The sequence below is a fragment of the Acidiphilium cryptum JF-5 genome, from assembly GCF_000016725.1.
Taxonomy (GTDB): Bacteria; Pseudomonadota; Alphaproteobacteria; order Acetobacterales; family Acetobacteraceae; genus Acidiphilium; species Acidiphilium multivorum.
Genome location: NC_009484.1, coordinates 1763084 through 1818801, shown reverse-complemented (window position 1 = coordinate 1818801; position 55718 = coordinate 1763084). Strand labels below are relative to the sequence as shown.

The 55718-nt window shown below is 70.4% G+C and carries 52 protein-coding genes (2 of these 52 running past the window's edge); 29 read left to right on the top strand and 23 right to left on the bottom strand.

Annotated features, from left to right (window positions below; translation table 11 throughout):
• The 4 genes from dnaK to ACRY_RS20420 all read left to right on the top strand — a co-directional run.
• A protein-coding gene (gene dnaK / locus ACRY_RS10650) for a molecular chaperone DnaK (protein WP_007421611.1) crosses the window boundary here: on the top strand, nt 1-542 show its final stretch. 1366 nt of this gene lie to the left of the window's left edge; the window shows 542 of its 1908 coding nt (coding positions 1367-1908); the start codon falls outside the window, past its left edge; its stop codon occupies nt 540-542.
• Nucleotides 543-636: 94 nt separating this feature from the next.
• A complete protein-coding gene (gene dnaJ / locus ACRY_RS10645; protein ID WP_007421612.1) occupies nt 637-1788 on the top strand; it encodes a molecular chaperone DnaJ in 1152 nt (383 codons plus the stop codon).
• A gap of 103 nt (nt 1789-1891) precedes the next feature.
• Nucleotides 1892-2407 (top strand): glycine zipper family protein, encoded by a 516-nt coding sequence (locus ACRY_RS19130; RefSeq protein ID WP_035186982.1) that lies wholly within the window; start codon nt 1892-1894, stop codon nt 2405-2407.
• Between the two features lie 46 nt (nt 2408-2453).
• Complete coding sequence (locus ACRY_RS20420) at nt 2454-3296, top strand: energy transducer TonB (protein ID WP_043509157.1); 843 nt, start codon at nt 2454-2456, stop codon at nt 3294-3296.
• Between the two features lie 57 nt (nt 3297-3353).
• Here ACRY_RS20420 and ACRY_RS10630 read toward each other — a convergent pair whose 3' ends face one another.
• On the bottom strand, nt 3354-4571 hold the full coding sequence (locus ACRY_RS10630; protein ID WP_011942394.1) for a CaiB/BaiF CoA transferase family protein: 1218 nt from the start codon (nt 4569-4571) through the stop codon (nt 3354-3356).
• Between the two features lie 83 nt (nt 4572-4654).
• Between ACRY_RS10630 and ACRY_RS10625 the strand changes: the two genes are divergently transcribed.
• Entirely contained in the window at nt 4655-5437 is a 783-nt protein-coding gene (locus ACRY_RS10625) for an SDR family oxidoreductase (protein WP_011942393.1), read from the top strand.
• A gap of 2 nt (nt 5438-5439) precedes the next feature.
• Nucleotides 5440-6417 carry an MBL fold metallo-hydrolase gene (locus ACRY_RS10620; RefSeq protein ID WP_011942392.1) on the top strand — a complete coding sequence of 326 codons (978 nt, stop codon included), beginning with the start codon at nt 5440-5442 and terminating at the stop codon, nt 6415-6417.
• A gap of 68 nt (nt 6418-6485) precedes the next feature.
• Here ACRY_RS10620 and ACRY_RS10615 read toward each other — a convergent pair whose 3' ends face one another.
• Together ACRY_RS10615 and ACRY_RS10610 are read right to left on the bottom strand one after the other, a co-directional pair.
• Nucleotides 6486-6989 (bottom strand): OsmC family protein, encoded by a 504-nt coding sequence (locus tag ACRY_RS10615; protein ID WP_011942391.1) that lies wholly within the window; start codon nt 6987-6989, stop codon nt 6486-6488.
• 76 nt (nt 6990-7065) lie between these two features.
• A complete protein-coding gene (locus ACRY_RS10610) occupies nt 7066-8376 on the bottom strand; it encodes a chloride channel protein (protein ID WP_011942390.1) in 1311 nt (436 codons plus the stop codon).
• Between the two features lie 182 nt (nt 8377-8558).
• On the opposite strand from ACRY_RS10610, the gene cydD reads away from it, so the two are divergent.
• The 5 genes from cydD (at nt 8559) to ACRY_RS10585 (ending at nt 15183) form a co-directional block, all read left to right on the top strand.
• Nucleotides 8559-10328 carry a thiol reductant ABC exporter subunit CydD gene (gene cydD, locus ACRY_RS10605; RefSeq protein WP_011942389.1) on the top strand — a complete coding sequence of 590 codons (1770 nt, stop codon included), beginning with the start codon at nt 8559-8561 and terminating at the stop codon, nt 10326-10328.
• Nucleotides 10316-12070: a thiol reductant ABC exporter subunit CydC gene (gene cydC, locus ACRY_RS10600; protein WP_011942388.1), complete on the top strand. Its 1755-nt coding sequence runs from the start codon at nt 10316-10318 to the stop codon at nt 12068-12070. Before cydD ends, cydC begins: the two co-directional genes overlap by 13 nt.
• Nucleotides 12071-12190: 120 nt before the next feature.
• Nucleotides 12191-13804, top strand: coding sequence for a cytochrome ubiquinol oxidase subunit I (locus ACRY_RS10595; protein WP_007421726.1), 1614 nt, complete (start codon nt 12191-12193; stop codon nt 13802-13804).
• 12 nt (nt 13805-13816) lie between these two features.
• Nucleotides 13817-14956: a cytochrome d ubiquinol oxidase subunit II gene (gene cydB / locus ACRY_RS10590; protein WP_011942387.1), complete on the top strand. Its 1140-nt coding sequence runs from the start codon at nt 13817-13819 to the stop codon at nt 14954-14956.
• 17 nt (nt 14957-14973) lie between these two features.
• Nucleotides 14974-15183 carry a hypothetical protein gene (locus tag ACRY_RS10585; RefSeq protein WP_007421728.1) on the top strand — a complete coding sequence of 70 codons (210 nt, stop codon included), beginning with the start codon at nt 14974-14976 and terminating at the stop codon, nt 15181-15183.
• 221 nt (nt 15184-15404) lie between these two features.
• On the opposite strand, the gene ACRY_RS10580 is transcribed toward ACRY_RS10585, so the two are convergent.
• Complete coding sequence (locus ACRY_RS10580; RefSeq protein WP_007421729.1) at nt 15405-15851, bottom strand: hypothetical protein; 447 nt, start codon at nt 15849-15851, stop codon at nt 15405-15407.
• A 44-nt stretch (nt 15852-15895) separates the two neighbouring features.
• On the opposite strand from ACRY_RS10580, the gene ACRY_RS10575 reads away from it, so the two are divergent.
• A complete protein-coding gene (locus tag ACRY_RS10575; RefSeq protein ID WP_011942385.1) occupies nt 15896-16828 on the top strand; it encodes a Crp/Fnr family transcriptional regulator in 933 nt (310 codons plus the stop codon).
• An 85-nt stretch (nt 16829-16913) separates the two neighbouring features.
• Nucleotides 16914-17615, top strand: a complete 702-nt coding sequence (locus tag ACRY_RS10570; protein ID WP_007421731.1) for a CBS domain-containing protein — start codon at nt 16914-16916, stop codon at nt 17613-17615.
• A gap of 7 nt (nt 17616-17622) precedes the next feature.
• On the opposite strand, the gene ACRY_RS10565 is transcribed toward ACRY_RS10570, so the two are convergent.
• Both ACRY_RS10565 and ACRY_RS10560 read right to left on the bottom strand, forming a co-directional pair.
• Nucleotides 17623-18792, bottom strand: a complete 1170-nt coding sequence (locus ACRY_RS10565; RefSeq protein WP_011942384.1) for a pyridoxal phosphate-dependent aminotransferase — start codon at nt 18790-18792, stop codon at nt 17623-17625.
• A 7-nt stretch (nt 18793-18799) separates the two neighbouring features.
• Nucleotides 18800-20155 (bottom strand): gamma-glutamyltransferase, encoded by a 1356-nt coding sequence (locus tag ACRY_RS10560; protein ID WP_155856411.1) that lies wholly within the window; start codon nt 20153-20155, stop codon nt 18800-18802.
• 32 nt (nt 20156-20187) lie between these two features.
• On the opposite strand from ACRY_RS10560, the gene ACRY_RS19925 reads away from it, so the two are divergent.
• The 7 genes from ACRY_RS19925 to lpdA all read left to right on the top strand — a co-directional run bounded on the left by ACRY_RS19925 (nt 20188) and on the right by lpdA (nt 29621).
• Nucleotides 20188-20514 carry a hypothetical protein gene (locus ACRY_RS19925; protein ID WP_011942382.1) on the top strand — a complete coding sequence of 109 codons (327 nt, stop codon included), beginning with the start codon at nt 20188-20190 and terminating at the stop codon, nt 20512-20514.
• Nucleotides 20515-20565: 51 nt separating this feature from the next.
• Nucleotides 20566-21720, top strand: a complete 1155-nt coding sequence (zapE, locus tag ACRY_RS10555) for a cell division protein ZapE (RefSeq protein ID WP_043509156.1) — start codon at nt 20566-20568, stop codon at nt 21718-21720.
• 122 nt (nt 21721-21842) lie between these two features.
• Nucleotides 21843-23039 carry an ADP-forming succinate--CoA ligase subunit beta gene (sucC, locus tag ACRY_RS10550; RefSeq protein WP_011942380.1) on the top strand — a complete coding sequence of 399 codons (1197 nt, stop codon included), beginning with the start codon at nt 21843-21845 and terminating at the stop codon, nt 23037-23039.
• Nucleotides 23039-23914: a succinate--CoA ligase subunit alpha gene (sucD, locus tag ACRY_RS10545; RefSeq protein ID WP_007422249.1), complete on the top strand. Its 876-nt coding sequence runs from the start codon at nt 23039-23041 to the stop codon at nt 23912-23914. Before sucC ends, sucD begins: the two co-directional genes overlap by 1 nt.
• A 190-nt stretch (nt 23915-24104) precedes the next feature.
• Nucleotides 24105-26954: a 2-oxoglutarate dehydrogenase E1 component gene (locus ACRY_RS10540; protein WP_007422248.1), complete on the top strand. Its 2850-nt coding sequence runs from the start codon at nt 24105-24107 to the stop codon at nt 26952-26954.
• Between the two features lie 32 nt (nt 26955-26986).
• Nucleotides 26987-28219, top strand: a complete 1233-nt coding sequence (gene odhB, locus ACRY_RS10535; protein ID WP_011942379.1) for a 2-oxoglutarate dehydrogenase complex dihydrolipoyllysine-residue succinyltransferase — start codon at nt 26987-26989, stop codon at nt 28217-28219.
• 10 nt (nt 28220-28229) lie between these two features.
• On the top strand, nt 28230-29621 hold the full coding sequence (gene lpdA, locus ACRY_RS10530) for a dihydrolipoyl dehydrogenase (protein WP_011942378.1): 1392 nt from the start codon (nt 28230-28232) through the stop codon (nt 29619-29621).
• Between the two features lie 80 nt (nt 29622-29701).
• Here lpdA and ACRY_RS10525 read toward each other — a convergent pair whose 3' ends face one another.
• The 8 genes from ACRY_RS10525 to ACRY_RS10490 are packed head-to-tail and all read right to left on the bottom strand — an operon-like array spanning nt 29702 to nt 39537.
• Entirely contained in the window at nt 29702-30382 is a 681-nt protein-coding gene (locus ACRY_RS10525; protein ID WP_011942377.1) for a metallophosphoesterase, read from the bottom strand.
• The gene (locus tag ACRY_RS10520) at nt 30379-31689 is read right to left on the bottom strand and encodes an MFS transporter (protein ID WP_011942376.1); all 1311 of its coding nucleotides are present in this window, start codon (nt 31687-31689) and stop codon (nt 30379-30381) included. The genes ACRY_RS10525 and ACRY_RS10520 overlap by 4 nt, the downstream gene beginning before the upstream one ends.
• Before the next feature lie 12 nt (nt 31690-31701).
• Entirely contained in the window at nt 31702-32919 is a 1218-nt protein-coding gene (locus ACRY_RS10515; protein ID WP_011942375.1) for an SAM-dependent methyltransferase, read from the bottom strand.
• Nucleotides 32916-33680, bottom strand: coding sequence for a DUF1365 domain-containing protein (locus tag ACRY_RS10510; RefSeq protein WP_011942374.1), 765 nt, complete (start codon nt 33678-33680; stop codon nt 32916-32918). Before ACRY_RS10510 ends, ACRY_RS10515 begins: the two co-directional genes overlap by 4 nt.
• The gene (locus ACRY_RS10505) at nt 33677-34957 is read right to left on the bottom strand and encodes an NAD(P)/FAD-dependent oxidoreductase (protein WP_011942373.1); all 1281 of its coding nucleotides are present in this window, start codon (nt 34955-34957) and stop codon (nt 33677-33679) included. Before ACRY_RS10505 ends, ACRY_RS10510 begins: the two co-directional genes overlap by 4 nt.
• On the bottom strand, nt 34954-36369 hold the full coding sequence (locus ACRY_RS10500) for a cryptochrome/photolyase family protein (RefSeq protein ID WP_011942372.1): 1416 nt from the start codon (nt 36367-36369) through the stop codon (nt 34954-34956). The genes ACRY_RS10505 and ACRY_RS10500 overlap by 4 nt, the downstream gene beginning before the upstream one ends.
• Nucleotides 36369-37034, bottom strand: coding sequence for a ligase-associated DNA damage response endonuclease PdeM (gene pdeM / locus ACRY_RS10495; RefSeq protein ID WP_231295240.1), 666 nt, complete (start codon nt 37032-37034; stop codon nt 36369-36371). The genes ACRY_RS10500 and pdeM overlap by 1 nt, the downstream gene beginning before the upstream one ends.
• 28 nt (nt 37035-37062) lie before the next feature.
• Complete coding sequence (locus ACRY_RS10490; protein ID WP_050751143.1) at nt 37063-39537, bottom strand: ligase-associated DNA damage response DEXH box helicase; 2475 nt, start codon at nt 39535-39537, stop codon at nt 37063-37065.
• Here ACRY_RS10490 and ACRY_RS10485 point away from each other — a divergent pair.
• Both ACRY_RS10485 and ACRY_RS10480 read left to right on the top strand, forming a co-directional pair.
• The gene (locus ACRY_RS10485) at nt 39502-40566 is read left to right on the top strand and encodes a ligase-associated DNA damage response exonuclease (RefSeq protein WP_011942369.1); all 1065 of its coding nucleotides are present in this window, start codon (nt 39502-39504) and stop codon (nt 40564-40566) included. The two genes, ACRY_RS10490 and ACRY_RS10485, sit on opposite strands and share 36 nt — an antisense overlap.
• A complete protein-coding gene (locus ACRY_RS10480) occupies nt 40563-42131 on the top strand; it encodes a cisplatin damage response ATP-dependent DNA ligase (protein ID WP_011942368.1) in 1569 nt (522 codons plus the stop codon). Before ACRY_RS10485 ends, ACRY_RS10480 begins: the two co-directional genes overlap by 4 nt.
• A 25-nt stretch (nt 42132-42156) precedes the next feature.
• Here the strand turns inward: ACRY_RS10480 and ACRY_RS10475 are convergent, their stop codons facing one another.
• Genes ACRY_RS10475 through ACRY_RS10465 form a run of 3 tightly spaced genes read right to left on the bottom strand, consistent with a single transcriptional unit; the run spans nt 42157 to nt 43993 of the window.
• Entirely contained in the window at nt 42157-43302 is a 1146-nt protein-coding gene (locus tag ACRY_RS10475; RefSeq protein ID WP_011942367.1) for a 5-(carboxyamino)imidazole ribonucleotide synthase, read from the bottom strand.
• Nucleotides 43299-43769, bottom strand: coding sequence for a 5-(carboxyamino)imidazole ribonucleotide mutase (purE, locus tag ACRY_RS10470; protein ID WP_011942366.1), 471 nt, complete (start codon nt 43767-43769; stop codon nt 43299-43301). The genes ACRY_RS10475 and purE overlap by 4 nt, the downstream gene beginning before the upstream one ends.
• Before the next feature lie 20 nt (nt 43770-43789).
• Nucleotides 43790-43993 (bottom strand): YdcH family protein, encoded by a 204-nt coding sequence (locus ACRY_RS10465; protein WP_007422935.1) that lies wholly within the window; start codon nt 43991-43993, stop codon nt 43790-43792.
• 203 nt (nt 43994-44196) lie between these two features.
• Between ACRY_RS10465 and ACRY_RS19120 the strand changes: the two genes are divergently transcribed.
• Nucleotides 44197-44364 carry a YdcH family protein gene (locus tag ACRY_RS19120; protein WP_007422936.1) on the top strand — a complete coding sequence of 56 codons (168 nt, stop codon included), beginning with the start codon at nt 44197-44199 and terminating at the stop codon, nt 44362-44364.
• A gap of 109 nt (nt 44365-44473) precedes the next feature.
• On the opposite strand, the gene ACRY_RS10460 is transcribed toward ACRY_RS19120, so the two are convergent.
• Nucleotides 44474-45058, bottom strand: coding sequence for a DUF1013 domain-containing protein (locus ACRY_RS10460; RefSeq protein ID WP_035188529.1), 585 nt, complete (start codon nt 45056-45058; stop codon nt 44474-44476).
• A gap of 187 nt (nt 45059-45245) precedes the next feature.
• Between ACRY_RS10460 and moaA the strand changes: the two genes are divergently transcribed.
• Together moaA and ACRY_RS10450 are read left to right on the top strand one after the other, a co-directional pair.
• The gene (moaA, locus tag ACRY_RS10455) at nt 45246-46232 is read left to right on the top strand and encodes a GTP 3',8-cyclase MoaA (protein ID WP_043509327.1); all 987 of its coding nucleotides are present in this window, start codon (nt 45246-45248) and stop codon (nt 46230-46232) included.
• A 231-nt stretch (nt 46233-46463) separates the two neighbouring features.
• Complete coding sequence (locus ACRY_RS10450) at nt 46464-47576, top strand: sensor domain-containing diguanylate cyclase (RefSeq protein WP_007422939.1); 1113 nt, start codon at nt 46464-46466, stop codon at nt 47574-47576.
• A gap of 56 nt (nt 47577-47632) precedes the next feature.
• On the opposite strand, the gene ACRY_RS10445 is transcribed toward ACRY_RS10450, so the two are convergent.
• On the bottom strand, nt 47633-48253 hold the full coding sequence (locus ACRY_RS10445; protein WP_011942364.1) for a hypothetical protein: 621 nt from the start codon (nt 48251-48253) through the stop codon (nt 47633-47635).
• Nucleotides 48254-48387: 134 nt separating this feature from the next.
• On the opposite strand from ACRY_RS10445, the gene ACRY_RS10440 reads away from it, so the two are divergent.
• From ACRY_RS10440 to ACRY_RS10430, 3 genes are read left to right on the top strand one after another with little or no spacing between them, the layout of a single operon-like run.
• Complete coding sequence (locus tag ACRY_RS10440) at nt 48388-49437, top strand: ABC transporter permease (protein ID WP_007421775.1); 1050 nt, start codon at nt 48388-48390, stop codon at nt 49435-49437.
• 28 nt (nt 49438-49465) lie between these two features.
• Nucleotides 49466-50503, top strand: coding sequence for a sugar-binding protein (locus tag ACRY_RS10435; protein WP_007421776.1), 1038 nt, complete (start codon nt 49466-49468; stop codon nt 50501-50503).
• Nucleotides 50504-50507: 4 nt separating this feature from the next.
• Complete coding sequence (locus ACRY_RS10430) at nt 50508-51290, top strand: ATP-binding cassette domain-containing protein (protein WP_007421777.1); 783 nt, start codon at nt 50508-50510, stop codon at nt 51288-51290.
• Nucleotides 51291-51311: 21 nt separating this feature from the next.
• On the opposite strand, the gene ACRY_RS10425 is transcribed toward ACRY_RS10430, so the two are convergent.
• Nucleotides 51312-52136 carry a metallophosphoesterase gene (locus tag ACRY_RS10425; protein WP_011942363.1) on the bottom strand — a complete coding sequence of 275 codons (825 nt, stop codon included), beginning with the start codon at nt 52134-52136 and terminating at the stop codon, nt 51312-51314.
• Nucleotides 52133-53503, bottom strand: a complete 1371-nt coding sequence (locus tag ACRY_RS10420) for an MFS transporter (RefSeq protein ID WP_007421778.1) — start codon at nt 53501-53503, stop codon at nt 52133-52135. The genes ACRY_RS10425 and ACRY_RS10420 overlap by 4 nt, the downstream gene beginning before the upstream one ends.
• A 208-nt stretch (nt 53504-53711) precedes the next feature.
• Between ACRY_RS10420 and ACRY_RS10415 the strand changes: the two genes are divergently transcribed.
• On the top strand, nt 53712-55070 hold the full coding sequence (locus tag ACRY_RS10415) for a carbohydrate porin (protein ID WP_155856364.1): 1359 nt from the start codon (nt 53712-53714) through the stop codon (nt 55068-55070).
• A 151-nt stretch (nt 55071-55221) separates the two neighbouring features.
• On the opposite strand, the gene ACRY_RS10410 is transcribed toward ACRY_RS10415, so the two are convergent.
• On the bottom strand, nt 55222-55386 hold the full coding sequence (locus ACRY_RS10410; protein WP_013640105.1) for a hypothetical protein: 165 nt from the start codon (nt 55384-55386) through the stop codon (nt 55222-55224).
• Between the two features lie 185 nt (nt 55387-55571).
• Nucleotides 55572-55718, bottom strand: the final stretch of a protein-coding gene (locus ACRY_RS10405) for a substrate-binding domain-containing protein (RefSeq protein WP_011942360.1). 960 nt of this gene lie beyond the right edge of the window; 147 of the gene's 1107 nt are visible here — the last part of the coding sequence; its start codon lies off the right edge, out of view; the stop codon is at nt 55572-55574.

The following is a 55718-nucleotide window of genomic DNA, read 5'->3' as shown; positions in this document are numbered from 1 at the left end:
GCATTCCCCCGGCCCCGCGCGGGGTGCCGCAGATCGAGGTCACCTTCGACATCGACGCCAACGGCATCGTGTCCGTCTCGGCGAAGGACAAGGCGACCGGCAAGGAGCAGCAGATCCGCATCCAGGCCTCCGGCGGCCTGTCGGACACCGATATCGAGCGCATGGTGAAGGACGCCGAGGCGAACGCCGCGGCCGACAAGGCCAAGCGCGAGCTGGTCGATGCCCGCAACCATGCCGACGGCCTCGTCCACCAGACCGAGAAGACGCTGAAGGACAACGAGGGCAAGGTCTCCGCCCAGGACAAGGGCGAGGCCGAGGCGGCGATCGCCGCGGTGCGCTCCGCGCTGGAAGGCAGCGATCTCGAGGCGATTAAGTCGGCCACCGAGCGGCTGACCCAGGTCGCCATGCGGATTGGCGAGGCGATGTACAAGGCGCAGGCCGAGGCCGGTGCCGCCCAGCCGGGCGCCGAGACGGCCGCGCCGGGCGACAAGGTGGTCGACGCCGAATTCGAGGATGTCGACGACAAGAAGAAGTCCGCGTGACGTCGTCCGCCGCGCGATAGACGGTTACCAGTCCCGGGCCAGCAATGGTCCGGGACATTCTTGTTTCAGAGATTGTCGGGGTTAAGCCGGGACCATGGCGAAGACGGATTATTACGAACTTCTCGGCGTGTCGCGGGGCGCTTCGGCCGATGAGCTGAAGAAGGCCTATCGCAAGCTGGCGATGCAGTACCACCCGGACCGCAACCCGGGCGACGCCGCGGCCGAGCAGAAATTCAAGGACATCAACGAAGCCTACGACGTCCTCAAGGACGAGCAGAAGCGCGCCGCCTATGACCGCTTCGGCCATGCCGCGTTCGAGAATGGCGGCGGGCCGGGGGCCGGCGGCTTTGGCGGCGGCTTCGGCGGCTTCGGCGGGTTCGAGGGCGGCATCGGCGACATTTTCGAGCAGATGTTCGGCGAGGCGATGGGCGGTCGCCGCGGTGGCCGCACCGAGCGCGCGGGCGCCGACCTGCGCGCCGCCGTCGAGATCGACCTGACCCAGGCCTTCACCGGCACCAAGACCGAGATCCGCGTGCCCACGCGCGTGTCCTGCGATGCCTGTTCGGGCACCGGCTCGGCCGACAAGTCCGCCGCGAACGACACCTGCCCGACCTGTGGCGGCGCCGGCAGGGTGCGCGCCCAGCAGGGCTTCTTCGTCGTCGAGCGCACCTGCCCGACCTGCGGTGGCGCCGGCCGCACCGTGCGCAATCCCTGCCGGGTCTGCTCCGGCGCCGGCACCGTGCCGCGCGAGCGCACGCTCTCGGTCACCATTCCCGCCGGCGTCGAGGACGGCACGCGCATCCGCCTCTCCGGCGAGGGCGAGGCCGGCGGCCGCGGCGCGTCGCCCGGCGATCTCTACGTTCATGTCTCGATCCGCCCGCACCCGATCTTCCAGCGCGATGGCGCCAACGTGTTCTGCCGTGTGCCGCTGCGCATGGCCCAGGCCGCCCTCGGCGGCGAGATCGAGGTTCCGGCGATCGACGGCACGCGCGCCCGCGTCAAGATCCCCGCCGGCACCCAGACGGGCGACCAGTTCCGCCTGCGCGGCAAGGGGTTCTCGGTGCTGCGCAGCACGGCGCGGGGCGACATGTATATCCAGGTCGCGGTCGAGACGCCGCAGAATCTGACGAAGCGCCAGCGCGAACTGCTCGAGGAGTTCGAGCGCGAGGCCGGCAACACCGCCTCCGGCAGCCCGGAACACGAGGGATTCTTCGCCAAGGTGAAGGAATTCTTCGACGGGCTGTGACGCGCCTCACGGCCGGCGGCCTGCCTCGCGGGCGATCGCCGTTGCGTTCCGCCGCCCGCGCGCCAACTATCTGGACGGGGCTCCAACCAACAGGATGAAGGACATGAAGCCAGTTCTGCCTGCCGCCGCCGCCATCGCCCTTCTGCTCGCCGGCTGCGCCGTGGCGCCGCCGAGCGGGCCGAGCGTCGTCTCGATGCCCGGGCCGGGCGTCTCGTTCGACCAGTTCCGCCATGACGACTCGCTCTGCCGCTATTATGCGAGCCGCCAGATCAACCCGGCCGAGGCGCAGGCCGCCGGCCAGTCGGCCACCAACACGGCGGTCGGCGGCACGCTGCTCGGTGCCGCGGCCGGCGCGCTGCTCGGCGCCGCGGGCGGCAATGCCGGCACCGGCGCCGCGATCGGCGCGGGCTCCGGCCTGCTGCTCGGCAGCGCCATGGGCGGGGGCAACGCCCAGAACGCGGCGGACTCGATGCAGGCGCGCTACAACGTGGCCTATGCGCAGTGTATGGTGGCGCACGGCAACAAGATGGAAGGCTATGCGCGCGGATACGGACCGGCCTACAACTACGGCGCGCCCGCCTACGCGCCGCCCGGCTACTACGCCTATCCGCATTACTGATCCGGTCCGGGCCGGCGGCGCGGCGCTTGGTGCCGCGCCGCCGCCGATGACGCGGGAGAGGCGGCGGCGGCCGCGCTGGCGCATTCCCCTGCCGGTTTCGCTGGCCCTGCACGCGGCGATCCTGCTGCTGCTGCTCTACGTGGTGCATTCCCGCCGGCTGCCGGAGCCGCAACCCGAATCCGGCATCGCGGTCGTGTTCCAGAATTCCGGCCTCACCCACACCGCGAAGCGGAACGCCGCGCCGAAGACGCCGACCCATGCGCCGAACGCGGTGCCGAACTTGCCGCCGCCGCCGCCACAGCCGCAACCGGCGCCTCGGCCGGCACCGTCGCCTGCCCCGCTGCCGGCGGTCCATCTCAACATGAAGCCCTTCACCCCGCCGGCGATGCAGGCCGCCATCATCCCGCAGGCGCCGCCGGTGCCGAAGTCACCGCCGCACCCGGCCCGGCCCGCGCCGCGCCACTCCTACATGGTGATGAACGGCATGTCGTTCGGCACCCGGCCGACCACCGCGCTCGCCCACCGCAGCACGGCGCTCAACCTCGCCCCTGCAGCACCCGACTTCAACCGGCACGCGCCGGACATCGTCTTCAAGGGCAAGGCCGGTCCGGACTGGCAGAGCGCATTCAACAAATGGGTGAACACCCACGACTATTACCCCGAGGGTGCCGCCGCCCAGGGCCAGCAGGGCTCGGTGACGGTCAGCTTCACCGTGTTGCCCGACGGGCGGGTGATCGACCTGCGCATGGTCCGCCGCTCCGGCGCGCCGCTGCTCGACATGGCGTGGTACGGCCTGTTCAACGGCGCGCATGTGCCGAAATTCCCGCCAGGCTCGAAAGCGAAATCCGAGCAGGTAACGGCAACCATCCATTACATCCTGATCCACTGACCCCGCCCCGCGCGGGGCAGGGCAGGGACCAGCCCCGCGCCGCGGCGGAGAAAAAAATCAGGCGCGCCGCACCCGGCGGATCGCGCCCGCCGCCTCCAGCGCGGCGATCTCGGCCTCGGTATAGCCATGCTCGGCGAGGATCTCGTCGAGATGCGCGGCAAAGCCGGGCGGCGGCGCGTGCGGCCCGCCCGGCGTGCGCGAGAACTTGATCGGCGTGCCCAGCGTGCGCACCCCGTCCAGTTCCGCCACCATGCCACGATGCCGCGCATGCGCGCTCTCCAGCGCCGCGTCCACCGGCCGCACCGGCCCGGCGGGAATCCCGGCGCGGATCATCCGCTCGGCCAGCGCCTCGCCGTCATGCGCGGCGAGGGCCTCGGTCAGCGCCGCGGTCATCGCCGCGCGGTTGGCGAGACGGTCGGCATTGGTGGCGAAGCGCGGATCGGCGGCGATGTCCGGCCGCTCCAGCAGCGCGCAGAGCTTGCGGAACTGCCCGTCATTGCCGCCGGCGATGAAGATCTCGCAGGTCGCGGTGGGGAAGGTGTCATAGGGGGCGATGTTCGGATGGGCATTGCCGGTCGCCGCCGGCCGCTTGCCGTTGAGCAGGTAGTTCGCCGCCGCCGGATGCAGCAGCGCCATGCCCGCATCGTGCAGCGTCATGTCGATGAACTGCCCGCGTCCCGAGCGCTGCCGCTCCTGCAACGCCATCAGGATGCCGATCGCCGAATACAGCCCGGTCGCGAGATCGACCACCGGCGTGCCCATCCTGAGCGGCCCCTCGCCGGGACGGCCGTTGATGGTCATCAGCCCGGTCATCGCCTGCACCACCGCGTCATAGCCCGGCAGCCCGCCGAACGGTCCGTCGGCGCCGAACCCCGAGATCCGGCAATGCACGAGGCGCGGAAAGCGCGGGGCCAGCGCCGCCTGCCCGATATTCCATTTCTCCAGCGTGCCGGGCTTGAAATTCTCCACCAGCACGTCGGCGTCCTCCAGCAGCCGCAGAAGCACCGCGCGGCCCTGCTCGTGCGCGAGGTCGAGCGTCATCGCCCGCTTGTTGCGGTTGGCGCCGAGGAAATAGCTCGCATCCCGCGCTCCGTCCGCCCGTTCGAGGAAGGGCGGCCCCCAGTCGCGCACCTCGTCGCCCTGCGGCGGCTCGATCTTGATCACGTCCGCGCCGTGATCGGCGAGGATCATCGTGCAATACGGCCCGCCCAGCACCCTGGTCAGGTCGATCACCTTCAGCCCGGTCAGCGCGCGCTCGGTCATGGCGGTGGTCATGGTCCCCTGTCGAATTCGGTATCGCGCCCATCTGATGCTATGGACGCGGCCTCGACACAAGCAGGACAGGGAAGGGAGCAGAGATGGAACTCGGACTGAAGGGCAGGCGGGCGATCGTGTGCGCGGCGAGCAAGGGGCTCGGCCGCGCCGTCGCGTTTTCCCTCGCCCGCGAGGGCGTGGATCTGGTGATCACCGCGCGCGGCGAGGCGGCGTTGGCCGAAACGGCGGCGGCGATCCGCGCCGAGACCGGCGTCAAGGTCGAGATCGCGGCGGGCGACATCACCACCGAATCGGGCCGCGCCGCGGCGCTCGCCCTCTGCCCCGCGCCGGACATCCTGATCAACAACGCGGGCGGCCCGCCGGCCGGCGATTTCCGCAAGTTCACCGATGCCGACTGGGAAGCCGCCCTGCGCGCCAACATGCTCACCCCGATCGCGCTGATCCGTGCGACGGTCGATGGCATGATCGAGCGCCGCTTCGGCCGCATCGTCAACATCACCTCGGCGGCGGTGAAATCGCCGATCCCCGCCCTCGGCCTGTCGAATGGCGCGCGCGCCGGGCTGACCGGCTTCGTCGCCGGCCTCGCCCGCCAGGTCGCGAAGCACAACGTGACGATCAACAATCTTCTCCCCGGCCCGTTCATGACCGACCGGCTGCGTGACAACGCGGCCACCGCCGCCCGCGCCTCCGGCCGCTCGGTGGAGGACGAACTCGCCGCCCGAGCCGCCGCCAACCCGACCGGCCGCGTCGGCACGCCGGAGGAATTCGGCGATGCCTGCGCCTTCCTCTGCTCGGCACAGGCGGGCTTCATCGTCGGCCAGAACCTGCTGCTCGATGGCGGCGCCTTCAACGCGGCGTTCGGCTGACCTTGGCCTACCCGGTCTCGGATCATTTCGACGGCGCGCGCTTCTTCAACCCCGAAGGTGCGCGCCGCCGCACCGGCCGCTTCCCGATGCTCCGCTGGGTGACACGGCGCGAGGGACGGGCAAAATGGCCCGACCGGGTGGAAAACCGGACTTTTGCTCCGCCGCCCGCCGAGGTGGCGGAGGGCGAGGCGGCGGTGACGTTCATCGGCCATGCGAGCTTCCTGATCCGCCTGCCGGGCCTCGTTCTACTGACCGACCCGATCCTCTCGGAGCGCTGCTCGCCGGTCGGCTGGGCCGGGCCGCGCCGGGTCCGCCCGCCGGGCCTCACGCTCGACGCGATGCCGAAGCCGGACGCGATCCTGCTCTCGCACAACCATTACGACCATTGCGACATCCCGACCCTCGCCGCCCTGCACGCGCGCTTCGGCCGCACCCCGATCTTCGCGCCGCTCGGCAACCGCGCCTTTCTCACCCGCAAGGGGCTCGGCCCGGTCACCGAACTGGACTGGTGGCACCATGCCGAGCTGCACGGCACCCGCATCACCCTGACCCCGGCGCGGCATTTCGCCGCCCGCACCCTGCGCGACCGCAACACCACGCTCTGGGGCGGTTTCATGCTGCGCCACGCCGCCGGGCAGCTCTATTTCGCCGGCGACACCGGCTATACCGGCTATTTCCGCATGATCCGCGAGCGCCTCGGCCGCCCCGGCCTCGCCTTGCTGCCGATCGGCGCCTACGAGCCGCGCTGGTTCATGGGCAATGTCCACATGAACCCGGCGGATGCGGTGCGCGCCTTCGCCGAGCTCGGGGCCGCCCGCGCGGTGGGCATGCATTTCGGCACGTTCCAACTCACCGACGAGGCGATCGACGCCCCGGAGCGCGACCTCGCCGCCGCCCGCGAGGCCGCCGGCCTGCCGGCAGCGTGCTTCACCACGCTCGATGTCGGCGAGACCGGCCTGTTCCGCCTCGATCCCGGCTGATTGACCTCAGCCGGCGCGAAAATCCGGCTGATTGACCTCAGCCGGATCAAAAACCCGGCTGATTGGGTTCAGCCCCGAATCGCCTCGATCCGCGGCGGGTTGCGCAGCGTCTGCAGGATCACGCAATACCGCTCGGTGCTCTGGATCAGCCGCGCCACGGTTGCCTCGTCCGCATCGGTGTCGAGATCGAAGCGGAGCGAAATGTCGGTGACACCCACCGGCGCGGCGCGGTCGATCGCCAACGTGCCGCGCGCGTCCCACACCCCCTCGGCAGTGATGCTGCCGCGCTTCACAATCACCCCCATCGCGGTGGCGACGGCGGAGAGCGTCACCCCGGCGCAGGCGACTAGCGCCTCCAGCAGCATGTCGCCCGAACAGGCCTGCGAGCCGTCGCCGCCGGCCGCCTCGTGCAGCCCGGCGGTCACCTCGCCGTCATGGCCGCGCACCACGCAGGCGATCCCGCCCTGCACGATCTCGCCCACCGCGCGCGAGACGATCCGCGCCGCGGCGGCGTCCTCGCGGTATTTCTGCTTCAGCGGCGCCTGCAGGGCGCGGAGTTCGGCGGCATCCATGGCGGTCTCCCGAAGATCGATCCTCGTTGATGAAGATGCGGCTGCGGCGCGGTTCAGGCAAGCCGCCGCGCGGGCCTCAATGCTCTGCGGCGGGGGCGGGTTCGACCGTATTGGGCTTGGGCATCGGCCGGTTTTCGACGACGCGCAGGAACTGGTGCGACATCGCGTGATAGACCGGCTCCTTGCAGACCAGCCGCGAGGCCATGGTGCCGAGAATCGCGGCGATGCCCACCGGCACCGACATCGACGGATCGGACGTCATCTCGATCACGATCACCGCCGCCGTCAGCGGCGACTGCACGACGCCGGCGAAATACCCGGCCATGCCGACCATCGCGAATCCCGCCACCGGCAGGCCCGGCAGCAGATGCACGAACGCCGTGCCGACACCGACGCCCACGGCGAGCGAGGGCGCGAAAATCCCCCCAGGAATCCCCGAGAGATACGACACCAGGGTGGCGAGGAATTTCAGCGGCCCGAAATCGACCGGCGGCAGCACGCCCGAGACCATCGCATCCCGCGCATTGGCATAGCTCGCATCGAACACCATCCCGTGCGAGGCGTAGCCGATCGCCGCGAGCACGAGGCCGCAGAAGGCGGCGAAGACCACCGGCCGCTTCTGCGCGAGCCGGTTGACCGTGCCGGGCAGGAACTTCCACGGCGTCACCAGGATCTGCGCGAACAGCCCGCCCGCGAGCCCGCCGATCACGGCGCAGACCGGGATCAGCAGCCAGATCCAGTCGAGCCTCAGCACCGCGTGCGAGAAGCCGAAATAAGGCTGGTAGCCGAGGACGAAGAGCAGGGTGATGCCGCTGGCGAAGGCGGCGAGAATGATCGAGCGCACCTGCCGGTCGTCGAAGCTGCGCGCCATCTCCTCGATCGCGAAGACGATGCCGGCCACCGGCGCGTTGAAGGCGCAGGTGATGCCCGCGGCACCCCCGGCGAGGATCAGCAGCCGTTGCAGCGCATGGGTGCGCTCCAGCCCCATCCGCCCGCAAATGTTCATCGCCGCACAGCCGATCTGCACCGTCGGCCCTTCCTTGCCGATCGACGCGCCGGTGGCGAAGCCGATCAGGGTGAGCAGGAACTTGCCCACCGCGATCCGCAGCGACAGCACCGAATCGACATCGGCCGAATCCTGCATCTGCAACCCGGCCATCGCCTGCGGAATGCCCGAGCCCTGCGCGCCGGGAAACACCTGCCGGGTGAGATAGACGATCAGCGCGAGCCCGGCCGGGCAGAGCAGGAACACGATCCAGCCGCGCTGCGCCGTCACGTTCTGGAACAGCGCCGTCGCGCGGACGACGCCGATGCCGAAGGCGATGGAGACCAGTCCGGTGATGATGGCGGCGAGCACGAAAATGAGATTGCGTTTCAAAGCCGCCATTCCGGCCGGTCTCCTTGACTGTCATTCCTGCGTGAGGCCGGAGCCTCCGCCGGCCGGCCAGCGTGGACAGGGCTTGCCCGACACCGATTGATTCATGTCAATGCCAGAACAGGCATCGCATGTGAACCGTCCGCCGCCCGCGCCCGGCGCTGCGGCCGCCGGATCCGCGTGAGAGGACAGACTTGACCGAGGCAGACAACCACGACGCCGCCCCGCCCCGCCGCACGCTCGACCGCCGCCTGATCGCGGCGGGGCAGGGCGCGCGGCGCTTTCTCGCGCTCGCCATCGGGCTCGGATTCGCCGCCGGGCTCGCGGTGATCGGCCAGGCGCTGCTGCTCGCCCATGTCGTCACCGCGCTGATCTTTCGCCACACCGCCCCCGCCGCGCTGGCCCTGCCGCTCGCTTCCCTGGCCGGGCTTCTGCTCCTGCGCGCGGCGCTGAGCTTTGCCTCCGAACTCGCCGCCCACCACGCCGCCGCCGCGGTCAAGCTCTCGCTCCGCCGCGCGCTGCTCGACCATCTCTTCGCCCTCGGCCCCGCCTTTGCCGCCGGCGAGCGCAGCGCCGACCTCGCCGCCACCATGCTCGACGGGGTCGAGGCGCTGGAGCCCTATCTCGCCCGCTACCTGCCGCAGATGGCGCTGGTCGCGCTGGTCCCGCTCGCCATCCTCGCCGCCGTTTTCCCGGTCGACTGGATCAGCGGTCTGGTCCTGCTCGTCACTGGCCCGATCATCCCGGTCTTCATGGTCTTCGTCGGCTACCGCGCCGAGGCGATCAACCGCCGGCAATGGCGCGAACTGCTGACCATGAGCGCGCGCTTCCTCGATGCCGTGCAGGGCATCACCACGCTGCGGCTGTTCGGCCGGGCGCGTGACGAGATCGCGCTGATCGGGCGGATCGCCGATGAATACCGCCGCGCCACCATGGCCGGGCTGCGCGTCGCCTTCCTCACCTCGGCGGTGCTGGAATTCTTCGCCTCGCTCTCGATCGCCCTGGTCGCCGTGCTGTTCGGCGCGCGGCTGCTGCACGGGCATATCGACTTCTTTCCCGCCTTCTTCGTGCTGCTGCTGGTGCCGGAATTCTTTCTCCCCCTGCGCGGCCTCGCCACCCATTATCACGCGCGGATGACGGCGTTGGCCGCCGCCGGCCGCATCTTCGACGTGCTCGACGCGAAGCCCGCCACAAGCTGGGGCAGCGCCATTCCCCCCGCCGGCCCGCCATCGCTGCGCTGCGCCGGCCTCACCATCGCCCACGAACCCGGCCAGACGGTGCTGCACGGGATCGACTGCGCCTTTCCCGCCGGCTCGCTCACCGCCATCGTCGGCCGCTCCGGCGCCGGCAAGTCCACACTCGCCGCCGCCCTGCTCGGCTTCGTCGCCCCGCAATCCGGCGCCGTCATGGTCAACGGCGACACGGCGCTCGCCTCGCTCGACCGCGAGGCGTGGTGGGCGCGGCTGGCCTATGTGCCGCAGACCCCCCGCGTCTTCGCCGGCACGATCGCCGAGAACCTGCGCCTCGGCCGGCCGGAGGCGGACGATGCGGCGCTGCGCGATGCCCTGCGCCGCGCCCGCCTGCTCGACGAGATCGACCGCCTGCCCGCCGGCATCGAAACCCGCATCGGCGATGGCGGCGCCGGGCTGTCCGGCGGCCAGGTCCAGCGCCTCGCCCTCGCGCGCGCCTTCCTGCGCGACACCCCGCTGCTGATCCTCGACGAGGCCACCGCCCATCTCGACCTCGAGACCGAGGCCGAGATCGCCGCCGCCATCGCCGACCTCGCCCGCGGCCGCACCGCGATCCTGATCGCCCACCGCCTCGCCACCGTCCGCCGGGCCGACCGCATCCTGGTGCTGGAGGGCGGGCGCCTCGCCGAATCCGGCACGCACGACGAGCTGCTCGCCCGCGGCGGCGCCTATGCCGCCCTGCTCGGCGCCGCGGAGGCTCCATGCGCGACCTGATCCGCCTGCTCCGCCTCTACGCGCCCTACCGGGTCTGGGTTCTCGCCGGCATCGGGCTCGGCGTTCTCACCGTGCTGGCGAATTTCGCGCTGCTCGCGCTCTCCGGCTGGTTCCTCGCCGCCACCGGGGTCGTCGGTGTCGCCGGCTATGCGGCGCAGAACGCCTTCAACTTCTTCACCCCGGCCGCCGGGGTGCGCTTCTTCGCAACCCTGCGCGTGCTCGCCCGCTATGCCGGCAGGCTGGTCGATCACGAGGCGACGTTCCGCCTGCTCGCCCGGCTGCGCATGGTCGCCTATGCCGGGCTCGAACCGCTCGCCCCGGTCGGCCTCGCCGGCGAGCGCGGCGGCGACCTGCTCTCCCGCCTCGTCGCCGATATCGACCGGCTGGGCGATTTTTTCCTCCGCGTCGCCTCGCCCTTCATGATCGCGGCGGCGGCGGCGCTGGTCATGGCGCTCGGCTTCGCCATCGTCTCGCCCGAGGCCGGGCTTCTGCTCCTGCTCGGGCTGGTCGTCGCCGGGGTCGCGGTGCCGCTGGCGAGCCTCGGCCTCGGCCGCCGCCCGGCCGGCGCCGCCGTCGCGCTGCAGGCGACGATGCGCGCCGATCTCGTCGATTCCGTCCAGGGCATGGCCGAACTGCTCACCTGCAATGCGAGCGGGGCGATGGCGGAGCGGGTCGACGCGGCGAGCGCGGCGCTGCTCGCCGCCCAGCGCCGTCTCGCCGCGATCGCCGGCTTCGGCGCCGCCGCCGGCCTGCTCGTGGCCGGGCTGACGATGCTGGCGATGCTGCCGCTCGGCGGCGCGCTGGCCGATGCGCACCGGATCGCCGGGCCGGTCATCGCCCTGCTCGCCCTCGGCGCGATGGCCGCCTTCGAGGCCGTCGCCCCGCTGCCGGCGGCGTTCCAGCTCCTCGGCGGCATGGCGGATTCGGCGCGCCGCGTCTTCGACCTGCTCGACCGCCCGCCGCCCGTCGCCGAGCCCGCCTCCAGCCCGCCCCGCCCGGCCCGGCTCGATCTCCGGCTCGACGGCGTTTCGCTCCGCTATCCGGGCGCCGCGCATCCGGCGCTCGCCGGGATCGACCTCGCGATCGCCGAGGGCGAGCACGTCACCATTCTCGGCCGCAGCGGTGCCGGCAAGACCTCGCTGTTCAACCTGCTGCTCCGCTTCGCCCCGCACGAGGCGGGAACGGCCACGATCGGCGGCGTCGATCTCGCCGCCATCCGCGGCGACGACCTGCGCTCGCTGTTCACCGTGGTCTCGCAGACCACCGCGATCTTCGCCGGCACCCTGCGCGACAACCTCCTCCTCGCCCGCCCGGATGCGGACGATGCGGCACTCTGGCACGCGCTCGAGACCGCCCGCCTCGCCGATTTCGTCCGCGCCCGTCCCGGTGGTCTCGATTCGCTGGTGGGCGAGGCGGGGGCAAAACTCTCCGGCGGCGAGGCGCGGCGGCTCTCGCTCGCCCGCGCCGCCCTGCGCGCCACCCCCTTCCTGCTGCTCGACGAGCCGACAGAGGGGCTCGACCCGCTGACCGAGGCCGAATTCCGCCGCGCGCTCGCCGGGCTCGCCGCCCGGCGCACGGTGATCGCCATCACCCACCGTCTCGACCACCTCGCCGATGACGACCGCGTGGTGATGCTGGCCGAGGGTCGCATCGTCGCCGACGGCCGTTTCGGCGCGCTCCGCCAGGGCGCCGGGCCTGTGGCGCGCCTGTCACGGCTGCGGGAGATGTCGCTCCGGTTCTGAGCCCGGCTGAAACGGATTGATACAGATCAATGCGCCGCCGCGTGGCGGCATTATCGATCGGGAAACTACCGTTCACCGCCGTGCGGGGAATCCCGCCGGTCCTCGGGCCAGGAGTCCATCATGATCGACCCGACAGTCGTCGACCTGTCGCGCCTGCAATTCGCGCTGACCGCGCTGTATCACTTCCTTTTCGTCCCCCTCACGCTGGGCATGACCTTCCTGCTCGCGACGATGGAGACGGTCTACGTCATCACCGGCAAGAAGATTTACAAGGACATGGCCCTGTTCTGGGGCAAGCTGTTCGGCATCAACTTCGCCATCGGCGTCGCCACCGGCCTGACCATGGAATTCGAGTTCGGCACCAACTGGTCGATGTACTCGCATTTCGTGGGCGACGTGTTCGGCACCCCGCTCGCCATCGAGGGGCTGATGGCCTTCTTCATGGAAAGCACCTTCATCGGCCTGATGATCTTCGGCTGGGACCGGCTGAGCCGCCCCGCGCATCTCGCCATCACCTACCTCGTCGCCCTCGGCTCGAACCTCTCGGCGCTGTGGATCCTGATCGCCAACGGCTTCATGCAGGACCCGACCGGCGCGAAATTCGACCCGGACACGATGCGCATGCAGTTCCACAGCTTCATGTCCCTCGTCTTCAGCCAGGATGCGCAGGCGAAGTTCGTGCATACCTCGATCGCCGGCTTCGTCACCGGCTCGATGTTCGTGATGGGCATCTCGGCCTACTACCTGCTGCGCCGCCAGCACCGCGAATTCGCCGCCCGCTCGTTCCGCATCGCCGCGATCTTCGGGCTGATCTCCACCCTCGGCGTGGTCACGCTGGGCGACGCGCTCGGCCGCATGGACTATCTCGTGCAGCCGACCAAGCTCGCCGCGATGGAAGGCATCTGGCACACCACCAAGGGGCCGAGCGCGCCCTGGCTGATCGCCGCCGTGCCGAATGACCGCACGCAGAAGAACGATTTCGCCATCGGCATCCCCTATGTGCTGACCCCGCTGGTCGCGCATGCCTGGAATGTCCGCATCCCCGGCATCGACGAACTGGAACAGCAGGCCCAGCTTCGCGCCGCCAAGGGCATCCAGGCGGTGATCGCGCTCAAGCAGTATGGCGAAACCCACAGCCCGGCGGCGCTCGCCGCCTTCCGCAAGAACGAGGCGGACATGGGCTACGGCTTCCTCGCCCAGCGCTTCGCGCCGGATCAGGACCTGTCGAAGATCACGCCCTCGAACCTGCCGGGCATCCTGAAAAGGGCCGGCCGCGAATCGATCCCCAACGTCTTCGTCGAGTTCTGGAGCTTCCGCCTGATGGTCGGCCTCGGCCTCGCCTTCCTCGTGGTGTTCGCCTTCGGCGCCTATTACAGCCTGAGGAACGAGCTTGAGAAACACCCGCTGGTGATGCGCGCGGCGATGTGGGCGATCCCGCTGCCGGTGCTGGCCTGCGAGTTCGGCTGGATCACCGCCGAGAACGGCCGCCAGCCCTGGACGGTCTATGGCTGGCTGCCGACCTTCCAGTCCGCCTCCAGCCACACGGTCGGCTACATGCTGTTCTCGCTGATCGGCTTCGCGCTGCTCTACAGCCTGTTCATCGCCGCCGAACTCTACCTGATGTTCAAATATGCAAGGCTCGGCCCCGGCGAGCACGCCCATGCCCGTCCGGTCGAGGCGGCGGCCAGCCCGTCGCTGATGCGCCCCGGCTACGCCGACAAGTCCTGGCAGTAAGGAAACCGCGCCATGGAACTCTATATCGCGCTCAAGGTCATCTGGGCCGTGCTGCTCGGGGTGCTTCTCTCCGGCCTCGGCATCATGGTGGGGATGGACATGGGGGTCGGCGCGCTGCTGCGCTTCGTCGGCCGCACCGATGCCGAACGCCGCACCGCGCTCGCCGTGATCGGCCCGCACTGGGACGGCAACCAGGTCTGGTTCATCCTCGGCGGCGGCGCCATCTTCGCCGCCTTCCCGACGCTCTACGCCACCTCGTTCTCGACCTTCTACGTGGTGATGATCCTGCTGCTGTTCAGCATGATCATGCGCCCGGTCGCCTTCGAATACCGCTCCAAGGTCGATGCGCGGCGCTGGCGCGCGACCTGGGACTGGGCGTTCCTGATCTCCGGCGCGCTGCCGATGATCATCTACGGCGCCGCCTTCGGCAACGTGCTGCAGGGGGTCGGCTTCCACTTCAGCTGGGACGGCCAGTATTACCAGGATGGCAGCTTCATCTGGTACCTGCTCAACCCCTTCGCGGTGATGTGCGGCGTGCTCTCGCTCGCCCTCGCCGTGCACCAGGGCGGGGCGATGCTGATGATCCGCGGCGAGGGCCCGATCGCCGAGCGCGCCCGGCGCTATGCGGTGCCCGCCGGCCTGCTCGCCGCCGCCCTGTTCGCGATCGGCGGCGTCTGGGTCCGCTTCATCAAGGGCTTCGCCTACACCGCCCCGGTCAACCCGGCGATGCCGGCGACCCCGCTCGGCGGCCCCGCGGTCGCGATGCGCGCCGGCGCCTGGATGGACAATTTCCACCAGCATCCGGTGCTCTGGCTGCTGCCGGCGGTGGGCCTGCTCGGCATGGTCGCGGGTCCGCTGGCGCTCGCCGCCCGCAAGCCGATCCTCGGCTGGTGGCTCGGCGCGCTGGCCTGGATCGGCACGATCTTCACCACCGGGGCGGCGATGTTTCCCTTCCTGATGCCCTCCACCACCGCGCCGGCGCAGAGCCTGACGGTGTGGAACGCCTCGGGCAGCGCCTACAATCTCGGCTGGATGCTGGCCTTCGCGCTGGTCTTCGTGCCGATCATCCTGAGCTACACGGCCTGGGCCTTCCGCGTCATGCGCGGGAAGGTCAAGACCGAGTCCGTCATCGCCAACGATCACTCCTACTGAGGAGCGGAGATCGAGCCATGTTGAACACGATCAAATTCGCCGCCCTCGCGGTCATCCTCTTCGCGGCGATCCTGCTCGCCGTGGTCACCGGCGACGAGGGGCCCTGGTATTTCGGCTGGCTGGTCGGAACGATGATGATCGTTCTGATCTCGGCGAGCGGCGCCGTTCTGTTCGAGGCACAGCAATCGGCGGTCCTTGGCCGCCATCAGCCCGACGACAAAGTGTAAGGAGACGCCCCGATGCTCGGTGGACTTGAAGGCCTGATCCTGTTCATCCCGTTCGTCTATCTCGGGTTGTACGTTCTCGCATGGCTGTACACGCGGCGCCGCTTCCCCTGACGGCAGCGCCGTAGCCGTGCCAGTCTGGCCGGGCCGCTTTCGGGCGGTCCGGCCGCTTGTCGTTCTGGAGGACTTGCCGGCCGGGCCGGCATTCCTTGCGTCGGGGCGGGTCAGAGCAGGAAGGTGTGTTCCCCGGCCCGGGAGACCGCCCGGGCAACACCGCCGAGCGCGCCGGCCGGAAGGTCGGCCCCCGTGGCGACGATGCGGATGGCGCCGCAGCCGGTATCATGAGCGATGGCCGCGAGCCGTGCCGCGAGCGCGGTGAGCAGCGGCCTGTCATCGAGCGGGTCGAGCACCGCGAAGGGCCGCACCGCCATCAGCCGGCCATGTTCGAGATCGGCCTCGCACCGGTAGCAGGCCAGGCCGCAAGGGTTGCGCCGCCGCACCCGGCGGATCGTGATCATGCCGCGCCGGCCGGGATTCGCCGCGATGCACTCGCGCGCATGGCGCCGCCATCGCGCGAGGTCGAGCCAGGGCTGGGCCAGGCGCGCGATCACGAAGCACGGGTCGATGTGCTCGCGGATCATGGGTTCGATCAGGTAAGTCGGTTCATGCATGCAATGTAACATCGTCAGAAAGCATGACAGGATCGACCAAGCGGATGAACCGCGCCTTGATCGAAATCAACCGGAAGCCCTGTAAGATTCTCGAATTAAAAGACAAAGCGCCGCGCGCGTCGCCGGTGGCGCAGCTAACCGCACATTCGCGGCCTGAATCATACGAGTTGCGCGACCTTGTTGCTCTGCACTACAAAATGATTGCTGAGACGTCGGAAGGACGCGAGATGCTGGAGCAGCGGGACCGGGCGCTTCGCTCGCCCATCAATCTTTCGGAAGCCATCATTCCAGGCCTGTGCGCGGGCTGCGAGGCGCGGCATATTGGCCTGTGCGATGCGCTGGCGGACGAGGATCTTCATTTCCTCGCGAGCGTGGCGCGGCAGTCCACGGTGTCGCGCGGCCAGAGCTTCGCGGTGGAGGGCGACAGCGCCCGTTACTTCTTCAACATCAATCACGGCACCGCCAAGCTGCACAAGGACCTGCCCGACGGGCGCCGGCAGATCACCGGCTTCGTCGGCGCGGGCGATTTCGTCGGCCTCGCCGCCGACGACCGCTACACGTTCAGCGCCGAGGCGATCGACGACGTCCGGCTGTGCCGGTTCGACCGCGTGGAAATGCGCAACGTGTTCTCCCGCTTTCCCGCGCTCGAGCGCCGGCTGCTCGACGTCGCCTCGCACGAACTCATCGTGGCGCAGGAGCAGATGCTGCTGCTCGGCCGCAAGAGCGCGATCGAGCGGCTCGCCAGCTTCATCGACAGCTGGAGCCGGCGGGCGATGATGTGCGGCGCCCCGCGGGCCGGGCTGCGGCTGCCGATGACCCGCACCGATCTCGCCGATTATCTCGGCCTGACCATCGAAACCGTCTCCCGCGCGCTCACCGCGCTGCGCAAGCAGGGCGTGATCGACGTGACGCCGGACCACAATATCAGCGTCGCCCGCCCGCAGGCCCTGGCCGAAATCGCCCGCGCCGGCGCCTGACGCCGGCCCGCTTCCGCGATTGACGCAAGTCAATGCGCGGGCGGAGGGCATCGCGCATGGTCCTCCTAGCCAAAAGGAGGATGACATGAACGTGCGTGAGATCATGACGGTTGGTCCACTCACCGTCGAACCCGAGACGACCGTTGCCGATGCCGGCCGGATCATGCTCGACCAGAACCTGTCCGCCCTCCCGGTGATCGACCGTGGCGGCCGGCTGCTCGGCATCATCACCGATGGCGACATGCTGCGCCGCCCCGAACTCGAGACCGCTCCGGACATCGGCTGGTGGCGCGGCTTCCTCGCCCCCGAAACCTCGGCCCGGCAGTTCGCCCGCACCCGCGGCCGGCATGTCGGCGAGATCATGACCACGCCGGTCCGCTCCGTCGGCCCCGACACGCCGCTGTGCGATGCGATCGACATCATGGAAACCTACCGGGTGAAGCAGCTGCCGGTCGTCCAGGGCGAGATCCTGCTCGGCATGCTCAACCGGCGGAACATCCTCGCCCGGCTGATCACCGCGCTGCTGGTGGTCGAGGATACCCCGGTCAGCGACGATGTGGTGGCCAGCCGCATCCGGGCCGCGATCGAGAAGACCAACTGGGCGCCCAAGGCGACCATCGAGGTCAAGGTCGATCACGGTGTCGCGACGCTTTCCGGCCCCGTGTTCAGCGATGCCGAGCGGATGGCGCTGATCGTGCTCGCCGAGGGAATCGGCGGTGTGCGCCGGGTGGCGGACGAGATGGTCTATGTCGATCCGACCAGCGGTGTCGCCTTCGGCTCGTACTGAAGGGGCCCTATCTTCCGGGCGGCGACTCGGTCAGCCGGCGCGCCGCCTCGGCGATGTCGGCCTCGTCGGCGCAATAGGAAAACCGTACGAAATCGCCGCCGCGCGCGGTGTCGAAATCATGCCCCGGCGTCGCGGCGATGTGCAGGTCGTGCAGCATCGCGCGGCAGAAGGCGGCGCTGTCCTGCCCGGTCGCGGCGATGTCGGCATAGATGTAGAAGGCGCCATCCGCCGGGGAGAGCTTCGTCATCCCGGCGCGGGGCAGGGCGTCGAGCAGCAGGGCGCGCGAACGGGCATAGGCGTCGCGCCGCGCCGAAAGCTCGGCGTGGCAGTCGAACGCCGCCTCGGCCGCGCGCTGGGCGACATGCGGCGCGCAGATGAACATGTTCTGCGCGAGGCACTCCACCGGCCGCACCAGCTCCTCCGGCAGCACCATCCAGCCGACGCGCCAGCCCGTCATCGAGAAATATTTCGAGAACGAGTTGATCACGATCGCCGAGGGGCTGAAGGCGGCGGCGGTGGCCGCCGGCTTGCCATAGGTCAGGCCGTGATAGATCTCGTCGCTGATCAGGCGGATGCCGTTCGCATGGCAGTGCCGGGCGAGGGCGGCGAGCTCGTCGGGGTGCAGCATCACCCCGGTCGGGTTGGCGGGCGAGGCGATCAGCAGCCCGTCCGGCTGCGGGTCGAGCGCCGCGATCATCGCCACTGTCGGCTGGAATCCGGTTTCCTCGGTGGCCGGCAGCAGCAGCGGCCGCAGCCCGAGCGCCGTCATGATGTTCAGGTAGGGCGGATAGCATGGGGCGGCGAGGGCGATCGTGTCCCCCGGCTCGAAGGCGGCGAGGAAGGCGAGCGGAAACCCGCCCGAGGCCCCGGCGGTCACCGCGACGCGCGCGGCGGGAAGGTCGAGCCCGTACCAGTCGGCATAATGCGCGGCGATCCGCCGCCGCAGGCCGGGCAGGCCCAGCGCCTCGGTATAGCCGAGCGGATCGGTCCCCGCCATCGCGGCGGCGACGGCGTGGCGCACGCCCTCCGGCGCGCCCTGGCCGGGCTGGCCGACCTCCATGCGGATCACCCGGCGGTTCGCCGCCGCCGGGCTGGCGGCGAGCGCGTTGGCCGCCGAGATCACGTCCATCACCAGAAAGGGTGGAACCCGCGCCCCGGCGCCGGTCTTCAGGGTCATTGCCGCCTCAGCGCGAACTGATGGCGAGGCCGGCGCCGCGCGGATCGGCCGCGGCGGCGCAGGATTTCGGCGCGCTCGGCAGCGTGCCGGAACAGGCGATCGCATCGGCGCGGCCCGGTGCCGGCACCGGCCGGGGCATCGCCTGGCCGGTGCGCAGCGAATCGGCCATCGCGGCGGCGGCGGCGAGCGGCGCGCCGGCCTGCCCGGTGCCCGTCGTCACCGCGCGGAAGGCGCCGTCGCGGGTGGCGAGGGCGATGCTCAGCAGCGGCGGCGTCACCCGCCGCGGCGAGGCGGCGAGCAGGATGCCGGTTCCCGTGGCGATGCGCCCGGTGCCGAACAGGTTGTTCATCGTGGTCGCGCAGCCGACCACGCCGCCCTTCGAATCGGCGACGGCGAATCCGGCCGAGGCCGGCAGCGCGCCGAACCCGCGCACATGCCGGCCGGCGGCGGCGGCGGCGATCGCATCGCGCCCGGCGCCGGCGAGATCGTCCGGCGTCCTGGCGAGCGCCTCGATCGCCGCGCGCGTGCCGAGCCCGGCGGCCGTCGGCGGCAGGGCGATGTCGGCGCCGAGGGCGTGGACGATGTCGGGGGCGGCGTAGCGCGCGGCCACGGCGCGCAGATCCGCGCCGGTCAGCCCGGCGCCGGCCGCACGCGCGCCGGCAAGCAGCCGGGCGGCGAGATGGCCCTGGTAGAAGCTCAATACGCCTCCGCCCTGCAGCCGCGCGAGGGTGGCGGCGAGGTCGGGCTGGCGCAGCGTTTCGCCGGCCTGCAGCACGCCGCCGGACGGCCCGGCGAACACGTTGCGCGCGGCCGGGTCGGCCAGCAGCGCGTTGCCCACCACGGCAAGGTCGGCCGCCAGCGCGCGGGAGACCGGCACGCCGCCGCCGGCCATCGCGGCGGCGGGCGCCATGTCGGTGGCGAGCGGCAGGGCGCCGTAGCGCGCCTGCATGGCGAGCAGGCCGCGCACCATCTGCGGGACCGCGGCCGGGCGCGACGCGCCGGCCTGGCTGCCGCGCGGCGCGCCGGGCGGGAAGAGCAGGGCGACGGGACGCCCCTTGCCGCCCTCGTCATGCGGCATGTCGATCAGGCAGACCGCGCCGCCGCCGAGCCCCGCGCGCGAGGGCAGCGTGACGCCGAGCGCGAAGCCGGCCGCCACGGCGGCATCCACCGCGTTGCCGCCCTTCTGCAGGATCTCGTGCGCGGCGACGGTCGCCTCGGGAACCGGGGTCACGGCGAAGCCGGCCACCGGCGCCTGCGGCCGCGGCTCGCCCAGCCGGGCGGTGCCGCCACCGCCGACAAGGTCGTTCGACAGGCCGCATCCGGCGAGCAGGAGTGCGGCGGCGAGCGGGGTGGTGCGGCGCATGATCGACAAATTCGCCATCCTCGTGACTGTGATTGCGGCAGGTCGCCAAGGGGATAACCGCCTTCGCGCGGCCGGGCAACACGGGGCGCCGCGCAGGCCTGCGCCGGCACGGGGTTGCGCCGCCGGATGATCGTCCCAATTCGCAACCAGCCAGGACGGAAAGCCGCGACCGGCCCGCCCTGGCGGCAGTCCGGAAAGGGATCGGCATGGTATTGGCGAATTTCGACGCGTGGCTGGACCGCACCCTGCGCAACCATGAAAAATTGCGCAAGCTTGCGTGGTTCGCGATCATTTATGGCGCGAGCGTGGTGGTTTTCGGAATCATTGCCTTCGGCCTGCAGGCGCTTGTGCCGGCCTGAGCGAGGGCCGGATGTTGCGCCGCCGCATGGAGTGCGCTACCGGCGCTGCTCATGCTGATGAAGGCACCTGAACGGTCCGACGGTGGCGTGATGTCCGCCTACCGGACGCGGATCGACGCCGGCACCATCCTGCCGGACCCGGTCCAGCGCCGGGCGGCGGAGCGCCTGCACGAGCTGTGGGGCCGGCTGCGCGACTACGATCCGCAGCCGAAGGCGCCGCCCAATGGCTGGCTCGGCCGGCTGCTCAACAAGAAGCGGGTGGACGAGGTGCCGGAGGACTATCCCTCGGGCCTCTATCTCGTCGGCGAGGTCGGCCGCGGCAAGTCCATGCTGATGGACCTGTTCTTCGCCGCCGCCGAGGTGCCGCGCAAGCGGCGGGTGCATTTTCACGAATTCATGCAGCAGGCCCATGCGAGGCTGCACAGGCTGCGCGCCGAGCGGCCCGATGCCGATGCGGTGCTCTCGCTCGCCGACATCATCGCCAGCGAATCGGCGCTGCTCTGCTTCGACGAGTTCCAGGTCCACGACATCGGCGATGCGATGATCCTGGCCCGGCTGTTCGAGGCGCTGTTCGCCCGCGCCGTGGTCGTCGTCGCCACCTCCAACACGCTGCCCGACGATCTCTACCGCAACAAGCCGGGCTATGACAGCTTCCGCCCCTTCATCGCCCTGCTCAAGCGCCATCTCGACGTGATGGTGCTCGATGGCGGGCGCGACTACCGGCGCGAGCGGGTGCGCGGCGCGCGCAACTGGTACGTGCCGGCGGATGGCCGGGCCGAGCGCGCTCTCGATGATGTGTTCGCCGAACTCACCGGCGGTGCCGCCCCGCGCGCGGAGGCGCTCACGGTCTTCGGCCGCAAGCTCGCCGTGCCGCTCGCGGCGCGCGGCGTCGCCCGGTTCGACTTCGCCGCCCTCTGCGCCCAGGCGCTCGGCTCGGGGGATTATCTCGCCCTCGCCACCCATTACGACACCGTGCTGATCGACGGCATTCCCCGTCTTTCGCCGGACAATTTCGACGAGGCGCGGCGCTTCATCACCCTGATCGACGCGCTCTACGAGCATCGGGTGAAGCTCTACGCCTCGGCCGCGGCGGAACCCGCGGCACTGTATACCTCGGGCGAGGGGGTCGCGATCTTCGAGCGCACCGTCTCCCGCCTCGAGGAAATGCGCAGCGAGGCGTATTTCGCCCTCGCGCATCTGACCTGAGATGCGGTTGCGCCGCTCCGGCCATTGGTCTAGGCCGCACGACGACGGAACCGCCCGGGACGGACGGCGCGCAAGGCGCCGGGTTTCGAGTGACAGGCGAGTGATCACCGTATGGGGGCCCCATGAACATACATGAATACCAGGCCAAGGAACTGCTGAAGTCCTATGGCGTCGCGGTGCTGGACGGGCACGTCGCCTGGACCGGCGAGGAGGCCGCCGAGGCGGCGCGCAAGCTCCCCGGCCCGGTTTATGTCGTGAAGTCGCAGATCCATGCCGGCGGCCGCGGCGCCGGCCATTTCAAGGACGATCCGGAGGGCAAGGGCGGTGTCCGCCTCGCCAAGTCGCCCGAGGAGGTTGCCGCCGCCGCCGAGGCGATGCTGGGCAACACGCTGGTGACCAAGCAGACCGGCCCGGCCGGCCGCGTCGTCCGCCGCGTCTATGTCGAGGCCGGCTGCGACATCAAGCGCGAGCTCTACCTCTCGCTGCTGGTCGACCGCGCGAAATCCGAGATCGTCATCATGGCCTCGACCGAGGGCGGCATGGAGATCGAGGAAGTCGCCGAGAAGCATCCCGAGAAGATCCTCCGCGTCGCGGTCGATCCGGCGAGCGGCATCTCCGGCTTCCACGCCCGCCGCCTCGGCTTCGGCCTCGGGCTCGACGCCACCCAGATGAAGGCCTTCGCGAAATTCGTGAACGCGATGTACAAGGCCTTCGTCGCGCTCGACTGCGCGATCGTCGAGATCAACCCGCTGGTCGTCACCGGCGCCGGCGAGGTGGTCGCTCTCGACGCCAAGGTCAGCTTCGACGACAATGCGCTCTACCGTCACCCCGATCTCGAGAAGCTGCGCGACGAGGCCGAGGAAGACCCGAAGGAACTCGAGGCCGCCAAGCACAGCCTGAACTACGTGGCGCTGGACGGCTCGATCGGCTGCATGGTCAACGGCGCCGGCCTCGCGATGGCGACGATGGACATCATCAAGCTCTACGGCGCGGAGCCGGCGAACTTCCTCGATGTCGGCGGCGGGGCGACCAAGGAGCGCGTCACCGCGGCCTTCAAGATCATCCTGTCGGACCCGAATGTCGAAGGCATCCTGGTCAACATCTTCGGCGGCATCATGCGCTGCGACGTGATCGCCGAGGGCGTGGTCGCCGCGGCGCGCGAGGTCTCGCTCTCGGTGCCGCTGGTCGTCCGCCTCGAGGGCACCAACGTGCAGCTCGGCAAGGACATCCTCTCCAAATCCGGCCTGCCCATCATCGCGGCCGACAATCTCGCTGACGCGGCGCAGAAGATCGTCGCCGCCGTGAAGGAGGCCGCATAATGGCTATTCTCGTCAACGCCGAAACCAAGGTCATCACCCAGGGCTTCACCGGCGCGCAGGGCACCTTCCACTCCGAACAGGCGATCGCCTACGGCACCAAGGTCATGGGCGGCGTCACCCCGGGCAAGGGCGGCACCCGCCATCTCGACCTGCCGGTGTTCGACACCGTGGCCGAGGCCCGCGAGGCGACCGGCGCCGATGCGAGCGCGATCTACGTCCCGCCGCCCTTCGCTGCGGACGCCATCCTCGAGGCGATCGACGCCGAGATCCCGCTGATCGTCTGCATCACCGAGGGCATCCCGGTGCTCGACATGGTGAAGGTCCACCGCGCGCTGTCCGGCTCGAAATCGATCCTGGTCGGGCCGAACTGCCCGGGCGTCATCACGCCGGATGCCTGCAAGATCGGCATCATGCCGGGGCACATCCACCGCCGCGGCAAGGTCGGCATCGTCTCGCGCTCCGGCACGCTGACCTACGAGGCGGTGGCGCAGACCACGGCGGCCGGGCTCGGCCAGTCGAGCTGTGTCGGCATCGGCGGCGACCCGGTGAAGGGGCTCGACTTCGTTGACGTTCTGGAAATGTTTCTGGCCGATAATGAAACCGAGGCACTGATCATGATCGGCGAGATCGGCGGCCAGAGCGAGATCGAGGCGGCCGAGTTCCTGGCGCGCAACAAGGTGAAGAAGCCCACCGTGGGGTTCATCGCCGGCGTCACCGCGCCGCCGGGCCGGCGCATGGGTCATGCCGGCGCCGTGATTTCCGGCGGGCGCGACACCGCGCAGGCCAAGATCGAGGCGATGAAGGCGGCCGGCATCCATGTGGCCGACAGTCCGGCATCGCTCGGCAGCACCATGGTCAAGGCGCTTCGCGCGTAACGAGGAGTCGGCGGGTTTGTTCATTCGTCATGGATCGGGGAGGCTTCATGCAAGGAAAGCATCCCAGAACCGAGACTTGACGGTGCAACGGCCTGATCGATTGGACTATGTCACGGTCTTGACTTTGCAGCGCGCCGGCTCAGTGCCGGCGCGAACTCCATGAGCCCAGTACGGCCGAGGGACATCTGAGATGGCGGGTGTGGATATTCTTGCGACGGCGATGAATGGCGGCAACGCGGCGTTCATCGCCAACCTCTATGCGAAATGGGTCGAGGCGCCCGATTCGGTCGATCCGGATTTCGCCAGCCTGTTCGCCGCGCTGGGCGACGATGCGCGATCGGTGCTGGGCGATGCGGCCGGCGCCTCCTGGGCGCCGCGACCGATCAGCTTCGAACGACCGGCCGCGCCGGCCGAGGCGGGCAAGGGCGCGCCGCTTTCCAGACAGGGCACGATCGATTCGATCCGTGCCCTGATGTTCATCCGGGCCTATCGCGTGCGCGGCCATCTGGAGGCCGATCTCGATCCGCTCGGCCTGCGCCAGCCCGGCCACCACCCGGAACTCGATCCGGCCAGCTACGGCTTCACCGAGGCCGACATGGACCGGCCGATCTTCATCGACATGGTGCTGGGCCGCGAGACCGCGACGATGCGCGAGATCATCGCCATCCTGCGCGAGAGCTATTGCGGCAAGATCGGCGTCGAGTTCATGCACATCCAGGATCCCGAGCAGAAATCCTGGATCCAGCGCCGCGTCGAGGGCGCGCCCTGGCGCACCGCGCTCGACAAGGAGGGCAAGCGCCGCGTCCTCACCCAGCTCACCGAGGCCGAGGGCTTCGAGACCTTCTGCCAGCGCCGCTATGTCGGCACCAAGCGCTTCGGGCTGGAGGGCGGCGAAAGCACCATCCCCGCGCTGCACGCGATCATCGAGACGGCGGCGCGGGCCGGCGTCAACGAGATCGCGATCGGCATGCCGCATCGCGGCCGGCTCAACACGCTGGTCAACATCGTCAAGAAGCCGTTCACCGCGGTGTTCTCCGAATTCGGCGGCGAGAGCTTCAAGCCGGACGCGGTGCAGGGCTCGGGCGACGTCAAATACCATCTCGGCACCTCGGCCGACCTCGTCATCGCCGGCAACAAGGTGCATCTCTCGCTGCAGCCCAACCCCTCGCATCTCGAGGCGGTGGATCCTGTCGTCGCCGGCAAGGTCCGCGCCCGGCAGGACATGGCGGGCGACACCCGCGGCCGCCGCTCGGTCATGGGCATCCTGATGCATGGCGACGCCGCCTTCGCCGGCCAGGGCCTCGTCTATGAAACCCTGGCGATGAGCCAGCTGATCGGCTACCGCACCGGCGGCACGGTCCACATCGTGGTGAACAACCAGATCGGCTTCACCACCGTGCCCGCCCACGCCTATTCCGGCCTCTATTGCACCGATGTCGCCAAATCCGTGCAGTCGCCCATTTTCCATGTGAACGGCGACGATCCCGAGGCGGTGGTCTTCGTCGCCCAGCTCGCGACCGAGTTCCGCCAGGAATTCGGCGTCGACGTGGTGATCGACCTGGTCTGCTACCGCCGCCACGGCCATAACGAGACCGACGAGCCGGCCTTCACCCAGCCGCTGATGTATCAGGCGATCCGCGGCCGCAAGACGACCCGCACCCTCTATGCCGAGCGCCTCGCCGCCGAGGGCGCGGTCGGCACCGCCGAGTCCGACCAGATCCACAAGGATTTCGTCGCCACGCTGGAAGAGGCCTACAAGGCCGCCGCCAGCTACAAGCCGAACAAGGCGGACTGGCTGGAAGGCCACTGGGCCGGCCTCAACTCCGCGCGCGACGAGGAGGGCGAGACCGAGGAACCCACCGCCATCCCGCTGGACACGCTGCGCCGGATCGGCAACGCGCTGGCCCGCGTTCCCGACGATTTCGACGTCAACCCCAAGATCGCCCGCCAGCTCGAGGCCAAGGCCGAGATGATCCGCACCGGCGAGGGGATCGACTGGGCGACCGGCGAGGCGCTCGCCTTCGGCTCGCTCCTGCTCGAGGGCCATCGGGTCCGCCTCTCCGGCGAGGACTGCCAGCGCGGCACGTTCAGCCAGCGCCACGCCGTGCTGATCGACCAGACCAGCCAGAACGAATACGTCCCGCTCAACAATATCGGCGAAGAGCAGTCCCGCATCGAGATCTTCAACTCGCTGCTCTCCGAGGCCGGCGTGCTCGGCTTCGAATACGGCTATTCGCTGGCCGACCCGCGCACCCTCGTGCTCTGGGAAGGCCAGTTCGGCGACTTCGCCAACGGCGCGCAGGTCATCATCGACCAGTTCATCGCCGCCGGCGAGAGCAAGTGGCTGCGCATGTCCGGCCTGACCCTGCTGCTGCCGCACGGCTATGAAGGGCAGGGGCCGGAACATTCCTCGGCCCGCCCCGAGCGCTTCCTGCAGCTCTGCGCCGAGAACAACATGGCGGTGTGCAACATCACCACCCCGGCCAACTATTTCCACGCGCTGCGCCGCCAGCTGAAGCGGAACTTCCGCAAGCCGCTGATCATCATGACGCCGAAATCGCTGCTGCGGCACAAGCTCGCGGTCTCGACGCTGGAGGACATGACCAACGGCTCGGCCTTCCGCACCGTGATCCCCGAGACCGATGCGCTGGTCGCCCCCGAGAAGGTCCGCCGCGTCGTGCTCTGCTCGGGCAAGGTCTATTACGACCTGGTCGCCGAGCGGCGCGACCGCGGGATCGACGATGTCGCGATCGTGCGGGTCGAGCAGCTCTACCCCTTCCCGAAGAAGGCGCTGAAGACCGCGATCGAGGCCTATGTGAACGCCGAGGTGATCTGGTGCCAGGAGGAGCCCGAGAACATGGGCTACTGGCATTTCCTTGACCGCCGGATCGAGGCGGCGCTGGAATGCACCGCGACGAAGATGGCCGCCTCGCGCCCGCGCTTCGCCGGCCGCAAGGCCGCGGCGAGCCCGGCGACGGGGCTTGCGAAGGTTCACGCCGCCGAACAGGCGGCCCTGGTCAGGGAAGCGCTCGGCGTCTGAGGCGCGGGCAGGAACAGCAAAAGGCAGGAAGCATGAGCACCGAAATCAAGGTTCCCATCCTCGGCGAGAGCGTGACCACCGCGACCGTCGCGCGCTGGATCAGGAAAGTGGGCGAGACCGTCGCCCAGGACGAGCCGATCGTCGAGCTGGAGACCGACAAGGTCACCGTCGAGGTCAATGCGCCCGAGGCCGGCACGATCGAGGCGATCGCCGCCGATGAGGGGGCCGAGGTCGAGGTCGGCGCCCTGCTGGGCACGATCGGCGCCGGCACCGGTGCCGCCGCCGCGCCGAAAAAGGCCGAGCCCGCGGCGGAGGCCCGCCCGGCCGCCAATCCGCAGCCCGGCGTCAACCCGCCGCCGCCGCCCTCCGGCCCGGTCGCCCGCACCGGCCACGCGCCGATGCCCGCCGCGCAGAAGATGATGACCGAGCAGAAGGTGGATGCCGCGCAGGTCGAGGGCACCGGCAAGGACGGCCGCATCACCAAGGGCGACGTGCTCGCCTTCATCGAGAAGCCGGCCGCCGCCCCGGCGCCGGCAGCACCCAGGGCCCAGCGCGCCGCCGATGCGCGCGAGGAACGGGTGAAGATGACCCGCCTGCGCAAGACCATCGCCGCCCGGCTGAAGGAGGCGCAGAACACCGCCGCCATGCTCACCACCTTCAACGAGGTGGACATGGGCCCGGTGATGGCGCTCCGCGCCGAATACAAGGACGTGTTCGAGAAGAAGCACAAGGGCATTCGCCTCGGCTTCATGAGCTTCTTCGTTCGCGCCTGCATCGCCGCGCTGCGCGAGTTCCCGGCGGTCAACGCCGAGATCGACGGCGACGAGATCGTCTACAAGAACTTCGTCAACATGGGCATCGCCGTCTCCAGCCCCTCGGGCCTGGTCGTGCCGGTGCTGCGCGACGCCGACCAGATGAACTTCCCGCAGATCGAGGGGGCGATCGCCGATTTCGGCAAGCGCGCCCGCGACGGCGCGCTGAAGCTCGACGAGCTTTCGGGCGGCTCCTTCTCCATCACCAATGGCGGCGTGTTCGGCTCGCTGATGTCGACCCCGATCATCAATCCGCCGCAATCGGCCATTCTCGGCATGCACAAGATCCAGGACCGGCCGATGGCGGTCGGCGGCAAGGTCGAGATCCGGCCGATGATGTATCTCGCGCTGTCCTACGACCACCGCATCATCGACGGGCGCGAGGCGGTCTCCTTCCTCGTCCGGGTGAAGGAGAGCATCGAGGATCCGCGCCGCCTGCTGCTGGACATCTGAGGAGCGCATCATGGCCGATCAGTTCGACGTCATCGTCATCGGGGCCGGTCCGGGCGGCTATGTCTGCGCCATCCGCGCCGCCCAGCTCGGCATGAAGGTCGCGTGCGTGGAAAAGCGCGCGACCCTCGGCGGCACCTGCCTCAATGTGGGCTGCATCCCCTCCAAGGCGCTGCTGCAATCGTCCGAGAACTACCACGAGCTCCTGCACGGCTTCGCCCGCCACGGCGTCTCCGCCGAGAACGTGTCCTTCGATCTCGGCAAGATGATGGGCCACAAGGACGAGGTCGTCGGCGCCAACACCAAGGGCGTCGAGTTCCTGTTCAAGAAGAACAAGGTCACCTGGCTCAAGGGCGCCGCGTCGTTCAAATCCGCCAACACGATCGTGGTGGACGGCAAGGAATACGGCGCAAGACACATCGTCATCGCCACCGGAAGCGAGAGCGTGCCGCTCCCCGGCGTCGAGGTCGACGAGACGCAGATCGTCACCTCCACCGGCGCCATCGCGCTGGAGAGCGTGCCGAAGCATCTCGTGGTGATCGGCGGCGGCTATATCGGCCTCGAACTCGGCAGCGTCTGGCGCCGCCTCGGCGCCGAGGTCACCGTGGTCGAGTTCCTCGACCGGCTGGTGCCGACGATGGATGGCGAGGTCGCCACCGCCTTCCAGAAAACCCTCGGCAAGCTCGGCATGAAGTTCAAGCTCGGCACCAAGGTCACCGGTGCGGCGAAGACCGCCAAGGGCGTCACCCTCACGCTCGAACCCGCCAAGGGCGGCGCCGCCGAAACGCTGGAGGCGGATGTCGTGCTCGTCGCGATCGGCCGCCGCGCCCATACCGAAGGGCTCGGGCTCGACGCGGTGGGTGTGGCGACCGACGAGCGCGGCCGGGTGAAGACGAATGGCCACTACGCCACCAGCGTCCCCGGCATCTACGCGATCGGCGACGTCATCGCCGGGCCGATGCTCGCCCACAAGGCCGAGGAAGAGGGCGTCGCCCTCGCCGAGCTGCTGGCCGGTCAGGCGGGCCATGTGAACTACGGCGCCATCCCCGGCGTGGTCTACACCTGGCCGGAAGTCGCCTCCGTCGGCAAGACCGAGGAAGAGCTCAAAGCCGAAGGCGTCGCCTACAAGGTCGGCAAATTCCCGTTCACGGCGAATGGCCGCGCCCGCGCCATGGGCGATACCGACGGGTTCGTGAAACTCCTCTCCGACAAGACGACCGACAAGCTGCTCGGCGCCCACATCATCGGGCCGGATGCCGGCACGATCATCGCCGAGCTGGTGCTGGCGATCGAGTTCGGCGCCTCGGCCGAGGATGTCGCGCGCACCAGCCACGCCCATCCCTCGCTCAACGAGGCGGTGAAGGAAGCGGCGCTGGCGGTCGACGGGCGGGCGCTGCACATCTGACGTTCCGTCGGATGAACTAAATTTCCCGTGTCCCGATCTCCGTGCAGGAGATCGGGACATTTCGTTCCGCGTTCAGGACATCAGGGCAGATCGATGTCCAGCCAGGACAGGTGTCCGCCCTTGCCGGCCCCGGTATCCATCATGATCGCCCGCCCGCCGGCGCGTCCTTCCAGGGTCAGCGGCTGGCCGTTGGTGCTGCGCTGGTCGTGCCCGCAATACACCGTCACCCCCTCGGGAATCCGGTGCACCCAGTCGAGCACGCGCTCGGGCTTGCCCATGCCGGTCACCCGCCCGGTGGTCTGGCCGTAGAGGGCGCGGGCGAGCAGCCGGTCGCGCTTGTCCGCCATCGTCCGCGGCGGGATGAACAGCATCGCCGGATCGAACCCGCCATGCACGAATACCACCCGCCCGGCGACGAGCCAGGCCGGCGCCCGGCCGATCTCCTCGACCGCCCGCGCCGCCGTCGCCGGATCGAGCGAGGCGATCGTCGCGGCCAGCGCCTCGCCCACCTGCACGCTGTCGCCGCGCAGGGCGCGGGCGAGCTTGTAGTCGTGATTGCCGAGCAGGAAGAGGCCGCGCCCCGCATCGATCCGGCCGAACATCAGCCGCAGCGCGCCCGGCGTGTCCGGCCCGTCATCGACGAGGTCGCCGAGCTGGACGATGAAGCGCTCCGTGGCGCAGGCGGCGGCGAAGGCAGTGGAATCGCCGTGCACGTCGCCCACCACGCGGAGTTTCGCGCCGGGGGGGAGAAGCACCGTCATGCCCGCGCCGCGATCGCCGCGCGGAGATCCTCCTGCGCCGCGCGGTCGATCGGGAAGCGCCGCATGATCGCGGCGGCGGCGATCTTCAGCGCCGAGGGCACGCCGCAATACAGCAGGAGAAGAAGCGTGATCTGCATGGCGCCGTTCCGGCCGTGGGTCGAAAATCCGGCAAGCCCCAGCAGCGGAAAGGCAATCCCCGGCGCCAGCGCGTTGCCGGCCTTCTGCGCCATCGTCGCCGCGGCGAAATACAGCCCGGCCCGCCGCTCCCCGCTCGCCAGCTCGTCGACATCGACGACATCCGCCTGGATCGCCGGCGGAATGGTGAAATCCGCCCCCAGCCCGGCGCCGGTGAACAGGCTGATCACGCCGAACCAGATGAGCGGATGCGCCGTGCGCAGGATGGACGGCACGAAGGCGAAGGCCAGGCCCGAGACCGCCATCGCGATCGTCCAGGCACGGTGCTTCCCCGCCCGCACCGAGAGCGCCAGCCATAGCGGCACCGAGGCGACCCCGGCCGCGAAATAGACCAGCAGGATCGGCCCCGAGGCATCGGGCGCGTGCAGCACCTTGTCGAACACGATCAGGATCAGCGCCGCCGGCAGGCCGTTCGCCAGCCCGTTCACCGCCCAGGCGAGGATCAGCCGCCGGAACGGCGCATTGCCGCCGATCAGCCGCAGCGCGTCACCAAGCCCCGCCGGCGGCGCGGCGCCGCGCGCCGGCTTCGGGTCCGGCACGGCGATCAGCGCGAGCGCCACGGCCGGCCCCGCCAGCCCGATCGTCAGCAGCGCGAGCAGATGCGCCTGCCCGACATGCGAGGTGATGCCGAGCAGCACCGGCGCCAGCGCCGAGATCAGGATGCCGAGGATGGTGCCGCCCTCGCGCAGGCTGGTGATCCGCTGCCGCTCGGCATAATCCTCCGAAAGCTCCGCCCCCCACGCCCAGTAGGGCAGGGAGAGCGCCGTCCACCCCCAGGTCACCAGCGCGTAGAACACGAACAGCCAGAGCGCCCCCGCGCCGGCGGGCGGGAAGAACAGCCCGATCGCCCCCACCGCCGCCACCGGCATCGCCAGCGCCATGAACGGCCTGCGCCGCCCGAAGCGCGAGCGGCTGAGGTCGGAGAGCCGCCCCACCATCGGGTCGATCACCACGTCGAAGATCCGCACCGCGGTCAGCACGATGCCGACGGTCGCGAGATCCAGCCGCATCGCGCCGGCCCAGAAATCCGGCAGGATCACCAGCAGCGGCAGGCCCAGCATGGCCAGCGGCAGGGCGGGGGCGGCATAGATCAGCCGCTTCCGCCGCGTCATCCGCGCGGCCAATCAGCCCCGCGCGATCAGGAACTGGCCGACATCGGTCCACCCGGCGCGGAACCCGGCCTCGCAATAGGCGAGATAGAATTCCCAGAGCCGCTTGAACCGCCCGTCATATTGCGGCGACATCCGCGCGATCCGCGGCCAGGCGGACTGGAACGCGTCCTGCCAGCGGGCCAGCGTCTCGGCATAGTCCTGGCCGAAATGGAACGCGTCGCGGAGCGCGAAGCCGGCGCGGGCGATCTCGGCGCGCAGCCGCGTGGGCGAGGGCAGCATGCCGCCGGGAAAGACATAGCGCTGGATGAAATCGGCCTTGCGGCGGTATTCCTCGAAATACCGGTCGGCGATGGTGATCACCTGCAGCGCGGCGAGCCCGCCGGGCGCCAGCCGGTCGCGCAGGGCGGCGAAATAGGCGGGCCAGAACGGTTCGCCCACCGCCTCGAACATCTCGATCGAGGCGATGCGGTCGAAGGTTTCGGGCACGTCGCGGTAATCCTGCAGCCGGAACTCCACCTGCCCGCCCAGCCCCGCCGCCGCGATCCGCGCCCGCGCATAGGCGAGCTGCTCGCGCGAGAGGGTGATGGCGGTGACATGGGCGCCGTAGTCCCGCGCCGCGATCTCGGCGAAGCCGCCCCAGCCGCAGCCGACCTCCAGCACCCGCATCCCCGGTTCGAGGCCGAGGGCGCGGCAGAGCCGGTGATATTTCGCGTCCTGCGCGGGTTGCAGCCCGGCCTGGCCCGGCGCGAACAGGGCGGCGGAATAGGTCATGCTGGGGTCGAGCCAGGCGGCGTAGAAATCGTTGCCGAGATCGTAATGCTCGGAAATGTTGCGCCGCGCGCCGCGCCGCGTGTTGGGCCGCAGCCGGTGGGCGAGGAAGCTCGCCGCCCGCGCCCAGAGCTTGCCGCGCAGCATGTCCTCCCAGCTTTCCTCGTTTAGCGTGCCGAGGCGCAGCACGTCGATCAGGCGGGGGCTGTCCCACCAGCCATCGAGATAGGCCTCGGCGAGGCCGAGACTGCCGCCGAAGGCGAGCCTCGCGATCATCCGCGCGTCGCGCACGATCATCGTCGCGGCCGGGCCGTGCGCGGCGCCGGCGAAATGGTGCACGGAGCCGTCCGGCAGCACCACTTCCAGCGTGCCCACGCGGATCATCCGCGCGATGCCGAGGCCGAGGCGCAGCCTGCGGTCGCGCGGCAGCGGCGGGGCGGAGAGGGCGGTGGCGTCGGTCATGCGGGGTCTCCTCGGACGATCGGCGGGTGGCCGTCTTTCGGCTCGCGGTGGAAGGTCGCGCCGCGCAGCAGGGTGAGCAGCGCCTGCCAGTGGATCGCGGCGATGATCTTGAGCGGCAGCAGCGGCATGCGCAGCACCTCGCGCAGCAGCGCGGCGTCGGTGGCGGGGCGGCGGATGAGCGCCATCGAGGCGGTCAGCCGCGGCGCCGGAGCGCCGTGGACGATGCGGATCGCGAAGCGGCGCCCGGGCGGGGTGAGGGTGAACTCGTAGCCGCCCTGCATGTCGAACAGCGGCGAGACGTGCATGCGCTTGGCCGCGCGCTGGCGGATCGGCGATCCCGCCGGTGCCGGGATCAGGTAGCCGATCTGGTCGCCGAACGTGTTCTTCACCTGGTGCAGCACGGCGCCGAGCCGGCCCTCCCGGTCGTAGCAGACATAGAAGCTGATCGGGTTGAACGCATACCCGAGGATACGGGGGATGGTGATCAAACGGATGCGGGCGGCGAAGGCGGAAAGTCCGGCATCGTCCAGCGCCGCTTCCACCCAGGGGCGCAGTGCCGAGCCGTCGCGCGGGCCGTGGTCGCGGTCGTGCAGGGCGATCAGGCCGAAGCGGTTGTGGCAGAAGACGCGGCTTGCGGCGGCGAAATCGTCGATCGCGTCGAGATCGATGTCGAGCATCCAGAGCCGGTAGGCGAAGGCGCGGCGCGGCTTCACGTGGCGGACATGGCGCAGCACGCCGGCATAGATCCCGGGTGGGTTCACGGCGCCCCGTCCGCGCCCTGCCAGGATACGGGCAGGCCCATCGCCCGCGCCACCCGCGCGGCCGAGGCGATGCCGTCCTCGTGGAACCCCCAGCCGGTCCAGGCGCCGGCGAACCAGAGCCCGTCCCGCCCCTGGATCTCGCCGAGCCGTTCCTGCGCCGCCATCGCCGCCGCGTCGAACTGCGGATGGGCATAGTCGCGCACGCGCAGCACCGTCGCCGGATCGGGCTCGACCAGCGGGTTGAGGCTGACCAGCAGCGGCCGCTCCGAGCGCAGCCCCTGCAGCCGGTTCATCCAGTAGGTGACGCTGACGGCGCGGCCGTGATCGGCGGCGTCGCGGGCGAGATAGTTCCACGACGACCACACCGCCCGCCGCCGCGGCATCAGCGCCGTGTCGGTATGCAGCACGGCGCGGTTGGGCTGGAAGCGCACCGCGCCGAGGATCTCGCGCGTGGCCGGCGCGGGGTCGGCGAGCATCGCCAGCGCCTGGTCGGCATGGCAGGCGAACACCACCTCGTCGAACGTTTCTTCTCCCGCATCGGTGACGACGATGACACCCCCTTCCGCGCGCCGCACCTGCCGCACCGGCGCCGAAAGCCGCACCCGCCGGCCGAGCGTCGCCGCCACACGCTCGACATAGCGGCGCGAGCCGCCGGTCACCGTGCGCCATTGCGGCCGGTCGTTCAGCGTCAGCAGGCCGTGATTGTGGAAGAACCGGGCGAAATGCCGCGCCGGGAAGGCCCGCATCCCCTCGACCGAGGCGGACCAGATCGCCGCCCCCATCGGCAGGACGTGATCCTCGACGAAATCCCGGCCGTAGCCGTTGCGATCGAGCCAGGCGCCGAGCGATTCGTCGCCGGTCGCGTGCAGCAGCGACGGCGCCTCGCGGTTGAAGCGCATCACGTCGCGCAGCATGCGCAGGAAGCGCGGGCGGACAAGGTTGCGCCTCTGCGCGAAGAGCTGCGCCAGCGAGCCGCCGCCATATTCAAGCTCGCCCCCGCCGATCGACACGCCGAAGGACATGTCGGTGTCGTGGGTGGCGACGCCGAGTTCGCGGAAGAAGGCTTCGAGGTTCGGATAGTTGCGGTCGTTCAGCACGATGAACCCGGTATCGACCGCGATCTCCTGCGCGCCGAGCCGCACATGCTGGGTGTCGGCATGGCCGCCGAGCTGGAGCTCGGCCTCGAACAGCACGACATCCCGCCGCGCCCGCGCGAGCCAGGCCATCGCCATGCCGGCGATGCCGCCGCCGATCACGGCCAGCCGCGCGCCGCTCACGACGCCTTCCCGCTGATCGCGGCGAAGGCGGCGAGTGCGCGCTCACGCCCCTCGGCGAGGTCGACGACGGGCCGCGGATAGCTCGCCCCGAGCCGCACGCCGGCGCCGCGCAGCACGATCTCCGGCGCCTCCCACGGCGCGTGGAGGTATTTGTCCGGCAGGTTGGCGATCTCCGGCACGAAACGGCGGACATAGGCGCCGTCCGGGTCGAATTTCCGCCCCTGCAACACCGGGTTGAAGATCCGGAAATAGGGCGCCGCATCCGCCCCGCTGCCCGCCACCCATTGCCACGAGGCCGCGTTCGAGGCCGCGTCGGCATCGACGAGACAGTCATGAAACCAGCGCTCCCCCGCCTGCCAGGGCAGCAGCAGGTGCTTGACCAGGAAGGAAGCGACGATCATCCGCACCCGGTTGTGCATCCAGCCGGTCTGCCAGAGCTGGCGCATCCCGGCATCGACGATGGGCACCCCGGTCCGCCCGCGCTGCCAGGCGGCGAGGTCCGCCGCACTCTCCCGCCAGGGCATGGCGGCGAATTGCGCCTTCATCGGCCGGGTCGCGAGGTCCGGCGTGTGCCAGAGCAGATAGGCGGCGAATTCGCGCCAGATCAGCTCCTTGAGGAAGGTCTGCCGCGCCGCGTCGCGCCCCGGTGCTGCCACCGCCGCGCGCCAGACCGCGTCGATCGCGATCTCGCCCCAATGCAGGTGCGGCGACAGGCCGGAGGTGCCGGCGATCCCCGGCAGGTCGCGCTGGCGGTCGTACTCGCCGAAGCCATCGGCGAGGAAGGCGTCGAGCCGCGCCCGCGCCCCGGCCTCGCCGGGCGTCCAGCTCGCCCGCAGCCCGCCGGCCCAGTCGGGCTTCACCGGCAGAAGTCCCCAGTCGCCGAGGCGGTCGCCGCCCGGATCGCCGGCGGCGGCGAGGCGGGCCGGCGCGGGAATCGGCGGGCGCGGCGCGAAGGCATCGAAACAGGCGCGGGAGAACGGCGTATAGACGCCATACACCCCGCCGGTCCTGGTGGTGATCCGCTCCGGGCCGAACATCAGCGCCGAGCGGTGGCGGTGAAACCCGATCCCCGCTTCCTGCAACGCCGCCGCCACGCGCCGGTCGGCCTCGCGCAGCCAGGGCTCGTGCGCCCGCCCGGCATGGACGGCGACCGCGCCAATCTCGCGCGCCAGCGCCGGGACGATCGCCGCCGCATCGCCCCGCCGCAGCACCAGCCGCCCGCCGCGCGCGGTAAAATCGGCCTCAAGCGCGGCGAGCGAATGGTGCAGCCACCAGCGCGACGCCCCGCCCGTCTCCGCCGCCGGATCGAGCACGAAGACCGGCAGCACGTTTCCCTCCTCGATCGCGGCGGCGAGGGCGGGGTTGTCGGCCAGGCGCAGGTCGTTGCGCAGCCAGAGCAGCGTCGTCGCCATCACGCGGCCTTTCCGGCATGGGCGAGGGGAAAGGCATAGACCCGCTCGCGCCCGAGCAGGAACACCTGCCCGCCGCGCGGGAACAGCGCGCGGATCGGCGGCGAAGTCACCTCCAGCCCGCCGGCATAGGCGCCGAAGGCCGGCAGCAGCACGCGATGGGCATCGGCCACGAAACACGGCCGCGCCACCGAAGCGGCCCGTGTCGCGATCCGGGCCTTCGGATGGAAATGGCCGGAGAACTCGACCTGCCCGGCGGCGACCGGCCCCGCCACATGGCGGAACACGGCCCCCGCCTCCGCGTGTTCCGCAAGCCCCGCGCCCGCGTCGTGATTGCCCTCGATCCAGAGGAAGCGATGCGCCGCCTCCATCCGCGCGAGAAGCGAAGCCTCCTCCGCCGGCAGGCGGGCGCGGCCGGCCTCGTCGTGGAAACTGTCGCCGAGCGCGATCACCCGCTCCGGCGCGTAGCGGCGCAGCAGCAGCGCGAGCCGATCGAGCGTCGCCCGGCTGTCATAGGGCGGCAGCAGCCCGCCGCGCGCGGCGATCGACGAGGCCTTTTCGAGATGCAGGTCGGCGACGATCAGGGCGCGCCGGTCCGGCCAGAACACGGCGCCGGCGGGATCGAGCTGGAAGCGCCCGGCGGCGCGGTGGATCGGTGCGGCAGTCATGATGCCGGTCATTTCACAGGCGCGTGCGTTAGGCCAGAGTGTCCGTCCCCATCGCCTCGGCGACGAGGGCTTCCGCCTCGCCGAGCAGCGCCTCCTCGGCCTCGGCGCCGCCGACGCGCTCGCGGCCGATCTCGAGCAGGACGGGCACGGCGAGCGGCGAGACCCGGGGCAGGGCGCGGTGATGCACCCGCCCGCGCGCGCGGGCCAGCATGCCGGCGATGCGGGCGAGATCGACCAGCCCGTGCGCGGCATCGGCCCAGGTGGCGCGGAGGAGAATATGGCTCGGGTCATGCTTGCGGAGGACATCGTAGATCAGATCGGTATTGATGGTGATCTGTCTACGGTTCTTCTCGCCGCCCGGATGCATCCGTTCGATCAGCCCGGCGATGACCGCGACATTGCGGAAACTGCGCCGCAGCATCGAGCTGTCCGCCATCCACGCCTCGAGATCCTCGCCGAGCAGGTCCTCCTCGAACAGGCGGGCGATCCCGGTCGGCTCGCGCGCGCACCAGATGCCGAGCACGTAATCGGTCGCGACATAGCCGAGCGGCTGGAAGCCGAACCGCTCCAGCCGGCGGGTCAGCAGCATGCCCAGCGCCTGGTGCGCCTGCCGCCCCTCGAAGCAATAGGCCACGAGATACCACCGCCCGCCGCGCGGAAACGTCTCCACCAGCAGGTCGTCCGGCGCCGGCAGCGCCGAGCGCGCCGCCTGCAGGCCGAGCCATTCGCGCACCGGCGCGGGAAAGCGGTCCCAGGTGGCGGGCGTGTGCAGCATTCGCCGCACCCGGTCGGCGAGGTTGGTCGAAAGCGGCATCCGCCCGCCGGCATAGGCCGGGATCTTCGGCTCGCCCGTGCCGCCCTCGGCGCAGAGCACGCTGGTCTCCCGAATGCCGAGAAAGCGCAGCAACCGCCCGGCGAAGCGGAACGTGTCGCCCGGCGAGAGCATCGCCGCGAAATATTCCTCGACCTCGCCGAGCACGATCCCGCCGCGCCCGCCGCCGAGCCGCACCTTCAGCACCGGCGCCTCGACGATGGTGCCGATATTCATCCGCAGCCGCCGCGCCACCGCCTCGTTGCGGACATGCACCACCCCCTCGGCGTCGCGGAACAGCCGCCGATATCGCTCATAGACCGCGAGCGCGTAGCCGCCATCCTCGACGAAGCGCAGCACGTCGTCGAAATCCTTGCGCGCCAGCGCGGCATAGGGGGAAGCGGCGGTGATCTCGGCGAACAGGTCGTCGGGGTGGAAGGGCGCGGCGCAGGCGCAGCCCAGCACGTGCTGCGCCAGCACATCGAGCCCGCCCGGCCGTGGCGGATCGCCGTCGAGATCCTGCGCCGCCACCCCCTCGATCGCCGCGGCGCATTCCAGCACCTCGAAGCGGTTGGCGGGCACGAGCAGCGCGCGCGAGGCCTCGTCGAGCCGGTGATTGGCCCGCCCGAGCCGTTGCAGCAGGCGCGACACCCCCTTCGGCGCGCCGATCTGGATCACCTGGTCCACGCCCGCCCAGTCGATGCCGAGATCGAGCGACGAGGTCGCGACCACGGCGCGCAGTTTTCCGCCCGCCATCGCCGCCTCGACGCGGCGGCGCTGCTCCACCGCGAGGCTGCCGTGATGCAGCGCGATCGGCAGGGTCTCGTCGTTGTGCTTCCACAGCGCCTCGAACATCAGCTCGGCCTGGGCGCGGGTGTTGACGAACACGATCGTCATCCGCGCTTCGCGGATGCGCGCCAGCACCGCCTCCGCCGCCATCAGCCCCATATGGCCGGACCACGGCATCCGCGCCGGCCCGATCAGCATCCCGATCTCCGGCGCCGCCCCGGCCTCGCCCGTAATCAGCGCGGTCGCCCCGCCTTTGCCATCCGGCGAGATCCAGGCGCGGATCGCCTCGGGATGCGCGATCGTCGCCGACAGCCCGATCCGCACCGCCCCCGGCGCGAGTTGTGCGAGCCGGGCGAGGCAGAGCGCGAGCTGGTCGCCCCGCTTGGTCCCGGCCAGCGCGTGCACCTCGTCGATCACGATGCTCGCCAGCCCCGTGAAGCGCGACGCCGCCTCGGGATCGTAGAGCAGCAAGGCGAGGCTCTCCGGCGTGGTCAGCAAAATGTGCGGCGGCCGGGCGCGCTGCCGCGCCCGCCGGTTCGCCGGCGTGTCCCCGGTGCGGGTCTCGACGCGGATGGGCAGGCCCATCTCCGCCACCGGCGCTTCGAGATTGCGGGCGATATCGGTCGCCAGCGCCTTCAGCGGGCTGACATAGATCGTGTGCAGCCCCTCCGGCGGATCGTCCGCCAGCGCGATCAGGCTGGGCAGGAACCCTGCCAGCGTCTTGCCCCCGCCGGTGGGGGCGATCAGCAGCGCGTTTTTTCCCCGCCGCGCCGCGTCCAGCACGGCGAGCTGGTGCGGCCGCGGCGTCCAGCCGCGCGCGGCGAACCAGTCGGCGAAACGGTGGGGCAGGGCGGTCACGCGCCAGACATGGCAGACTTGGCGAAACCTGCAATCCGCCCCCATCTTCCCGCCATGCCTCCGCATCCCGAAACCTGGCTGCACCCTCGCCCCGAAGGGCTCCATTGCGTGCCGGGCGACTTCTTCATCGACCCCACCCGCGCCGTCGATCGCGCGGTGATCACCCATGGCCATGCCGACCATGCCCGGCCGGGCCATCGCCATGTGCTGGCCAGCGCCGAGACGCTTGCGATCATGCGGGTGCGGATGGGCGAGGCGCGGGCCGGCGCGGCGCAGCAGGCGGCCGCACCGGGCGAGATCGTCCGCATCAACGGCGTCGGCGTCTCCCTCATCCCCGCCGGCCATGTCCTCGGCTCCTGCCAGGTGGTGCTGGACTATGAAGGCAGCCGCGCCGTGGTCTCGGGCGACTACAAGCGCCGGCGCGATCCCACCTGCGCGCCCTTCGTCCCGGTGAATTGCGACGTGTTCGTGACGGAGGCGACGTTCGGCCTGCCGGTCTTCCGCCATCCGGACGCCGCGGCGGAAATCGCGAAACTGCTCCACTCCATGACGATCTTCCCCACCCGCGCCCATCTCGTCGGCGCCTACGGTCTCGGCAAGGCGCAGCGGCTGATCGCCCTGCTGCGCGAAGCCGGATACGACGCTCCGATCTACCTCCACGGCGCCCTGCAAAAACTCTGCGACCTCTACGAAACCCTCGGCGTGCCCCTGGGCGATCTCCGCCCCGCCACGGTCGCCGACAAGGACGCGCTGAAAGGCGCCATCGTCCTCGCCCCGCCCTCCGCGGTGGCGGATCGCTGGGCGCGGCGGCTGGATGATCCGGTGGTCGCCGTCGCCTCGGGCTGGATGCGGGTGCGCCAGCGCGCCAAGGCCTCCGGCGTCGAACTGCCGCTCGTCATCTCCGACCATGCCGACTGGGGCGAACTGCTCGCCACGGTGGAGGATGTCGCCGCCCCGGAAATCTGGGTCACCCACGGCGCCGAGGCGGCCCTGCTGCGCCAGCTCTCGCTGATGGGCCGGCGCGGCCGCGCGCTCAGCCTGATCGGCTATGGCGACGAGGCGGAGCAGGAATGAAACCCTTCGCCGATCTGCTGGAACGCCTGCTCTACACCACCGGGCGCAACGCCAAGATCGCGCTCCTCGCCGATTACTTCGCCCACCGCCCCGATCCCGAGCGCGGCTACGCGCTCGCCGCCATCGCCGGCGCGCTCGACTTTCCCGGCGCGAAACCCGCCGTGCTGCGCGAGCTGGCCGCCGCCCGCACCGATCCCGAGCTGTTCGCGCTCTCCTACGATTTCGTCGGCGACCTCGCCGAGACCATCGCCCTGCTCTGGCCGCCGGCCGCGCGCCCGGCGCCGCCCGGCCTGCCCGATCTCGTCGCCGCCCTGCGCGCGGCGCCGCGCGCCGAAATCCCGGCGCTGATCGAAGGCTGGCTCGATGCGAGCGACGTCTCGACGCGGATCGCCCTGATCAAGCTGATCACCGGAGGCCTGCGCGTCGGCGCCTCGCTGCGGCTGGCGAAACTCGCCCTGGCCCGGCAATTCGCCGTCGAGGCCGACGAGATCGAGGAAGTCTGGCACGGGCTGGAGGCGCCCTACACCGCGCTGTTCGACTGGCTGGAAGGCCGCGCCCCGCGCCCCGCGCCCGGTGCGGCCCCCGTCTTCCGCCCGCCGATGCTGGCCCACCCGATCGAGGCGGCCGACCTCGCGACACTCGACTGGTCCGCCCATCGCGCCGAATGGAAATGGGACGGCATCCGCGTCCAGCTCGTGTCCACCCCCGGCGGCAGCCGGCTCTATTCGCGCGGCGCGGAAGACATCTCCGCCGCCTTCCCCGAAATCGTCGCGGCGATGGATTTCCACGCCGTGCTCGATGGCGAGCTGCTGGTCATCCGCGATGGCGCGGTCGCCCCCTTCGCCGATCTCCAGCAGCGCCTCAACCGCAAGAGCGTCCCGGCGAAACTCCGCGCCGCCAACCCGGTCGGCGTGCGGCTGTATGACATGCTGTTCGAGGGCGAAACCGACCTCCGGGGCCTGCCCTTCGATGCCCGCCGCGCCCGGCTCGAAGCCTGGTTCGCCCGCACCGCCCCGGCGCGGATGGACCTTTCGGAGCTGATCCCTTTCGCCGCGGCCGAGGATCTCGCCGCCCTGCGCGCCGGCGCCCGCGATGCCGCGATCGAGGGGCTGATGCTCAAGCGCGCCGACAGCCCCTATCTCGCCGGCCGCCCCAAGGGCCATTGGTGGAAATGGAAGCGCGACCCGCTCAGCCTCGACTGCGTGCTGATGTATGCCCAGCGCGGCCACGGCAAGCGCTCCTCCTATTATTCCGACTACACGTTCGGCGTCTGGACGGCGGAGGGCGCGCTGGTGCCGGTCGGCAAGGCCTATTCCGGCTATACCGATGCCGAGCTGCAACGGCTCGACCGCTGGATCCGCGCCCACACGGTCGCGAGCTACGGCCCGGTGCGCGAGGTGGAGAAGGCGATCGTGCTGGAAGTGGGGTTCGACGCGGCGCAGCGCTCGACCCGCCACAAATCCGGCATCGCGCTGCGCTTTCCGCGCATCCTGCGCATCCGCGAGGACAAGCCGGCCGCTGAGGCGGACACGCTGGAGACCGCGCGTTTGCTCCTGCCCGGCTAGTCCGGGCCGCTTGAGAGCGGCAGCTTCACTGATCCGTGCCGCCTGCGAGCGGCCCGAGCGCCGCCTGGATGCCGAATTCGCCGGGCAGCGCCCCATGCGGGAACAGCACGTTGACATGGCCGAGCTTGCGCCCCGGCCGCGCGGCGGTCTTGCCGTAGTGATGCGGGATCAGCCCCACCGTCGCCACGATCCGCGGCCAGAGGGCGATGTCCTCCGGCCCGACCAGGTTCTTCATCACCGCGTCGGAATGGCGGATCGCCGGCGGCAGCGGCAGGCCGGCGACGGCGCGGATATGCAGCTCGAACTGGCTGGCCGGGCAGGCATCGATCGTCCAGTGTCCGGAATTATGCGGTCGCGGCGCGATCTCGTTGGCCAGCACCCTGCCGTCGCGGTCGATGAAGAACTCCACCGCGAGCAGCCCGACCAGGCCGATCCGCTCGGCCACGAGGCGCGCCATCTCCCGCGCCGTCTCCCGCACCGCGGGGTCGAACGGGGCCGGGGCCAGGGTGAGGTCGAGGATATGGTCGCGATGCCGGTTCTCGACCATGTCGAAGGCGCTGACCGTCCCATCCGCCCCGCGCGCGACGACGACCGACCCCTCCGCCGCGAAATCGACGAAGCCTTCCAGGATCAGCGGCTTCGGATGCAGCAGGCCGAAGGCCATCTCCGCCTCCGCCTCGGTGCGGATCAGCGCCTGGCCCTTGCCGTCATAGCCGAGGCGGGTGGTCTTGAGCACGGCGGGCAGGCCGATCGCGGCGATGGCGGCGGTCAGCTCCGCCATGCTGCTCACCGGCGCCCAGGGCGCGGTGCCGATGCCGGCCTCGTTGAGGAAGCTCTTCTCCGCGATCCGGTCCTGGCTGATCCGCAGGATTTCCGGCCCCGGCCGCACCGGGCGGCGATCGGCCAGCAGGTCGAGCCCCTCGGCGGAGACGTTCTCGAACTCGAAGGTGATCACGTCCACCGCATCGGCGAAGCGCAGCAGGGCGGCGTTGTCGTCGTAATCCGCCCGGGTCGTCGCCGCCGCGACCTGCGAGGCCGGGGCGTCGGGTTCCGGAGAAAAGATATGGCAGCGATAGCCGAGCCGGGCTGCCGCCATGGCGGACATGCGGCCGAGCTGGCCGCCGCCGACGATGCCGATCGTGGCGTTGGGGGGAAGCGGAAAACCGGTCATTCTGTGGGCAGGTCCTCGGGCAGGTCGGGCACGTTGTCGGTCTGGGCGCGGCGCCAGGCGTCGAGCCTGGCCTCGATGGCCTTGTCGGTCACCGCCAGCATGGCGGCGGCGAAGAGGGCGGCGTTGATCGCCCCGGCCTTGCCGATCGCGAAGGTGGCGACCGGCACGCCGCCGGGCATCTGCACGATGGAATGCAGGCTGTCCACCCCTTTCAGCGCCGCGCTCTCCACCGGCACGCCGAGCACCGGCACCGGGGTGAGGGCGGCGACCATGCCGGGCAGGTGCGCGGCCCCGCCGGCGCCGGCGATGATCGCGGCCAGCCCGCGCCCGCGTGCGGCATGGGCATACTCGACCATGCGCAGCGGCGTGCGGTGGGCGGAGACGACGCGGGCCTCGAAGGGGATGCCGAGTGCTTCCAGCGTGTTGGCGGCGTGGCGCATGGTCGGCCAGTCCGACCGGCTGCCCATGATGATCCCGATGCGCGGCGTCACGCGATGCTGTCCGGGATCAGGCGGCTTTCGAGGCGGAGGATCTGGTCGCGCAGCAGCAGCTTGCGCTTCTTGAGCCGCTGGATCTGCAGCTGGTCGATCGTCGGCTGGTCGCCCAGCCGGGCGATCACGGAATCGAGGTCCCGGTGCTCGCTGCGCAGGCCATGCAGCTGGCGGAGCAGATTATCCTTGTCGGTCAGCATGGTCGGCTTCTAGCACAGGCGCGGGAGGCTGGCCTATCCCGGATTTGCCGCAACCGCCCCGCGCCGGGGCGAATTTCGGCGGGATGACTTTTGTAAAAGTCTGATGACAACCGCCGCGTGCAGGACTAGATTCGCTTCAGGCGCCCGCTCCGGGCACCGGAAGGCGGGCGCCGCAACGATCCACACTCGGAAAGGAGTCGAGGATGAGCCTGCAAGCGAGACTTGAATCCCTCAAGCAGCGTCACGCCGGCCTGGAAATGCGGATCACGGAGGAGGACCGGCGGCCGCGACCGGATGAGGACAATCTCGCCCGACTCAAACTGGAGAAACTTCGTCTCAAGGAAGAGATGGAGCGAATTCAGGCGCGCTGAGGCGCGCGGCAGTCCGGAAACCGGCGGCAGGACGCCGCCGCGCCGATGAAGATCATCTGAACATCATCGCCCGGGCCGGGATCTCCGGTCCGGGTTCGTCGTCCCGGGATCAGGCCGCCTCGTCGCCGCTCTCGGGCACGGGCGGGGGCGGCACCGGCTCGCCGTCGCGCTCGGCGCGGGCATTGGCGGCGGAGACCACGTCGTTCAGGTCGGACTGCTTGCAGAGGCCGAGGATCACCGGGTCGCGCGGCTTGATGTTGGCGCTGTTCCAGTGCGAGCGGTCGCGCACCTTCTGGATCGTGTCCTTGGTGGTGCCGAGCAGCTTGACGATCTGCGCGTCCTGCACCTGCGGGTAGTTGCGCAGCATGAAGGCGATGGCGTCCGGCCGGTCGATCCGCTTGGCGACGGGGGTGTAGCGCGCGCCCTTGGTGCGGCGGCCGCCGGGGATGGCGGCGTCGAGCATCTTGAGGCGGGCCTTGGGGTCGGCCTCGCAGCGGCGGATTTCCTCGGCGGTGGTCTGCTTGTTGGCGATCGGGTCGTAGCCGACGATGCCCTGCGCCACCTCGCCATCGGCGATCGCCTGCACCTCGAGCGGATGCATGCCGCAGAAATCGGCGATCTGCTCGAAGCTCAAGGCGGTCTTTTCGATCAGCCACACGGCGGTGGCCTTCGGCATCAGGGGCAGCGTCATCATCATACCTCAGAGAGAGAGCGGCGGTCGGCCGGACGGGCGCGGCGGACACGCCGTCTTAATATTGCCGTGCATATGGTGCAGAGATATTGCCCGGGTCAAGCCACGGGCGGAGAAATGCCGCATTGCGCCCCGGTGCCGGCCGGAAACGGGACTTGCGTTTGCGGGCGCGAGAGTAAAGATGACAGACATGATCGATCCGTTCGGCCGCGCCATCACCTATCTCCGCATCTCGGTCACCGACCGGTGCGATTTCCGCTGCGTCTACTGCATGGCGGAGGACATGACCTTCCTGCCGAAGGCGGACCTGCTCTCGCTCGAGGAGCTGGAGCGGCTGGCGGGCGCCTTCGTCGATCTCGGCGTGCGCAAGCTGCGGCTGACCGGCGGCGAGCCGCTGGTCCGGCGCGGGGTGATGGCGCTGATCAACCGGCTGGGCCAGCGGATCGGCCAGGGGCTCGACGAGCTGACCCTGACCACCAATGGCAGCCAGCTCGGCCGCTTCGCCGACGAGCTGGTCGCGGCCGGGGTGAAGCGGGTGAACGTCTCGATCGACACGCTGGACGAGGAGAAATTCCGCACGATCACCCGCTGGGGCCGGCTGCCGCAGGTGATCGACGGCGTGATGGCGGCGAAGGCGGCGGGGCTGCGGGTGAAGGTCAACGCCGTGGCGCTGAAGGGCGTGAACGAGGACGAGTTCGACGCCATGCTGGACTGGTGCGGCCGGCACGGCTTCGATTTCTGCCTGATCGAGACGATGCCGCTCGGCGAGGTGGACCAGGACCGGACCGACCAGTACCTGCCGCTCTCCACCGTGCGCCAGCGCCTCGCCGCGCGCTGGACGCTGACGCCGACCGACTACGTGACCGGCGGGCCGGCGCGGTATTTCGACGTCGCCGAGACCGGCACGAGGCTCGGCTTCATCACCCCGCTCACGCATAATTTCTGCGAGGGCTGCAACCGGGTGCGGCTGACCTGCACCGGCACGCTCTACATGTGCCTCGGCCAGGACGACGCGGCGGACCTGCGCGCCGTGCTGCGCGGCTCGGACGATGACGCGGTGCTGCGCCAGGCGATCCTCGATGCGATCGCGCGCAAGCCGAAAGGGCATGATTTCGTGATCGACCGCGCCGGGCAGGCGCCGGCGGTGGCCCGGCACATGAGCGTGACCGGCGGATAGGCCGGGGGCCTTCGCCGGGCGCGGTGGGACGGTTTCATCCTGTTCTTGAGTCACGAGAAATAAATTTGACAATCGATATGATCGTGGATAGAGATCTTCGGAAATAGAACTCGGTCAAAATAATAAAAATTCCTTAAGAACTGCATGTTTTCAGTCTGGTCATAAGAATTGGTGGCCTTCGTTCGGCCTGTATTTGGGCAGGTCTAAGCTGAATCGCCTGGGCATCGGGGAATGGGGCTCACATCTTTCTATCTGTTCTTCGATGGCATGATACTGGTCGGCGGCACCCTGCTGCTGGCCACGGGAATGCTGTCCGGCTGCGCCACGCTGAAATGGTGGAGCCTGAGCTATTTCACCGTGGCGGCCGGGATTGCGACGGTGGTTTTCGGGCACGCGGCCTGGCCCTGGCTCGGCTACGGGTTGGGGCCGGGGCTGAATCTCGCCGGGTTCGGCGTCATGTGGGCGGGGGCGCGGCGGCTGAGGGGGCGGCGCGCGGCGCCCTGGCAGGTGCTGCTGCCCGGCGTCGTCTGGTTGGCGGTCAGCGCGGTGCTGCCCTTCGGCGACGCGCCGTGGCTGCGGATGGTGACGCAGACGCTGTTCATCGAGGCGATTTTCGGACTGATCCTGGCCGAGATCCTGCGGGCGCCGGTCCGCGCGCTGGCGCGGCTTCCGCTGGCGGGGGCGACGTTCGGGCATGCGATCTTCGTTCTCGTGCGCGCGGTCGCCCTGCTGTTCTACGGCAGCCCGGCGGTGTACCGCTTCTGGCTCTACGGCACGGCGATCGAGGGCATGCTGTTCATGTTCTGCGACGCGCTGCTGATCAGCCATCTGGTCCGCTCGTGGCGCGAACACGACCTGCACGACGTCGCGCGCACCGATTTCCTGACCGGCGTGCTGAACCGCCGCGGCTTTACCGCACGCGCGGAGCGCTGCCTGCGGGAGGCGCCTTGCATGCTGCTGGTGCTGGATATCGACGGGTTCAAGGGAATCAACGACACGCTCGGCCATGGCGAGGGCGACCGGCTGCTGCGCGAGCTTGGCCGGATCTGCGTGGAGAGCGTGCGGGAAGGCGACGTGGTCGGGCGGCTGGGGGGCGACGAATTCGCGATCCTGATCGTCGGCGGCTCGGCGGAGGTCGCGGCGGCGATCGCGCAGCGGATCCGCCTTGCCTTCGCGCAGACGCGGGTCGCGCGCGGGCTGGCCGCCGCGGTCAGCATCGGGATCAGCGGTGCCGGGGCCGGCGGCGCCACGCTCGACGACCTGCTGGTGCAGGCGGATATGCGGCTGTACCGGGCGAAGGACGAGCGGCCGGCATTGGGACCGGCCATGCTCCGGGCCGGCTGAACGCTCCATTCTCATTTTGAAATCGTAACGATAAGGGCGTGCCGGGATGCGGCTGCTCAGGCGCGAAACGCGGCGGGGCGGGGCGGGCGGAAGGGACGGCGGCGTGGCGGTCGCGGGCGCGGAACCGGCGCGGCGGCTTGCGGGTTGGCCTGTGGCTGAAGTGCTGGCGGGCGGGGCGCGGGCGGAATGGACGCCGGGCGGGGCAGTCGCAGCGAAGGCGGCGGGCGGAGGCCGAGCAGGTGGCAGAGCGGGCGGAGCGCGCGGCCGGTGGCGGGGCGGGCTTCGAGCAGCGCCGCCATCTCGGGTTCGGCGAGGAGATGGGCGAGTTGCGCCGTGACGCCGGCGAGTTCGGGCAGGGCGCGGCGGAGCCAGAACCGGCCGCGCGGCAGGGGGCGCGGTGTCGCGGGGCGTTTGGTGTCTGGCGCCGGGCGGCGCGGAGCGAAATTGCGGCAGCGCGGCGGCGCCGGGGGGCGGAGCAAAAGTGTGGCGAAGCGGGCGGCGAGGCGGCGCAGCCGGGTCCAGACCAGCACGATCAGCGCGCCGGTCATGCCGCGCGCCAGGCCCTTCGCCGCCAGCACCTCGCACAGCGCGGCGACGATCGCCTCGAGGCGGGCGGCCAGGGCAGCGCCGTCGGGATACAGGGCAGCGGCGTCGGGGTGTGGTGCTGCGGCGTCCATGCCAGCAGAGCACCACGAAGGGCGGGGGGTGGGCAAGGCAGTGCGGCGCTCGATTGTTTGACTTGACAGACGGAAAGCCGCGCCGATAGGCTCATTTTTATAAGTTAACGAACACCCGAAACGGGAATCTGCTCATGGGGGAGCGACTGCGGGGCCGGGAACCGGCGCCAGACACGTCCGGCATCGGTCCGGCATCGCCAGCTCCGAGCCTGGCGCGGCGGGGGATCGACATCCTGCTCCTGCCCTGGGTGAGCGTGCTGATCGCGCTGGTCGCGATTTCGGCGCTGCTGAGTTTGGCGACGCCGTATTTCTTCACCGAAGACAACATCATCGGCACCGTCGCGGTCTATTTCTCGTGGATCTGCATCGCCGGGTTCGGCGAGGCGCTGGTGATGATCGGCGGCGGGCTCGACCTTTCGGTGGGCTCGACCATGGGGCTGGCCGGCATGATCTCGGCCATGGTGCTGGCGGCGGGCGGCAACCTTGCGCTGGCGCTGCTGGCGGGGCTCGCGACCGGGGCGGCGGTGGGGCTGGCCAACGGGCTGGTGATCACCCGCATCGGGCTCAACCCGTTCATCACCACGCTCGGCTCGCTCAGCGTGGTGCGGGGGCTGGCCTTCGGGATCGGCCAGGGGATGGCGGTGACGGCGCCGAGCGATGCGGCGGGCAACGCCTTCTCGGCGCTCGGCACCGGCACGGCGCTCGGCATTCCGGTGCCGGTGCTGGTGATGCTCGGCTTCGGCGTGATCGTCCATGTCGTGCTGACCGGCACGCCGTTCGGCCGGCATGTCTACGGGCTTGGCGGCAACGAGCAGGCCTCGCGCCTGCTGGGGCTGAACGTCGACCGGCTGAAGATCCGGCTCTACGTGATTTCCGGCGTGCTCGCCGCGATCGGCGGGATGCTGCTGACCGCGAAATCGGGCACGGCGCTGCCGGATGCCGCCACCGGCTACGAACTCAAGGTGATCGCCGCGGTGATCATCGGCGGCACCAGCCTCGCCGGCGGGCGGGGCACGATTCCGGGCGTGCTGATCGGTGCGGCGCTGCTCGGCGTGATCAATGACGGCATCGTCCTGCTCGGGCTGGCCGGCTACTGGCAGCAGCTGATCACCGGGCTCGTGATCGTCGCCGCCGCGGCGATCGACATCCTGCGCAGGAGGCTCGAACGCGTGCGCATCGCCTGAAACCGAACAAAGACAGGAGGATAACGCCATGACCAGAAACACGCTCATCCGCGCCGGGCGGCGCGACATTCTCAAACTCGCCGGCGCGGGGGCGGCGGCGGGGCTCGCGATGCCCGCGATCGCCCGCGCGAACAAGCGCTACACGATCGCGGTGGTGCCGAAATCGCTCGACAATCCGGTGTTCTACACGGCGCATTACGGGGCGATGCAGCGGGCGAAGGAGCTTGGCGATGTCGACCTGATCTGGACCGCCTCGGCCTCGTCGGATGCGAGCCAGGAAGCGGAGATCGTGCAGAACCTGATCACGCGGCATGTCGATGGCATGGCGATCGACGCCAACGCGCCGCAGCCGCTGATCGCCCCGGTCAACGAGGCGGTGGAGAAGGGCATCGTCACCATCACCTGGGATTCGGACGTGCCGGGCAGCAAGCGGCAGGTCTATTACGGGGTGGACAATACCAAGATGGGCGTCTCGATGGGCGAGCAGGCGCTGAAATTCATGGGCACCAAGGGCAAGGTGATCCTGATTTCCGGCGGGCCGGGGGCGACCAACCTGAACGCGCGGCTGGCCGGCGTGAAGCAGGTGATGGGCAAGCACAAGGGGATCGAGTTCCTCGGCCCGTATTTCGACAATGACGACCTGACCAAGGCGCAGGAGCTGATCGACAACGTGCTGACCGCGCATCCCGACGCGGGCGCGATCGTCGATGTCGCGGCGGTGGCGTTCTTCGGCAAGCTCTCGGCCATGCCCAAGCTGATCGCCAACCGCGGCAAGGTGAAGATCATCGGCTCGGACGTGCTGGCGCCGGAGATTCCGCTGGTCGAGAAGGGCTACGTGCAGGCGCTGGTCGGCCAGGATTACTGGGGCTGGGGGTATCAGACCGTCACCATCATCCACAACATGCTGACCAACAAGAAGTGCCATTATCCGACGCTGGTGCCGCAGGCGATGCCGGTGGTGACGAAGGCGAACGCGGCGCACTGGGTGAAGCTGTGGGACGAGGCGAAGACGCCGGCCGGGGCGGCGAAGGCGTTCCGGGAGGCGCCGATCGGCTGCATGGGCTGAGGCGATGGCCGAGCCGATCCTGAGCCTGCACGGCATCGCCAAGCATTACGGCCCGGTGCGGGCGCTCGACGCGGTGGATTTCGAGGTCGCGGCCGGCGAGATCGTCTCGCTGGTCGGCGACAACGGGGCCGGCAAGTCGACCATGGTCAAGATCATGTCGGGCGCGGTGCGGCCGAGTGCCGGGGAGATCCGCTTCGCCGGGCGGGCGGTGAGCTTCGCCTCGCCGCACGACGCGCGGGAGGCGGGGATCGAGACCGTGTACCAGGACCTGGCGGTGGTGCCGGAACTCGACGCCGAGGCGAACCTGTTCCTCGGCCGGGAATGGACCGGCAGCGGGCCGATCTCGCGCTTCTTCCTCGACAAGAGGCGGATGCGGCGGGCGGCGGAGGAGCATATCGCCTCGCTGAAGGTGAACCTGAAATCGACGCGCCAGCCGGTCGGCCTGCTGTCGGGCGGGCAGCGGCAGAGTGTGGCGGTGGCGCGCGCGATCCTGTGGGGGCGGAAGGTCGTCATCCTCGACGAGCCGACCGCGGCCCTCGGGGTGCGGGAGTCGCGCGGGGTGCTCGACCTCGTGCTGGAACTGCGGGCGCGGGGCTTCGGCGTGGTGATGGTCAGCCATTCGATGCCGCATATCTTCGAGGTGTCGGACCGGATCTTCGTGCTGCGGCACGGGCGGCGGGCCGGGTTCGTCGAGCGGGCGGCGGTGACGATGAACGACGTGGTGGGGATGATCACCGGCGTCGCCGTCTCGGAGAGCATGACGGTGCGGGAGGCGGGGCACTCGTAAGGCCTGTCGCCGCAGCGGCGCTCAGGAGAGGAACGGGAACGGGCCCGGATAGGAATCGACGAAGACCATCTGCGAGGTGAAGGACGCGCCGTCCCAGCGGTGCATCACGAAGGCGGGCGGTTCGAGGACGAGGGCGGAGGGGCCGTCCGGCGTCAGGTCGAACTGCACCTGGTGGGCGACCGAGGGGGCGATGACCACCGGCGCGCCGGCGAGGCGGCCGTGGATCATGCGGTGGACATGGCCGCACCAGAGCCCGGCGACGCGGGCGGCGTGCGGGGCGATCGCGGCTTCGAGGGCGGCGGCGTTCTCGAGGCCGATCGCGTCCATGTGGGCGATGCCGGTGGCGATGGGCGGGTGGTGCAGCAGGATGGCGGCGGGGCGGGGATCTGCGGCGAGCCGGTCGCGCAGGAAGCGGAGCTGGCCGTCGCCGAGCCGGCCGTGGCTCTCGCCGCCGATCGTGCTGTCGAGCGGCAGGAGGCGGACCGGCAGGTGCTCCGCCGGGCGGTTGACGCCGGCCTCGTCATCGGCGGCGAGGCGGTCGCCGAGGGTGGCGCGCATCGCCGCGCGGTCGTCGTGATTGCCGGGGATGAGGATGACGGGCACCCGGACATGACGCTCGATCAGCCCGGCGAGGAGGCGGTAGGCCTCGGCCTCGCCGCGGTCGGCGAGGTCGCCGGTGATCACCAGCGCGTCCGGCGCCGGGGCGAGGGCGGCGAAGGCGGCGAAGGCGCGCGCCGCCAGCATGTTGGTCTCGACGATGCGGTTGGCGGTCAGCCCCGGCGCGCGCAGGTGCAGGTCGGAGAACTGGGCGACCAGCAGCGGCGGCGCGCCGGGGCCGCCGCTCATTGCGCGGCCGCGGGGGCGAGGGCCTCGGCCTCGTCGTTCAGGTCTTCGAGCGAGCGGCCGGCGGTCTCGGGGATCAGCGCGTAGGTGAGGATGGCGCCGAGGACCGAGAGGCCGGCGAGCACGCCGATCGCCGCCACCTCGCCGAGCTTGGCGAAGACCAGCGGGAAGACGAAGGCGCTGAGCGAGGCGCCGAGGCGGCCGCCGACCACGGTGAAGCTCTGCGCCATGGTGCGGATGCGGGTCGGGCTCAGCTCGACGCCGAGCATCGCCGCGCCGCTGACCATGCTGGGGCCCATGATCATCACGTTGAACAGGCCGTAGACGACGAGGCCGAGCACCGGGTTCTGGCCGATATCCTTGTGGATCAGCGCGAAGATGACGAGGAGAAGGGCGGCGCCGGCATAGCCGCCGATCTGCACCGCCTTGCGGCCGAAGCGGTCGAGCAGGGCGAAGGCGCCGATCAGCACCGCCGGCATGATGAAGGCGAAGGTCATCAGCAGGGAGAACATCGTCGGGCTCAGGCCAAGGCCGTGGGCGATCAGCGAGGGGCCGAACAGGACGGTCGAGTAGATCACGATGTCGAAGATGAACCAGAGCAGGGCGGCGGCGAAGATCTGCCCGGCATGGCGGCGGAGCACCGCCATCACCTCGCGGCGGTCGGCCTCGGGGGCGGCGTGGCCGGTGCCGGTGATGCCGCGGATGACGGTTTCGGCGGCATCCTGGTCGCCGGCGACGCGGGCGAGGTAGCGCGCGGTCTCCGGCATCCGGCGGCGCAGCCAGAGCACCGAGAGCGCGGGCAGCGCGCCGGCGGAGAGGACGATGCGCCAGACCATGTCCGGCGCCACGCCGAGCGCGTGCAGGACGAGGGCGAGCAGGCCGGCGAGGGCCGCGCCGAGCCACCAGGTGAGGCAGAAGCCGACGCCGAGGGCGCGGCCGCGGTCGCGCCGGTTGGCGTGCTCGGCCATGATGGTGGGGGAGAGCACGTAGTCGGCGCCAACGCCGATGCCGAGGATGAAGCGGATCGCGATCAGCCAGGCGAGGTTGGGGGCGAAGGCCTGGGCGACCGCCGCGATCGCCATCAGCGCGACGTCGAGCCCGTAGAAGGTCTTGCGGCCGCGCTGGCCGAGAAAGCCGAAGATCAGCGCGCCGAGGGCGGCGCCGACCAGGGCGGAGCCGGCGAGCAGGCCGGATTCGAGGCTGTCGATCTTCGTCAGGCCGAAGGAGGCGAGCACGGTCGGCAGGACGATGCCGATCGAGGACAGGTCGTAGCCGTCGGCGAGCACGCCCATGCCGGTGGTGAACACGGCGCGCCAGTGGAAGGTGCCGAAGGACTGGTCGTCGAGGATGGCGAGGGAGGAACGCTGCATGGATTCGGCCTTTTTGCACAGGGATGCGGCGGGATTCGCCCGGCGGGCGGGTGGCTGGCCGCCTGCTTAGGGCAGAAGCGGCGCGGGGTGGGTGACGCTACGGTGAAGGTTTCGGGACAGTCCGGTGACGCCGGGCACACGGCTTCGTCAGATGACGAGCGCGTGCGGACGGGTTGCGCGACCGCCCGGACGGCGGAAATTCACCGTCATGCCGAATCGTGTTCGCGCCGCCGCCCTGGGCCTTGCCGTGTTGACCTGTCTCGCGCCGCGCCCGGCGGCGGCGCAGGGGTCGGTCTGGACGCGCAAGCACCTGTTCGGCGACTGGGGCGGGGTGCGGAGCGATCTCGCGCGGCGGGGCGTCGCGCTCGGCGCGGTGGAGCAGGTGGTGCCCTCGGATGTGCTGGGCGGCGGGGCGCGGCAGGGCACCTCGGTCGCCGCGCTGATGACGCTGTCGGCGCGGGTGGCGCTGGGGCGGTATGCCGGGATTCCGGGGCTTTCGGCCTATGTCTCGGCCTGGCTGGTGCAGGGGCGCGGACCGTCGGGCCATGACGTGCAGAGCCTGAGCGGGCTCGCCTATGAGGAGGCGCCGGGCGGGGCGCGGCTGGGCGATGCCTATCTGAGCTGGAAGGCGGCGCATGACGCGGTGCACGTGAAGCTCGGGAAGTTCGGGATCGACGAGAATTTCGACCAGAACCCGGCGGCGGCGGCGCTGGTGAATTCCAATTTCACCTACCGCAACATCATGGCGGACAACCTGCCGGGCGGCGGGCCGGCGTTTTCCTACGAGGGGCCGGGGGCGATGGTGGCGGTGCAGGCGACGCGGGCGCTGCGGCTGCGGGTGGGGCTGTTCGGCGGCGATCCGCTCGGGCAACCGCTGGAGGGGCCGGCGCCGCCGGCGCGGGATGCGGGCGGCCTCGGCTTTCCGCTGAATGCCGGGGCGCTGGTGATCGGCGAGGCGGATGTCCGCTACCGCCTGCCGGGGCTCGGCCGGGGCATGGCGCTGGTCGGTGGGCTGTACGACACGCTGAGCCGGCCGGACCTGCTCTACAGCGTGACCGGGCAGAGCCTGGCGCTGGCGGCCGTCGGCATCGATCCCGGCCCGGCGCGGCAGGACCGGGGGGATGACGTGATCTATGCCGGGGATACGCAGACGCTCTGGCATGGCGCGCGCGGGCGGCGGCTGCGGGGCTTCGCGCGGGTGGCCGCCGCACCGCCGGACCGTAACCTGATCTCGCTCGACGCGCAGGCGGGGCTGGTGCTGGACGGCACGTTCCGCGGGCGGCCACATGATGCGGCGGCGGTCGCGGTGTCGTGGGACCGGATCAGCCCGCGCGCGGCGACGCTGGTGCGGGCGGAGAACCGGCTCGGCGGGGCGCGCGCGCCGGTGCCGGGGGCGGAGACCGATCTCGAACTCGATTACACGGCGCAGGTGGCGCCCTGGCTGAGCGTGACGCCGGATGTTCAGTATATCGTCCGGCCGGGCGGCGGGATTCCCGATCCGCTGGATGGCGCGAAGGCGGAGCCGGACGCCGTGGTCGGGCAGGTGGAGGTGACGGTGGTGTTCTAGTGTCCTGCCCCTGAAATTCGTGGGTGAATTTCAGGGACAAGCAGGCCACTAAACTATTGTTTTTTCAAGTGTCCACTGTGAATCTGAAATCCGATGGATTTCAGATTCGGGACACTAGAGCGTCTTTATCAATGGGATGGAGGCGCGGCGGTCAGCGGGCGAAGGCGGCGAGCAGCAGGGGGGCGGCGGCGAAGCCGGCATAGGCGAACAGCACGGCGAGGTTTTCCGCCTGCTGCCAGCGGGCGATGCCGCGGCGCAGGGTGGTGACGTGCGGGTCGAAGACGATGCGGTCGGTCAGTTCGATGGTGGTGGGCATGGACGTCTCCTTCGCGCGGTTCCGCGCGGCCGGACTCCGGGCCGGCCGCAACTGCTGGTTTTGCTGATAGTCGAATTGTCGCGCCATGCGTGTTGCGAAATCGGCGCGGCTGGTTCGCGGCGGGCGCGGTGCCCGCCCCGCGAGACGGTGGATGGGAAGCGGGGCGGGGGATGGCGGCGCCGGTTTCAGCCGGCGCGGCCCCAGATCCGCAGGAACACCTTCTTGTAGCCGTTGGGCGGGTTGAACACGTCCTTCGCACCGCCGTCCTGGTTGACGTTCTCGGGGGTGAAGAGGTGCACCGGGTCGGGCTCGGCGACCGGCTTCTGCCCGGC

What these genes read in the sequence shown, in the direction of transcription:
- dnaJ (WP_007421612.1), top strand. Translation starts at nt 637, where the DNA reads ATGGCGAAGACGGATTATTACGAACTTCTCGGCGTGTCGCGGGGCGCT.
- ACRY_RS19130 (WP_035186982.1), top strand. Translation starts at nt 1,892, where the DNA reads ATGAAGCCAGTTCTGCCTGCCGCCGCCGCCATCGCCCTTCTGCTCGCC.
- ACRY_RS20420 (WP_043509157.1), top strand. Translation starts at nt 2,454, where the DNA reads ATGACGCGGGAGAGGCGGCGGCGGCCGCGCTGGCGCATTCCCCTGCCG.
- ACRY_RS10630 (WP_011942394.1), bottom strand. Translation starts at nt 4,571, where the DNA reads ATGACCACCGCCATGACCGAGCGCGCGCTGACCGGGCTGAAGGTGATC.
- ACRY_RS10625 (WP_011942393.1), top strand. Translation starts at nt 4,655, where the DNA reads ATGGAACTCGGACTGAAGGGCAGGCGGGCGATCGTGTGCGCGGCGAGC.
- ACRY_RS10615 (WP_011942391.1), bottom strand. Translation starts at nt 6,989, where the DNA reads ATGGATGCCGCCGAACTCCGCGCCCTGCAGGCGCCGCTGAAGCAGAAA.
- ACRY_RS10610 (WP_011942390.1), bottom strand. Translation starts at nt 8,376, where the DNA reads ATGGCGGCTTTGAAACGCAATCTCATTTTCGTGCTCGCCGCCATCATC.
- cydC (WP_011942388.1), top strand. Translation starts at nt 10,316, where the DNA reads ATGCGCGACCTGATCCGCCTGCTCCGCCTCTACGCGCCCTACCGGGTC.
- ACRY_RS10595 (WP_007421726.1), top strand. Translation starts at nt 12,191, where the DNA reads ATGATCGACCCGACAGTCGTCGACCTGTCGCGCCTGCAATTCGCGCTG.
- cydB (WP_011942387.1), top strand. Translation starts at nt 13,817, where the DNA reads ATGGAACTCTATATCGCGCTCAAGGTCATCTGGGCCGTGCTGCTCGGG.
- ACRY_RS10585 (WP_007421728.1), top strand. Translation starts at nt 14,974, where the DNA reads ATGTTGAACACGATCAAATTCGCCGCCCTCGCGGTCATCCTCTTCGCG.
- ACRY_RS10580 (WP_007421729.1), bottom strand. Translation starts at nt 15,851, where the DNA reads ATGCATGAACCGACTTACCTGATCGAACCCATGATCCGCGAGCACATC.
- ACRY_RS10575 (WP_011942385.1), top strand. Translation starts at nt 15,896, where the DNA reads ATGAACCGCGCCTTGATCGAAATCAACCGGAAGCCCTGTAAGATTCTC.
- ACRY_RS10570 (WP_007421731.1), top strand. Translation starts at nt 16,914, where the DNA reads ATGAACGTGCGTGAGATCATGACGGTTGGTCCACTCACCGTCGAACCC.
- ACRY_RS10565 (WP_011942384.1), bottom strand. Translation starts at nt 18,792, where the DNA reads ATGACCCTGAAGACCGGCGCCGGGGCGCGGGTTCCACCCTTTCTGGTG.
- ACRY_RS10560 (WP_155856411.1), bottom strand. Translation starts at nt 20,155, where the DNA reads ATGCGCCGCACCACCCCGCTCGCCGCCGCACTCCTGCTCGCCGGATGC.
- zapE (WP_043509156.1), top strand. Translation starts at nt 20,566, where the DNA reads ATGCTGATGAAGGCACCTGAACGGTCCGACGGTGGCGTGATGTCCGCC.
- sucC (WP_011942380.1), top strand. Translation starts at nt 21,843, where the DNA reads ATGAACATACATGAATACCAGGCCAAGGAACTGCTGAAGTCCTATGGC.
- sucD (WP_007422249.1), top strand. Translation starts at nt 23,039, where the DNA reads ATGGCTATTCTCGTCAACGCCGAAACCAAGGTCATCACCCAGGGCTTC.
- ACRY_RS10540 (WP_007422248.1), top strand. Translation starts at nt 24,105, where the DNA reads ATGGCGGGTGTGGATATTCTTGCGACGGCGATGAATGGCGGCAACGCG.
- odhB (WP_011942379.1), top strand. Translation starts at nt 26,987, where the DNA reads ATGAGCACCGAAATCAAGGTTCCCATCCTCGGCGAGAGCGTGACCACC.
- lpdA (WP_011942378.1), top strand. Translation starts at nt 28,230, where the DNA reads ATGGCCGATCAGTTCGACGTCATCGTCATCGGGGCCGGTCCGGGCGGC.
- ACRY_RS10525 (WP_011942377.1), bottom strand. Translation starts at nt 30,382, where the DNA reads ATGACGGTGCTTCTCCCCCCCGGCGCGAAACTCCGCGTGGTGGGCGAC.
- ACRY_RS10520 (WP_011942376.1), bottom strand. Translation starts at nt 31,689, where the DNA reads ATGACGCGGCGGAAGCGGCTGATCTATGCCGCCCCCGCCCTGCCGCTG.
- ACRY_RS10515 (WP_011942375.1), bottom strand. Translation starts at nt 32,919, where the DNA reads ATGACCGACGCCACCGCCCTCTCCGCCCCGCCGCTGCCGCGCGACCGC.
- ACRY_RS10500 (WP_011942372.1), bottom strand. Translation starts at nt 36,369, where the DNA reads ATGGCGACGACGCTGCTCTGGCTGCGCAACGACCTGCGCCTGGCCGAC.
- pdeM (WP_231295240.1), bottom strand. Translation starts at nt 37,034, where the DNA reads ATGACTGCCGCACCGATCCACCGCGCCGCCGGGCGCTTCCAGCTCGAT.
- ACRY_RS10485 (WP_011942369.1), top strand. Translation starts at nt 39,502, where the DNA reads ATGGCAGACTTGGCGAAACCTGCAATCCGCCCCCATCTTCCCGCCATG.
- ACRY_RS10490 (WP_050751143.1), bottom strand. Translation starts at nt 39,537, where the DNA reads ATGGGGGCGGATTGCAGGTTTCGCCAAGTCTGCCATGTCTGGCGCGTG.
- ACRY_RS10480 (WP_011942368.1), top strand. Translation starts at nt 40,563, where the DNA reads ATGAAACCCTTCGCCGATCTGCTGGAACGCCTGCTCTACACCACCGGG.
- ACRY_RS10475 (WP_011942367.1), bottom strand. Translation starts at nt 43,302, where the DNA reads ATGACCGGTTTTCCGCTTCCCCCCAACGCCACGATCGGCATCGTCGGC.
- purE (WP_011942366.1), bottom strand. Translation starts at nt 43,769, where the DNA reads ATGGGCAGCCGGTCGGACTGGCCGACCATGCGCCACGCCGCCAACACG.
- ACRY_RS10465 (WP_007422935.1), bottom strand. Translation starts at nt 43,993, where the DNA reads ATGCTGACCGACAAGGATAATCTGCTCCGCCAGCTGCATGGCCTGCGC.
- ACRY_RS19120 (WP_007422936.1), top strand. Translation starts at nt 44,197, where the DNA reads ATGAGCCTGCAAGCGAGACTTGAATCCCTCAAGCAGCGTCACGCCGGC.
- ACRY_RS10460 (WP_035188529.1), bottom strand. Translation starts at nt 45,058, where the DNA reads ATGATGACGCTGCCCCTGATGCCGAAGGCCACCGCCGTGTGGCTGATC.
- moaA (WP_043509327.1), top strand. Translation starts at nt 45,246, where the DNA reads ATGATCGATCCGTTCGGCCGCGCCATCACCTATCTCCGCATCTCGGTC.
- ACRY_RS10450 (WP_007422939.1), top strand. Translation starts at nt 46,464, where the DNA reads ATGGGGCTCACATCTTTCTATCTGTTCTTCGATGGCATGATACTGGTC.
- ACRY_RS10445 (WP_011942364.1), bottom strand. Translation starts at nt 48,253, where the DNA reads ATGGACGCCGCAGCACCACACCCCGACGCCGCTGCCCTGTATCCCGAC.
- ACRY_RS10440 (WP_007421775.1), top strand. Translation starts at nt 48,388, where the DNA reads ATGGGGGAGCGACTGCGGGGCCGGGAACCGGCGCCAGACACGTCCGGC.
- ACRY_RS10435 (WP_007421776.1), top strand. Translation starts at nt 49,466, where the DNA reads ATGACCAGAAACACGCTCATCCGCGCCGGGCGGCGCGACATTCTCAAA.
- ACRY_RS10430 (WP_007421777.1), top strand. Translation starts at nt 50,508, where the DNA reads ATGGCCGAGCCGATCCTGAGCCTGCACGGCATCGCCAAGCATTACGGC.
- ACRY_RS10425 (WP_011942363.1), bottom strand. Translation starts at nt 52,136, where the DNA reads ATGAGCGGCGGCCCCGGCGCGCCGCCGCTGCTGGTCGCCCAGTTCTCC.
- ACRY_RS10420 (WP_007421778.1), bottom strand. Translation starts at nt 53,503, where the DNA reads ATGCAGCGTTCCTCCCTCGCCATCCTCGACGACCAGTCCTTCGGCACC.
- ACRY_RS10415 (WP_155856364.1), top strand. Translation starts at nt 53,712, where the DNA reads ATGCCGAATCGTGTTCGCGCCGCCGCCCTGGGCCTTGCCGTGTTGACC.
- ACRY_RS10410 (WP_013640105.1), bottom strand. Translation starts at nt 55,386, where the DNA reads ATGCCCACCACCATCGAACTGACCGACCGCATCGTCTTCGACCCGCAC.